Genomic DNA, 57,671 nt, shown 5'->3' on the forward strand with positions numbered 1-57,671 from the left:
CGCGACGACGGAGAATCCGGGATCGCTCACCGTCGGCATACCGGCATCGCTGAGGAGGAGGACATCGTGCTCGCGGGCGAGCTCGACGATCTCCGCCGCCCTGCCCTTCTCGTTGTGATCGTGCAGGGCGATCAGCCGCGGGCGGTTCTCGACCCCGAGGGCGGCGAGCAGGCGCTGCGTCGTGCGGGTGTCCTCCGCCGCGATGACGGGAGCGTCCGCCAGCGCGCGGCGGAGGCGGTCCGACGCATCGCCGAGGTTGCCGATCGGTGTGGCCGCGAGGATCAGCATGCCGTCAGCTTAGGCGGCAGCGCCTTTAGGCTGGTCGACGTGACCGCCCCCGCACCCACGTTGATCCGGCCGTCGGCGTGGGACCGGTGGCAGCAACGGATCTCCGGCGACGAACGGCTCGCCCGCCGCTGGACGGTCCTCGCCGCGGTCGCCGTGACTCTCCTCGCCGCCGTGCTGCGGTTCTGGAACCTCGGCCACCCGCAGGCGCTGGTCTTCGACGAGACGTACTACGTCAAAGACGCCTGGACGCAGTGGGTGCTGGGATACGCCGCGGAGTGGCCCGAAGGCGACGACACCAACGATCGGTTCGTCGCCGGCGAGACGGGGATCTTCCTGTCCGAGCAGCCCGCCTTCGTCGTGCATCCACCGCTCGGCAAGCTCCTCATCGGCGCCGGGATGGCGCTCTTCGGCGCCGACTCGTCGTTCGGATGGCGCGTGGCCACAGCGCTGGCCGGCACCGCCCTGGTCCTCGTGCTGTTTCTCCTGGCCCGCACCCTCACCGGCTCCACCGTCTTCGCCACCGTCGCGGGGCTGCTGCTGGCCGTCGACGGCCTGGCGATCGTGATGAGCCGGGTGGCGCTCCTCGACATCTTCGTGGCGCTGTTCGTTCTGCTGGCCTTCTGGTTCCTCGCCCTCGATCGACGGCGCCTCCCCGATCGGCTCGCCGCGGCGCTCGCCGCGCGACCGCCGGAGGGCGACGGCGGGTATCGATTCGGACCCGTGCTGTGGGATCGTCCGTGGCTCGTGGCCGCCGGGGTCGCGGCCGGTGCGGCCAGCGGGGTGAAGTGGTCGGGGCTCTACGCCCTCGCGGGAATCGGCATCTACGCCGTCGTCACCGACCTCGTGCAGCGCCGGCGCGCGGGCATCCGGCTCTGGGCCGTCGACGGTGTTCTGCGTCAGGGGCCGGTGTCCTTCCTGCTGCTCGTCCCGGTGGCCGCGCTGATCTACGTCTCGTCGTGGTGGGGGTGGCTCGCGACGACGGGAGGCTACGGCCGCGACAGGGCGTCGACGGCGCTCGAGAGCCTGTGGAACTACCACCGGGACATCTACACGTTCCACGTCGGCCTCGACACCGATCACGCCTACGAGAGCCCCGCGTGGCAGTGGCCGCTGCTGCTGCGCCCGACCTCGATGTACTACGACCAGACCGACGCGGGCGTGCAGAACATCTACTCGATGCCCAACCCGCTCATCTGGTGGGCGGGGGTCGCGGCGGTGGTCTACCTCGCGTACCGGTTCTTCCGTGATCGCGACTGGCGTCACGCGCTCGTCCTCACCGGCGTCGCGGTGACGTACCTGCCGTGGCTGCTGTATCCCGAGCGCACGGTGTTCCAGTTCTACACCGTGGCGATCCTGCCCTTCACGGTGCTGGCCCTCACCTTCGCCCTCCGCGACATCACCCGCTCCCCCGACCCGCAGCGCCGTCTTCCCGGCCGGGTGGCGGTGCTCGCCTTCCTCGGGATCGCCCTGCTGGTGTCGGCGTTCTGGTACCCGATCCTCACCGCCACGACCGTGCCCTACGACTTCTGGCGCGCGCACAACTGGCTCCCCGGCTGGGTCTGAGAAGACCTCCCCGGCCCGACGCGTCAGACCGCGTCGGGCGGCGTGGCGGATGCCGCGGCGGCCGCAGCCCTGGGGAGCGCCGTGAGGATCTTCTCCAGCGCCTCGTCGTCGTGCGCGGCCGTGAGGAACCACGCCTCGAACACGCTCGGCGGGAGGGAGACCCCCGCCTCGAGCATCGCGTGGAAGAAGGCGCGGTAGCGCCACCCCTCCTGTGCCCTGGCATCGTCGTAATCCCGCACCGGCCGGTCGCGGAAGGCGATCGAGAACAGGCTCCCGGCGTGGGTGATGACGTGGGCGACACCCGCGGCGTCCAAGGCCTCCCCGGCGGCGCGGGAGACCACGCCGGCAGCCCGATCGACGTGGGCGTACACCGCGTCGTCGGCGAGCCGGAGGGTCGCCAGCCCCGCGGCCACCGCGAGCGGGTTCCCACTGAGCGTGCCTGCCTGGTAGACGGGCCCGAGGGGGGCGAGCAGTTCCATTAGGTCTCTGCGGCCACCGATCCCCGCCAGTGGCATCCCGCCGCCGATGACCTTGCCGAAGGTGACGAGGTCGGGGGTCCACGAGGCCCCGGCGCGGTGCTCGAGCCCCCACCAGCCGGCGGGGTCGACCCGGAAGCCGGTGAGCACTTCATCGGAGATCAGCAGCGCGCCGTGGGCGTGGGCGGTATCGGCGAGGAAAGCGTTGAAGCCGTCCTCGGGGAGCAGAATCCCGGCGTTGGCGCCGGCAGCCTCCGTGATGACAGCGGCGATGCGGTCGCCGTGGAGCGCGAACGCCTCCTCGATCGCCGCCCGATCGTTGTACGGCAGCACCAGGGTGAGCGCGGCGATGTCGGCCGGGACTCCCGCCGAACCGGGGAGGCCGAGGGTCGCCACCCCCGACCCCGACTCGGCGAGGAGGCCGTCGGAGTGACCGTGGTAGTGACCGGCGAACTTCACGATGAGGTCGCGCTGGGTGGCGCCGCGGGCGATGCGGATCGCGGTCATGGTCGCCTCGGTACCCGTGGACACCAGGCGCAGGCGCTCGATCTCGGACGCGCCCCCGACCCGAAGGCGGCCGATCACCGCCTCGGCCAGAAGGGTCTCGCCGGGGGTCGAGGCGCCGAAGGACAGCCCGCGGTCGGCCGCCTCCTGCACGGCGGCCACCACACCGGGATGAGCGTGCCCGAGGAGAGCAGGACCCCACGACGCGACGAGGTCGACGTACTCGCGTCCCGAGACGTCGCGGACGTACGCGCCGCGAGCGCCCACGATCGACAGCGGCGTGCCGCCCACGGAACCGAAGGCACGCACGGGGGAGTTCACACCGCCGGGAATGACCGCACGGGCCCGGGCGGCGGCCTCGACGTTGTCGGTCGGAATGAGGGTCGTGCTCATCGTGCCCACCTTTCTGCGGCCTCCACAGCCCAATACGTCAGCACCGCGTCGGCGCCCGCGCGGACGATGCTCTGCAGCGATTCGTCGATGGCGCGATCCCGGTCGATCCACCCGTGAGCGGCGGCGGCCTCGATCATCGCGTATTCGCCGCTGACCTGGTACGCCCAGACGGGAACCGGGGAGGATGCCGCGGCATCGGCCAGCACGTCGAGGTACGACATCGCGGGCTTGACCATCACGATGTCCGCGCCTTCGGCGACATCCATGGCCACCTCGAGGGCCCCCTCGCGCCGGTTGCCCGGGTCGAGCTGGTAGGTGCGCCGGTCGCCCTGGAGGGAGGACTGGACGGCCTCACGGAACGGCCCGTAGAACGCCGAGGCGTACTTCGCCGCGTAGGCCAGGAGCGCGACGTCTGCGTACCCCGCCTCGTCGAGAGCCGAACGGATGACCGCGACCTGGCCGTCCATCATCCCGGACAGACCGAGGAGCTCCGACCCCGCGGCAGCCTGGGCGAGGGCCATGTCGCGGTATCGCTCGAGGGTGGCGTCGTTGTCGACGCGGCCCTGCGCGTCGAGAACCCCGCAGTGACCGTGGTCGGTGAATTCGTCGAGGCACAGGTCGGTCTGCACGACGAGGTCGGAGCCGACCTCTTCAGCGGCGATGCGCGTCGCGACGTTGAGGATCCCGTCGGGATCGGTCGCGCCGGAACCCTCGGCGTCTTTGTGCTCGGGCACACCGAAGAGCATGACGCCGCCGATGCCCGCGGCCGCGGCGCGCTGCAGCTCCTCGCGGAACGAGTCGAGGGAGTGCTGCTGCACGCCCGGCATCGATCCGATCGGGAGAGGCGCGTCGGCGTTCTCGCGGACGAACATCGGCAGCACGAGCTGCGCGGGGTGCAGACGGGTCTCAGCGACCAGCCGTCGCCAGGCGGCGCTCTGCCGCAGCCGGCGGGGGCGGGTGGTCGGGAAGGGCGGAGGGGTGGGGGTCATGCGTGATCCTCTCGGGCCCCGGGGCCGACCGGCGCGAGGTCGGCGGCCCCCTGGGCCAGGAGCTCGTCGGCGACTCTGACGGCCAGCTCTGCGGCGACGTCGGGGTCGTCGGCGTCGGCGGCGTGGGCGCTGGTGAGCTGTGCCGTGCCGTCGGGGCGGTAGATCCGCGCGGTGAGGAACATCAGTCCGTCGTCGAAGAAGGCGTGGGCCCCGATCGGGGCGGCGCAGCCTGCTTCCAGACGAGCGAGCACGCCGCGTTCGGCGTCGACGGCCATCCGCGTCGGACGATGATCCAGCCGCGACACCCGGTTCTCCTCCCCCGCACGGGTCTCGACCGCAAGCGCTCCCTGGGCAGGAGCGGTGGGCCATCGTTCGAGCGGCAGGAACTCCGTCGCGGCATCGGATCGGTCGATCCGGCTGAGCCCCGCCGCGGCGAGGAGGATCGCGTCCAGACGCCGCTCCGGGTCATCCGCTCCCACGCGAGAGAGCCGGGTGTCGATGTTGCCGCGGATGTCGACCAGGTCGAGGTCGGGGCGCCGGGCGGCCAGTTGTGCGCGCCGACGGGGTGAGCCGGTGCCCACACGCGCGCCCTCGGGCAGAGTGTCGAGGGTGAGGCCGTCGCGCGCGCACAGCGCGTCGCGCGCGTCGGCCCGCGTCGGGACGGCGCCGATCGCGAGCCCCTCCTCCGGGGCGGTGGGGAGGTCTTTGTACGAGTGCACGACGACGTCGACCTCGCCCGCCCGCAGGGCCGCGCGCAGCGCGGTGGCGAACACCCCGGCACCGCCGAGCGACGCCAGCGGCGCGCTGGATCGGTCGCCATCGGAGACGATCGGCACGAGCTGCGCACCGAGGGCGGCGGCGACGGTGCCGGCCTGCGCCATCGCCAGCGCGCTGGCGCGGGTTCCCAGGCGCAGGGTCATCGCACCACGTCGGCGATCTCGGCGGGCTGGATCAGACGCCCGGTGAAGAACGGCACCTCTTCGCGCACGTGACGCCGTGCTTCGGTGGCGCGCAAGTAGCGCATGAGGTCGACCAGGTCGATGACGTCGTCGGCCTCGAGAGCCAGCAACCATTCGTAGTCGCCGAGGGCGAAGCTCGCGACGGTGTTGCTCTGCACCTGCGGATAGTCGCGGCCCATCCGGCCGTGCTCGCCGAGCATCGCCCCGCGCTCGGCGGCGGGGAGGAGGTACCACTCGTAGCTGCGCACGAACGGGTAGACCGTCAGCCACTGCTTGGGCGCGAGGCCCCGAGCGAAGGCGGGGCTGTGGTCGCGGCTGAACTCCGCATCGCGATGCACACCGAGGGCGTTCCAGGTCGGGGCGAGCGCCGCGAGCTCGCGCGTGCGCCGAAGGTCGCGCAGCACCGCCTGCAGGTGCTCGGCGGTGTGGCCGACGAGCCAGAGCAGGATGTCGGCGTCGGCCCGCAGCCCCGACACGTCGTAGACGCCGCGGAGAGCGTCACCGGCGGTGGCTGCCGCGTCGACGATGGAGGGCAGACCCTCCGGCACCGGCGTTCCGGGCTCGCGCCGCAGCACCGCCCAGAGGGCGTAGTGCCGGTCGTTCGGGGTCTCAGACGAAGCGGAGGGAGCGGTATCGGTCACCCCTCCATCCTCCCCCGTTCGCCGGACGGCTGGCCACTGGCCCTCTCGACGGTGAGAGATGTGGCCAGCGCCTCGGCGTGACGGACGACGGCGGCAAGCCCCGTGCCCGCCCTCTCCTCGCCGACGGCGAGGGCGGGGTCGCCCGTGCCCGCGCGGCCCCAGCGATCCCACGTGCGCACGGTGTGGTCGAGGAGCGTGTCGACGGGTGCCCCGAGCAGGGTCTGGGCGTCGCGGACGGCCGCGTCGACGGCATCCGAATCGGCGGAGCCGTCGTACGACAGCCGCACCGCCTCTCGCTCGCCGAGGGCCTGTCGGATCCACGGCCACTTCGCGGTGAGGTGGGTGAGGGCCCGCGCCCGCACGTTCTGCGCGGCGGGGCCCACGAGCACACCGGTCCCCCGCGGGGCGCCACGCCACGCGGGCGCTTCGACGACCAGGGTGACGACGGTGATCCGCCGAGTGGGGTCGGGTGCCCGCCGCGGCCGGGCGAGGACCGGGATGCCGCGGAGACGGCGTCCGCCGACCTCGATACCGTCGTCTGCGACGGCGGTCACCGGGGCGCCGGTGATGAGCTCGGCGCCGTGCGCGGCGGCATCGGCCACGAGGGCATCGACCAGGCGGAACACCCCTCCGCGCACCCCGGCGACCTGACTTCCGGCGGGCGAAGTGGACCGGATCGAGGCGATGGCCGCGGCGAGCGAACCGGTGCGGCGGAACTCCTCGCGCAGGCGCGGCGAGGCACTGTCGATGGGCAGGGCGTCGGGGGTGGTCGAATGGACACCCCGCACGACCGGGGCGACGAGGGCATCGACGACACGGTCTCCCATGCGGGTCCGCACGAGCGCACCGAGCGTCTCGGCTTTCGCTCCCTCATCGGGCGGGAGGGTCGCGTCCTGGCGGGCGCGGGCGAGGCCGTCCGCGCCGAGCGCCGGGAGCAGGGACTCGTCGAGGATCGTGGGGATCCCGAGGAGCCCGGCTGCCGGGAGCGGGAAGGCGCGGTCGCTCCGCTCCTGCACCCAGGCGGGTGCACCCGCGGCCGGCGCGACGATGTCGTCGGCGAACCCGAGTTCGGCCAGCAGCGCCAGGACGGTACCGGGCCCGTCACCGCCGCGGGTGGCGAACGATTCCGCCCCGGCGTCGAGGGCCACGCCCGCGACATCCTGCCTGGCCACCTGCCCGCCGAAGACGCTCTCTGCCTCGAAGAGCCGCACCCGGTGCCCGGCGAGCGCGGCCCGCCTTGCGAAGACCAGGCCCGCGACACCGCCGCCGGCGACGAGGAGGTCAGCGGTCATGGACGAAGGCGACGATGCGCGTAAGGGCGTCGGGGTCGGTCTCGGGAGGAACGCCGTGCCCGAGGTTCAGGATGTGGGCGGGCGCCGCCGAGCCCGCTTCGATGACCTCCTCGACATGGCGCTCGAGCAGTCGCCACGGGGCGTTCAGCAGCGCCGGGTCGATGTTCCCCTGCAGCGGCACGCGCCCGTCGAGACGGCGGTTGGCCTCATCCAGCGGGAGGCGCCAGTCGACCCCGACCACGTCGGCACCGATGCCCGGCAGCAGGTCGAGGACGTCTCCGAGGCCGAGACCGAAGTGGATGCGGGACACGTCGGTGCCCCGGAGCGCGTCGAACGCGCGACGCGAATGCGGCGCCACCCGCTTGTGATAGTCGGCGCGGGAGAGAGACCCCGCCCAGGAGTCGAACAGCTGCGCGACGCTTGCTCCCGACTCGACCTGGGCGCGCAGGAACGCGCCGGTGACGTCGGCGCACCAGTTCAGCAGAGCGGCCCACGCGTGGGGATCGGTGCGCATGAGGGCGCGGGTGCGCAGCTGCTCCTTGGAGGGGCCGCCCTCGACGAGGTAGCTGGCGAGTGTGTACGGCGCTCCCCCGAACCCCACGAGGGGGGTCGAGCCGAGCTCGGCCACGACGATCGCGACAGCCTCGCGGATCGGAGCGAGCGTCTCAGGATCGATCGGGCGCAGGCGCAGGATGTCGGCGGACGAGCGCACCGGCTGATCGATGACCGGACCGCGGCCGGGGACGATGGTCACGTCGATGCCGGCGAGCAGCACGGGAACGACGATGTCGCTGAAGAAGACCGCCGCGTCCACCCCGTGGCGCCGGACCGGCTGCAGGGTGATCTCGGCGGCCAAGTCGGGGGTGAGGCACGCGTCGAGCATCTCCGTGCCGGCGCGCGAGGCACGGTACTCCGGAAGAGACCTCCCCGCCTGCCGCATGAACCACACCGGGGGGCGCTCGGGGCGGTCCCCCCGGGCGGCGCGCACCAGCGGACTGTTCGTGGTCCGCCCGTCGACCAGCGGGTGAGCGGCGGGAAGGAGGGGCGTGGATTCGGGGGATGACACGCCCTCCAGGCTAGACGCGCGCGGCCCCGGGCTCGACGGTTGGGTAGACTTGTCCGGTGCTGTTCTGTGTGACGGCGAATCATCGCAATACGGATTTCGAGGTGCTGGGTCGCATCTCGGCCGTCGCCGAATCCACCGGACGAGCGCTCGTCTCCGAGCACGACTTCGTGCGCGGCGCGGTGGTGCTGTCCACCTGCAACCGCTTCGAGGCGTATCTCGAGGTGGACGAACCCCTCACCGGCGGCGCGGTCGTCGCCCGCGAAGCGGTGCTCGAGGCTCTCGGTGACGCCGCCGGCGACGATGCGCATGCGCTGCGCGAATCCGCGGTGTCGCTCTGCGGCGACGATGTCGTGCGTCACCTCTTCGCGGTCAGTTCGGGCCTGGAGTCCATGGTCGTCGGCGAGGAGGAGATCAGCGGCCAGGTGCAGCGGGCGCTGGTGCAGGCCCGCACCGACGGCACGACCAGCACGCAGCTCGAGCAGGTCTTCCAGCGCGCCACCCACGCCACCCGTGAGATGCGGGCCAAGGCCGATGTCGGCGCCGGGCGTCGCTCGCTCGCCCGTCTCGCCCTCGACCTCGTCGACACCCGCGTGACCGACTGGGGCACCGTCCCGGTCCTCCTCGTCGGCACGGGCAGCTACGCGGCGACCACCATCGCCGCCCTGCGCGCCCGCGGCGCGCGCGACATCGGCGTGTACTCCGCCACCGGCCGTGCCGCACGGTTCGCTGCCCGTTACGGCGTCCGCCCCGAGGCCGATCTGTCCCGCGCGATCGCGCACGCCGAGATCGTCATCACCTGCACCGCCCGCTACGTCGTCACCCCCGACGACATCCCCGACACCGCTCGGCGCATCGTCATCGACCTGGGTCTCCCGCGCAACGTCTCCCCCGAGGTGGGCGACCTTCCCGGCGTCGAGCTGCTCGACCTCGAGCTCCTCGGCCGTCACGCCGCGTTGCCCGAGCTCGGCCCCGGCGCCCACGAGCTGGTCGGCACGGCTGCGGCGACCTTCACGGCAGAGCGGGCCGCCGCCCCCGCGATCGTCGCGGTGCGTCGTCATATCCAAGACGCCCTCGACGACGAGCTGTCGCGACTGCCCGAAGACGCGGATCGGGCTCGCGCCGCCCTCCGCCATCTCGCCGGAGTCCTCTCCCACCGTCCGTCGGTGCGCGCCCGAGAGGCGGCGGCAGCCGGCGAGTTGGAGGAGTTCGAGCGCGCGCTGGATCTGGTCTTCGGGATCTCGGTCGACCACGGCGCGGCAGAAGCCGGCGGCGCGGCGTCACCGGCCGCCGGCTGACTGACGACGCTCCGGGGTCAGTCGACCTCGTCGATGCTGCCGCCCACGCGCCCCTCATCCGCGCGATCGAGTGCGTCGATCGCCGCCATCTGATCGGTGGTCAGCTCGAAGTCGAACAGGTCGAAGTTCTCCTCCAGGCGCGAGCGGCGCACCGACTTCGGGAAGACGATGAAGCCGTGCTGGATGTGCCAGCGCAGCACCGCCTGCGCGGGCGTCTTGCCGTGCGCTGCGGCGGCATCGGCGACGGCCGGCAGCTCGAACAGGTCGTACTTGCCCTGCCCCAGCGGTCCCCACGACTCGATGCGGACGTCGTGCTGGGCGGCCCACCCGGTGATGTCGCGACGCTGGTAGGCCGGATGCAGCTCGATCTGGTTGATCGCCGGGGTCACACCCGTCGCCTCGATGACTTCCTCGAGGTGGCTGACGTGGAAGTTCGACACACCGATCGAGCGGGCCTTGCCGGCGTCACGGATCGCGACCAGCTTCTCCCACGCGTTGACGTAGGTGCCGCGCTTGGGCGCCGGCCAGTGGATGAGATAGAGATCGACCTGCTCGAGACCGAGCTTCGACAGGCTCTCGTCGATCGCCGCGTGCGGCGCGTCGCCGCCCTGCCTGTCGTTCCAGAGCTTCGTGGTGATGAAGAGCTCGTCACGCGGGATGCCCGACTTCGCGATCGCGGCGCCGACACCCTCCTCGTTGCGGTAGATCGCGGCGGTGTCGATGTGGCGGTACCCGATCTCGAGGGCCTCGCTCACCGCCCGCTCGGTGTCCTCCGGCGGGACCAGGAAGACGCCGTAGCCGAGCTGGGGGATCTCGTGTCCATCGTTGAGCTTCAGAGTGGGGATGGTCATTCCCTCAGCCTAGGATCTCCACCCCGGCCGCGGTCGCGTGTTGCGCCATCCCGCGCCACCCGCTACCCGGTTGTCCCGCGGTCGTACGATGGGGGGCTATGCCCACGACGCTCCCGGTGATCGCCTACCCGCCCGAGCTGCCCGTCAGCGCGGCTCGGGACGAGATCGCCGCCGCCATCCGCGACCACCAGGTGGTGATCGTCGCCGGGGCGACCGGGTCGGGCAAGACCACGCAGCTGCCGAAGATCTGCCTCGAGCTCGGGCGGGAGCGCATCGCACACACCCAACCCCGCCGCATCGCGGCGCGCTCGATCGCCGAGCGCATCGCCGAGGAGCTCGAGGTGCCCCTCGGCGGGGCGGTCGGGTACAAGGTCCGCTTCACCGACCAGGTCTCCGACGACACCCGTGTCGCCCTCATGACCGACGGGATCCTCCTCAACGAGATCCACCGCGACCGGCTCCTGCGCCGCTACGACACGATCATCGTGGACGAGGCCCACGAGCGGTCGCTGAACGTCGACTTCCTGATCGGCTACCTCACCCGCATCCTCCCCCGGCGTCCCGACCTCAAGGTCATCATCACCTCGGCCACGATCGACCCGCAGAGCTTCGCCGCCCACTTCGCCGACCGGTCGGGCACCCCGGCCCCGATCATCGAGGTCTCGGGTCGCACGTATCCGGTGGAGATCCGCTACCGCCCGCAGACGGAGGCGGCCGACGACGACATCGATGGACTGCTCGCGGCGCTGCGCGAACTCGATCGCGAGCAGGCCGGCGACGTCCTCGTCTTCCTGCCCGGAGAGGCCGAGATCCGTGACGCGATGGATGCCGTTCGCGGCATGTACGCAAAGGACGCCGCGCCGACCGAGGTCCTCCCCCTCTACGGCCGGCTCACCTCGGCCGAGCAGCATCGGGTGTTCGAGCGGTCGACGACGGCAGGGCTCCGCCGCCGCGTCATCCTCGCGACCAACGTCGCCGAGACGAGTCTGACCGTTCCCGGCATCCGGTACGTGGTCGACACCGGCACGGCGCGCATCTCGCGGTACAGCAACCGCAGCAAGATCCAGCGCCTTCCCATCGAGCCGGTCTCGCAGGCGTCCGCGCAGCAGCGCGCCGGCCGTGCGGGCCGCACCGCGCCGGGTATCGCGATCCGCCTCTACGGCGAAGACGACTTCACCGCGCGCCCGGAGTTCACCGAGCCCGAGATCCTCCGCACGAGCCTTGCCTCCGTGCTCCTGCAGATGCTCAGCCTCGGCTTCGGCGACGTGGCATCCTTCCCCTTCCTCACCCGACCCGACTCACGTGGGGTGAAGGCGGCGCTCGACCTCCTCACCGAGCTCGGCGCGGTCGACGCCGGCGAGCGGGGTCCCCGCCTCACCGAGGTCGGACGGCGGATCGCGCGACTGCCCATCGACCCGCGCTTCGCGCGCATGCTGATCGAGGCCGAGCGCACGAAGGTCCTCGGGCCGGTGCTGGCGATCGTCGCCGGCCTCTCCATCCAGGACGTGCGCGAGCGGCCGGAGGAGCGTCGTGAGGAGGCCGACCGCCTGCATGCCCGGTTCACCGATCCGACCAGCGACTTCCTGACCCTCCTGAATCTGTGGAATCACCTCCGCGAGCAGCAGGCGGAGCTCGGCTCGAGCGCCTTCCGGCGCCTCTGCCGCAGCGAGCATCTGAACTACGTCCGCGTGCGGGAATGGTTCGACGTGCACCGGCAGCTGGGTGCGCTGCTGGGCGTGAAAAGAGCGGATGCCACGGCCACGGCCGACCCCGATGACATCCACCGCGCGATCCTCTCGGGCCTGCTCTCGCAGATCGGCGTGCTCGATGAGCGGACCGCGACTCGTACCGGTGACCGCAACCGCGATCGGAAACGCCCGGAGCAGGGGCGCGCGGAGTATCGCGGCGCGCGGGGCACGCGTTTCGCGATGTTCCCAGGCTCGGGGCTGCGCAAGCGGCGTCCTGCGGCCGTCATGGCCGCCGAACTCGTCGAGACCTCGCGCCTGTTCGCACGCACCGTGGCCGAGATCGACCCGGCGTGGGCGGAGGCCCTCGCCGGCGACCTCGCCCATCGCAGCGTCAGCGAGCCCCACTGGTCCAAGAGCGCCGGAGCCGCGTCGGCGTACGAGAAGATCACGCTGTTCGGGGTGGAGATCATCCCGCGGCGGCGGGTGCAGCTCGCCCGATTCGATCGGCCCCTCGCCCGCGAGCTTTTCCTCCGCCACGCGCTGGTGGAGGGCGATGTCGATCTGTCGCATCTCGACAAGAGGTTGAGTGCCTTCGAGCGCCGCAACGCCGACCTCCGGCGGCGCCTGGAGAAGCTCGAGGAGCGCGAGCGCCGCCGCGACATCCTCGCCGGCGACGAGGCCGTGTACGCCTTCTACGACGCGCGCCTTCCCGTCGACGTCTTCGACGTGCGCTCGTTCGAGCGCTGGTGGAAGGACACCTCGGCCCGCACACCGCGCCTTCTCGACATGACCGAGGCCGATCTCCTCGACGACGCGACACGCGCCGACGAGCGGGACTTCCCCACCCGGTGGCGGCAGGGCGACCAGGTGCTCTCCCTCGCCTACCGGTTCGAGCCCGGGGCTCCCGACGACGGCGTCACCGTCGTCATCCCGCTGCCGCTGCTGGCACAGCTGCGGCCCGACGGCTTCGACTGGCAGGTCCCGGGGCTTCGCCCCGAGCTCATCGCCGGGCTCATCCGCTCCCTCCCCAAGGCCATCCGCCGCCATGTCGTCCCCGCCGCCGACTGGGCGGCGCGCCTGGGTGACGAACTCGACGGCCAGGGCCCCGAGTCCTCCGACGGGCTGCCGGCGACCACACTCGTGGCCGGACTCGCGCGGCTGATCCAGCGCGCCGCGAGCCAGCCCGTCACGACCTCGGACTTCGACCTCGAGCGCATCCCGGGCCACCTCCGGATGTCGTTCCGCGCCGTCGACGACCGCGGGCGGGCGCTCGGCAGCGACCGCGACCTCGAAGCGCTCCAGGACCGCCTTCGCGGACGTGCCCGCTCCTCGGTCGCCCGCACCCTGGAGCGTCCGACCGATCGAGTGGCCGCGGCGACGGCGCCGGCCGGCGCCACGCCCGCTGAACGCACCGGCATCACCACGTGGGACGTCGGCGACCTCGCCGCAGTCGTCGACACCCGCGTCGCCGGCGGGGTGGTGCGCGGCTACCCTGCCCTGGTCGACGAGCGGGACAGCGTGGCACTGCGGATCGAGTCCACTCCGGATGCCGCCGCGACGGCCTTGCGCGCAGGCGTGCGTCGTCTGCTGCTCCTCGCAGTGCCCTCGCCCGCGGCGTACATCCTCGATCACCTCACCGCGGCCGAGAAGCTCGCGCTCGCCGCGAGCCCCTACCCGTCGGCCCGGGCACTCATCGAGGATGCGCGCTCCACCCTCGCCGATGCGGTTCTGGACCGCGTGGCCGGCGCGGAGCCGGTGCGGACGGCCGCGGTCTTCGGCCGTGCCCGCGAGGAGTTCTCCCGCGCGAACGTCGACGAGCTGTTCGCCCTGGTCTCGCTGGCCGCGAAGATCCTCACCGCGGCTCGCGACGTGGAGCGGGCGGTGCGCGGTGTGACGTCCATGGCCCTCCTCGGCGCGCTCGGTGACATCAAGGCGCAGCTCGCGGGCCTCATCTTCCCGGGGTTCCTCTCGCGCACCGGCGCAGCACGGCTGACGCACCTCCCCCGCTATCTCCGCGCCGCCGCCGAGCGGGCGCACACCCTCGTCGACAACCCCGGCCGCGACCGTCAGCGGATGACGGAGTTCGAACGGGCCGCCGCGATGTTCGCCGAGGCGGGCGGGATCATCCCTCTTCCGGCGGAAGCGCCGCCTGCCCTCGTGCGCGCACGGTGGCTGCTCGAGGAGTATCGCGTGAGTCTCTTCGCCCAGCCCCTCGGCACCGCCGAACCGGTCTCGCTGCAGCGGATCCAGAAGGCGCTGCGGGAATAGCATCCACGCCCCGGGGCGTTCGTCAATCCGATCGACCACAAGCTGCGCTCAGGCCTCCGACCCTCGGCGCCGATCGCCGAGCCCCGGCGCATCGGGACCGACGGCGCCGGAGTGATCACGGCCGTCGGCCCCGACGTGGACGGCTTCCGCGTGGGCGACCCTGTCGTCGTGTTCGGCGCGACGGGGGCCTATGCCACCGACATCGCCGTCCCCGTCCGGTCGGCGCAGCCCCGGCCGGCATCCGTGACGGCGGCCGAGGGTGCGGCCCTGGGCATCCCCGTGGCGACGGCGTATCAAGCGCTGCGCTCGCTCGGTGTCCGCGACGGTGACACCCTTCTCGTCCACGCGGGATCCGGCGCCGTCGGTCAAGCGGCCATTCAGCTCGCGACCCTGTGGGGCGCGCGGGTCATCGCCACACTCGTCCGGGGTCGCGATACCGCCGGCTACGGCATCCGGGCCTTCTCCGGCGGCGCGCCCACCCCGCTCACCCCGCAGCAGCGGGCATGGCGCGCCGAGGCGATACCGGTGGCGCTCGCGCTCCTGGCCGCCGAAGCCTTCTCCGTCGAGCTCGGACCCTCCTTCGCGCTCGGGGACGCCGCTGCCGCGCACCGCGCCGTCGAGCAGGGCGCCGCGGGCAAGGTCATCCTGCTTCCGTGACGCCACCGCCCACCCCGGTACGCTCGAACCCATGACTGGACTTCGCTGGGGGATCCTCGCCACGGGGGGCATCGCGCATGCCTTCGCCACCGATCTGCGCACCGCCGAGCGCGACATCGTCGCCGTCGGGTCGCGGCGTCAGGAGGCGTCGCGATCGTTCGCCGCCGAGTTCGGCATCCCGCACGCGCACGCCTCCTACGAAGCGCTCGTCGCCGACCCCGATGTCGACATCCTCTACATCGCCACCCCCCACCCCTTCCACGCCGAGAACGCGATCCTCGCGCTCGAGCACGGCAAGCACGTCCTGGTCGAGAAGCCCTTCACCCTCAACGCCGCCGAGGCCGCATCGATCCGCGACGCGGCCCGAGCGCACGGGCTCCTGGCGATGGAAGCGATGTGGACGCGGTACCTCCCCCATATGATCCGCATCCGCGAGATCCTCGCCGCCGGCACGCTGGGCGAGATCCGCGCCGTCTTCGCCGACCACACCCAGAAGATCTCCGCCGACCCCTCGCACCGGCTGAACGCTCTCGACCTGGGTGGCGGCGCGCTGCTCGACCTCGGGATCTATCCCATCTCGTTCTTCTGGGACATCCTCGGCGCGCCGGCTTCGGTCACCGCACGGGCGCGACTGGCCGACACCGGCGCCGACGCCGACGTGTCGACGATCTTCACCCATGCCTCCGGCGCCATCTCGACGTCGATCACCTCGTCGCGTTCGGCCGGCCCCAACACCGCCCACATCATCGGGACCGAGGCTCGCATCGACATCGATCGCACCTGGTACACCCCCACGAGTTTCCGCGTCATCGGTCCCGACGGCACCGTGATCGAGGACTACGTCAGCGACATCGCCGGCCGCGGGATGCAGTTCCAGGCGCTGGCGGCTGAGGAGATCATCGCGCGCGGCGAGACCGACAGTCCCCTGCTCGGGATCGACGAGACCGTGGCGATCATGGGCACCCTCGACGACATCCGCACCCAGATCGGCGTGCGCTACCCCGGGGAGAAGTGATGGCCGATCAGAACGGCCGCGTCGCGGTCTATCTCGACTTCGACAACATCGTCATGTCCTGGTACGACCGGGTGCACGGGCGGAACTCCTACGCCCGTGACCGTCAGCGCATCGTCGCCGGCGACGGCGATGCCGAGATCACCGAGCGGCTGGCCGCGGCCATGATCGACGTCGGCGCGATCATCGACTACGCAGCGACCTTCGGCACCCTCGTCCTCACGCGCGCCTACGCCGACTGGTCGTCTCCGGTCAACGCGGTGTACCGTTCTCAGCTCGTCGCCCGCGCCGTCGACCTCGTTCAGCTCTTCCCGGCGGCGGCGTACGCCAAGAACGGCGCCGACATCCGTCTGGCGGTCGACGCGGTCGAGGACATGTTCCGCCTCGACGACCTCACTCACGTCGTCATCGTGGCGGGCGACTCCGACTACGTCCCGTTGGCTCAGCGATGCAAACGACTCGGACGCTTCGTCGTCGGCATCGGGGTGGCCGGGTCCACCGCCAAGTCCCTCGCCGCCGCGTGCGACCAATTCCATGCCTACGACGCCCTCCCGGGAATCCCCGCCCCGGCGGTGACCGAGAAGCCGGAAACCGCCCGCAGCCGGTCGCGGAAGAAGACCGTCGACCCCGGCGCCGAGCTCCTCCAGCGGGCGCTGCGGCTGGAGAGCGACCGCGAGGGCGAGGACTGGCAGCACGCGTCGGCGGTGAAGAGCCTCATCAAGCGTCTGGACCCGTCCTTCAGCGAGAAGGCCTACGGATTCCGCAGCTTCTCGGAGTTCGTCAAGGCCCACGCCGACGTCGCCGAGGTCGACGAGTCGGGCCACATCGTGCTCGTCCGCCTCGCGGGCGAGAAGACCTGACCCGCTACAGTGTGCATGTGATCCGCCGAGAGACGCCGCCGGGCTCGCAGTCGTCACTGCGTGAAGCCAACCGCGCGCGCCTGCTCGAGACGCTGAAGCGGCACGGGCGGATGACGCAGGTCGAGCTGGCCGGTATCACCGGGCTGTCCCCGGCGACGGTGTCGAACATCGTCAAGGAGCTCGTCGCGTCCGGGGTGCTGCACACCTCGATCACCTCGCGCAGCGGTCGCCGGGCGACCCTGGTCTCCCTCGCCCGCCAGTTGGGTCTGGTCGCCGGAGCGCACTTCAGCTCGCGTCAGCTGCACATCGCCATCTCGGATGTCACCCGCACCGTCGTGAGCCAGAGCTCGCTCCCCCTTCCCCTCGATCACCGGCACGATTCCGAGCTCGACCGTCTCGCGCTGCTCCTGGGCGACATGATGGATTCCCTCGGCGGTGCCGTCGACGATCTCCTCGCCGTGGGGCTCGCCCTTCCCGCCCCGATCGACCCGCGGACCGGCATGGTGAGCGCCGCCGGAATCCTCCGCGGCTGGGAGAACGTCGATATCGCGACATCCCTGACCGCCCGCATCCAGCGTCCGGTCCTCGTCGACAGCGAGGCCAATCTGGGGGCACTCGCCGAGGCCCGCGAAGGCGTGTCGAGGGACGTCGCGTCGTCGGTGTACCTCCGTGTGGGACACACGATCAGCGCGGGGATGGTCGTCGGCGGAGAGCTCTTCCGCGGTGTCAACGGCAAGGCCGGCCAGATCGGCCACGTCACGATCGACGAGAACGGGCCGATCTGCCGCTGCAGCAACCGCGGATGTCTCGAGACCTACGCCGGCGGGCCGGCCCTCCTCTCCCTCTTCCCGCCCGGGGAGGGGATGCGACGTCTCAGCGACCTCATCCAGGCCGCGGAGTCCGGCGACGGGAGCGCACGACGGGTGATCGCCGACGCCGGTCGGCACATCGGCATCGCTGCGGCGAGCCTGTGCAACCTCCTCGATCCCGGGCTGATCGTCGTCGGCGGCGAACTCGCCGAGGCCGGCGAGACCCTCATGGCACCGATGCGCCACTCGCTCGAGCGCACGGCGCTGGCCGCGGGCAACGGCCTGCCCGAGATCGTCGCGAGCTCGTTCGGAGAATGGACCGAGACCCGGGGAGCCATCGCGGCCGCGCTCGACGCCGTCGCCTTCGATCATGTGGCGGTCGACAGCGGAGTCGATCGCGCCACCGCGTGAGCGGCCGATGACCTCCGCTCTCCGCCGCGCCGCCGCGGCCCTCCTCGCGACGATGGTCGCGCTGGGATCAGCGGGCTGCGCGTCGCCGACGGAGGGCGAGGAGGGGACGATCGCGCTCCTGCTTCCCGACGCCAAGACCGCCCGATACGAGACCTTCGACCGCCCGTACTTCGAACAGCGTGTGGAAGAGCTCGGTGACTTCCGAGTGCTGTACTCCAATGCCGACCAGGATGCCGCCAAGCAGCAGCAGCAGGCGGAGGCCGCGCTCACCGGGGGCGCCGGGGTTCTGGTGCTCGACCCGGTCGACGCCAACGCCGCCGTCACGATCGTGCGGGAGGCCAATGCGCAGGGGGTTCCGGTGATCTCCTACGACCGACTCGTCGCGGGGGGCGATCTGGCTTACTATGTCTCGTTCGACAACGAGAAGGTGGGCCAGCTCCAGGCGGCCGCGCTCACCGAGGCCCTGGCCGGCGTTGAACCCGAGACGGAGCAGAGAGGCATCCTGATGGTGAACGGCTCGCCGACCGACAGCAATGCCGCGCTGTTCAAGTCCGGCGCCCTGGAGGTCATCGATGACGCCGGGCTGACCGTGCTGTCGTCCTTCGACACACCCGAATGGAGCCCCGACCTCGCGCAGGAGTGGGTCGCCGGGCAGCTCGCCCAGTTCGGTGATCGCATCGCCGCGGTCTATGCGGCCAACGACGCCACCGCCGGGGGCGCGGTGGCGGCGCTGCGCGCCGGCAACGTCACGCCGTTCCCGATCGTGACCGGCCAGGATGCCGAGCTGACCGCCATTCAGCGGATCCTCACCGGCGACCAGTACATGACGGTGTACAAGGCCATCCGCCCTCAGGCCGAGCGCGCCGCCGATGTAGCGGTCGCGCTGCTGCGCGGCGAGGAGGTCAGTGCACCTCTGGAGATCGAGGGGACGCCGACGACGCTCCTCGACCCGGTCGCGGTGACGGTCGACAACATCGCCGACACCGTGGTCGCCGACGGGTTCTGGACGATCGACGACATCTGCACCGCCGAGTACGCCGCAGCCTGCGAGCAGGCGGGACTGCGATGACCGGCGGCATGACGGCGCCCAAGCCCCGCCCCCGGGAGCGCGTGCTGACGATGCACGGCATCGGCAAGCGGTTCGGCGCCGTGCGCGCCCTCAGCGATGTGGACTTCTGGGTCGACGAGGGCGAGGTCGTCGCCCTCGTAGGCGACAACGGCGCCGGCAAGTCGACGCTGGTGAAGATCCTCGCCGGCGTGTACACCGCCGACGCCGGTGTGATCGAGTTCGACGGCGCACCCGTGCGCCTCAGCAGCCCCGCCGACGCGCAGGAGCTGGGAATCGCCACGATCTTCCAGGACCTCGCCCTGTGCGACAACCTCGATGTCGTCGCCAACCTGTGGCTCGGTCGAGAACTCGTCTCGGGACGACGCCTGAACGAGGTCGAGATGGAGCAGCGCACCTGGACGCTGCTGCGCGAGCTCGCCGCGAAGCTCCCCTCGGTGCGGGTGCCGGTCGCCTCGCTGTCGGGTGGTCAGCGCCAGACCGTCGCGATCGCCCGATCGCTGATCGGCGACCCGCGCGTGGTGATCCTCGACGAGCCGACGGCGGCACTCGGTGTGGCGCAGACCGCCGAAGTGCTGAACCTCATCGAGCGGTTGCGCGAACGCGGGCACGGCGTCATCCTGATCAGCCACAACATGGCCGACGTCATGGCCGTCGCCGACCGCGCGGTCGTCTTGCGCCTCGGCCGGAACAACGGCGAGTACGACGTCGCCGACATCACGACCGAGACCCTCATCGCCGCCATCACCGGGGCCACCGCCGACGCACCGGCGCGCCCCGCGCCGGCGCCCGAGCAGGCGACGCCCGGTCGCATCATCCCCCTGCCCACCGATCGCCCCCGCCGACGTCCGCGCACGCAGGACCTCGACGGATGACCGCCGCCGACACGTTCTCGCGCGTCGCCGCTCGCGTTCGGGAGGGCGACCTGGGTGCACTCCCCGTCATCGTCGGGGTGGTCGTCATCTGGTCGGTGTTCCAATCGCTGAATCCCTCGTTCCTCTCGAGCCAGAACCTCGTCAACCTCACGATGCAGTGCGCCGCCATCGGCACCATCGCGCTGGGAGTGGTGCTCGTCCTGCTCGTCGGTGAGATCGATCTCTCCGTCGGGTCGGTCTCCGGACTGGCCGCCGCGATCCTCGCCGTGACGTTCGTGCAGATGCAGTGGGATCTGATCCTCGCGATCGTCGCCGCCGTCGCTGCGGGGGCGGCGATCGGCGCCGGGTACGGACTGCTGCTGACCCGGTTCGCCCTGCCGAGCTTCGTCATCACCCTGGCGGGACTCCTGGGGTTCCTCGGCCTGCAGCTGTGGGTGCTCGGCGAGACCGGATCGATCAACCTGCCCTTCGACTCGTGGCTGGTGGTCTTCGCGCAGCAGCTGTTCCTTCCCGCCTGGCTCTCCTACGTGCTCGTCGGCCTCGCCGTCGCTGGCTACGCTCTCTCGCGCGTCCGCCGCGCCCAGCGGCGCGTGCAGGCGAACCTCGACAGCCAGAGCTACCGCGAGATCGCCGTGCGGACGATCATCCTCGGTGTCTTCCTCGCCGGTGCGACCTGGTACCTGAACCTCTCGCGCGGCGTCGGGGTGATGTTCCTGTTCTTCCTCGCCCTGGTCGTCGTCATCGACATCGTGCTGCAGCAGACGCGATGGGGCCGCGCGGTGTACGCCGTCGGCGGGTCGAAGGAGGCCGCGCGGCGCGCGGGGATCCGCGTCGGACGCATCTACGTCACGGTGTTCGCCCTGTGCTCCAGTCTCGCCGCCATCGGCGGCATCCTCGCTGCGGCCCGGCTCGCCGCGGTGAGCCAGAGTTCCGGCGGCGGGGACACGAACCTGAATGCGATCGCCGCCGCGGTCATCGGCGGGGCGAGCCTGTTCGGCGGACGCGGCACCGCGTATTCCGCACTCCTCGGCATCATCGTGATCCAGTCGATCTCCTCGGGCTTGACGCTGTTGACCCTGGACTCGTCGGTGCGCTACATGATCACCGGCCTCGTGCTCGTCATCGCCGTGATCATCGACTCCCTCTCACGACGGACCCGGGAGGCCACCGGGCGGTAGCTGCCTTCATGGACCGAACGCATGAGCGCCGTTGCGAAAGCGTTACGTTCACTACTTGACGCCAAGGGTGGCCACTCGGGATGATCAGTCTCGTGAGCGGCCCAATGGGGGCGTCGCGCTCACCATTCGACGATGAAAGGTGAACAATGAAGAAATCCTTCCTTTCGGCCGCGGCGGTGGCCGGCGCAGCCGTGATGCTGCTGGCGGGCTGTTCCAGCTCGACCGGCGGCGACAGCGGCGGTGGCGGTGGCGAGACCGGCGGCGGTGACGCCGCGGGCCGGGCCTGCGTCATCCTCCCCGACGCGGCATCCTCGCCCCGCTGGGAGAACTTCGACCGCAAGTACCTGCAGGAGGGCCTGGAGGCGGCCGGCTTCGAGGTCGACATCCAGAACGCGCAGGGCAACACCAACACCTACTCGACGATCGCCGACCAGCAGCTCACCCAGGGCTGCGGTGTCATGCTGCTCGTGGACTACCAGGGTGCGGCTGAGGCCGTCGCTGCGAACGCCACGGCTGAAGGCATCCCGGTGATCGCCTACGACCGTCCCTTCGAGGGCGCCGACTACTACGTCTCGTTCGACAACATGGAGGTCGGGCGTCTGCAGGGCCAGACGGTGCTCGACGGCCTCGAAGCCGCCGGCAAGGACCCCGCCACCGCGACCGTCGTCTACATGGGCGGAGACCCCACCGACGGCAATGCCGCGATGTTCAAGTCCGGCGCCGTGGAGGTCATGGAGGCCGCCGGCATCACCCCGGCTGCCGAGCCCCCGGGGGTCTGGGACCAGGCTGAGTCGCAGACCAACTTCGAGCAGGCCCTCACCTCGCTCGGCGGTCAGGTCGACGGCGTCTGGGCGGCCAACGACACCAACGCCGCCGGCGTCATCAAGGTGCTGCAGGACAACAACCTCGAAGGTGTCGCCGTCTCCGGTCAGGACGCCAACGTCGCGGGCCTGCAGAACATCCTCCTCGGCTGGCAGACCGCCACGGTCTACAAGCCGGTGAAGGATGAGGCCGACGCGGCCGTCGAGCTCGCCGTGGCGCTGCTCAACGGCGAAGAGGTCACCGCCGAGGCCGAGCTCGAAGACGGCACGCCCTACATCCAGGTCACGCCGGTCCTCGTCGGTCCGAACGAAGTCAAGGACGTCATCGCCGCCGGCGACGCCTCCTACGACGACGTCTGCACCCCCGACGTGATGGCCGCGTGCGAGGAGTTCGGCGTCACCGAGTGATGCCCCGCGCGTGACAGCGCGCCGAACCGGGGGCGCCACGGCACCGCGCCGTGGCGCCCCCGCCGCGCCCCTCCACCCGGTCGCAAGGAAGCGAGCATGACAGACACCATCCACACCCCCACCGCCCTGGAACCCATCATCGAACTCGTCGGGGTCAAGAAGTCCTTCGGCCCCGTCAGCGTCCTCAAGGGCGTGAATCTCAAGGTCTACCCCGGCAAGGTGACCGCTCTGGTCGGCGACAACGGCGCCGGCAAGTCCACCCTCATCAAGGGGCTCGCCGGTGTGCAGCCCTATGACGAGGGCGAGGTCCTCATCGACGGCCAGCATCGCGATCTCGTCGCCCCGCGGGACGCTTCGGGCCTCGGCATCGAAGTCGTCTACCAAGACCTCGCGCTGTGCGACAACCTCGACATCGTCCAGAACATGTTCCTCGGGCGCGAGGAGCTCACCTTCGGCATGTTCGACGAGGGGCGGATGGAGAAGGACGCCTCCGACACCCTGCGCTCCCTGTCGGTGCGCACCGTCAAATCCGTGCGCCAGAAGGTCTCCTCCCTGTCCGGTGGGCAGCGGCAGACCGTGGCCATCGCTCGTGCGGTCCTGAAGAAGGCCCGCGTGGTCATCCTCGACGAGCCGACGGCAGCGCTCGGGGTCGCCCAGACCGAACAGGTGCTGAACCTCGTTCAGCGCCTCGCGCAGCAGGGTGTCGCCGTCATCCTCATCAGCCACAACCTGGCCGATGTGTTCGCGGTGGCCGACGACATCGCCGTGCTCTACCTCGGTCAGATGGTGGCGCAGATCCCCACCGGTGAGACCACGCGTGACGACGTGGTCGGCTACATCACCGGTACCAAGACCAACGGGGTCGAGATCATCGACACCACCACCCTCAGCACGGGAGGAGCCGAATGAGCAGCAACGCGACCCGAACCGAGGCTGCACCCGACCCGGTGACCAGCGATCTCATCGGCAGCGGCGTCGAGGGCGGCCTGATGGACCAGGTGAGAGCCTGGCTCCAGCGCGTCCGCGGCGGCGACATGGGCGCGCTTCCCGCGATCGGCGGCCTCGTCGTCCTCGGCATCCTCTTCAGCGCACTCAGCCCCTTCTTCCTCACCGAGCGCAACTTCGCCAATCTCCTCAACCAGGCCGCAACCCTGGTGGTCCTCGGCATGGCGCTCGTCTTCGTGCTGCTGCTCGGCGAGATCGACCTGTCGGCCGGTGTGACCGGCGGCGTCGGCATGGCGCTGTTCGTCGTGCTCACGGCCCAGTTCGGCATTCCCTGGCCGCTGGCGCTCCTCATCGGATTCGCCTTCGGCTTCCTCACGGGCGCGTTCATCGGATTCTTCGTCGCGAGGGTGGGTATACCCTCGTTCGTGGTGACGCTGGGTCTGTTCCTGGGATTCCAGGGTCTCGCCCTGACGGTCATCGGACCCGGCGGCCTCTACCGCGTGGAAGTCCCCGAGCTCCTCGCCCTGCAGAACGGCAACCTGCCGGTGTGGGGAGGCTGGGTGATGCTGCTGGTCATGCTCCTCATCTCCGCCGCGACGAGCTTCTGGGACCGCAATCGGCGCACCCGGGCCGGCGTGCCCAACCGGGCGCTGTCGCTGGTGTGGATCAAGCTCGCCGCCATCGCCGTCATCGGCGGGGTCGTGGTGTACGTCCTCAACCAGAACCGCGGCCAGTCGGTCGTGGCGGTCGAGGGCGTGCCGATCATCGTCCCCGTCGTGCTGACGATCCTGTGGATCGGGACGCTGGTGCTCGACCGCACGAAGTTCGGCCGCTACATCTACGCCATCGGCGGCAACGCCGAGGCGGCACGTCGCTCGGGCGTGAAGGTGCGCTGGGTCAAGTGGTGGGCCTTCGTCATCTGCTCGAGTCTCGCCGTGGCCTCGGCCCTTCTCGCGGTGACCCGTGTCGGCTCGGTGGACGCCACGGTCGGTCGAGACATCGTGCTGAGCGGCGTCGCGGCGGCGGTCGTGGGTGGCGTCAGCCTCTTCGGCGGACGCGGGCGCCTGGTCCACGCGGCCATCGGTGCGCTCGTCATCGCCGTCATCACGAACGGCCTGGGGCTGCTGAACCTGCCCGCCGGCGTCAACCTGCTCGTCACCGGCGGTGTGCTGATCCTCGCCGCCACGGTCGATGCGCTCTCGCGCCTCCGGTCGGGAGGCATACGGATCTGACTGCGGGGTGAGTGCGCCCCGGCACGCGTCCGGGCGCACTCACCCCTTCGTCAGCACCTCCGACACCCACGCGGGCACCACCTGCGACGCGGGCCCGGCGCGGACCTCGTCGAAGGGAACAGCCGCGTCGCTCGGCACGAGGTTGAGCTCCACGGTGCGGGCACCCAGCGCCGAGGCGAAGGCCACGTATCCCGCGGCCGGGTAGACACTCCCCGAGGTCCCGATCGACACGAACACGTCCGCGGTGACGAGCGCCCGCTCGATCCGGTCGAGCTCGTAGGGCATCTCGCCGAACCACACGACGTCGGGGCGAAGCGCAGACGCTCCGCACCCCGGACACGCCGGTCGGCCCTCGAGGTCGTCGACGATGACCGACACCTCCCCGCACGCGGTGCACAACGCGTTCGCGAAGGTGCCGTGCATGTGCACCAGCCGCCTCGTGCCGGCGCGCTCGTGCAGGTCGTCGACGTTCTGCGTGACGACGAGCAGGTCATCGCCGATCGCCGCCTCCAGCTCGGTCAGGGCGCGATGGCCCGCATGAGGCAGAGCGGATGCCACGGCCCGCCGACGCGCGTCATAGAAGCGCAGCACGGTGTCGGGATCGCGCTCGAACGCCTCCGGCGTCGCGACGTCCTCCACCCGGTGCCCCTCCCACAGTCCGTCGGCATCGCGGAAGGTCGGCACACCGCTCTCGGCGGAGATCCCCGCACCGGTGAGGACGACGACGCGCACGGTCAGCCCCGCAGAAGCGCGCGCAGCGCGTCGATGGTGTCGGCCTCCGCCGCGGACTTGTCGGGTCGATACCCCTTGACCCGTGCGAAGCGGAGCGCGACGCCGCCGGGATAGCGCGTCGAACGCTGCACACCGTCGATGGCGATCTCGACGACCGTTTCGGGTCGGACGTGGACGGCGTGCGGGCTCCGGGAGGTCGCGATCGTCGGGAAGTGGGCGGTCTGCCAGGCCAGGAGCCTGTCGGTCAGGCCCTTGAAGGTCTTCCCGACCATCACGAACCCGCCGGGCGGCCCGAACGCACCGTCGGGGTCGCGAGCACCCAGGTGCAGGTTCGAGAGCAACCCGGTCCGTCTCCCCGATCCCTCCTCCACGGCGAGGACGACCAGGTCGAAGGTGAGCACGGGCTTGACCTTCAGCCAGCTCTTCCCTCGACGGCCCGCCTGGTAGGCGGAGTCGATGGCTTTGACCATCACGCCCTCGTGCCCGGCGGCGAGGGCGGCGCGGGCGGTCTCCTCCGCGACTTCGGGATCAGCCGTGCGCACCGCGGGAATGCGCCACTCCCCTGCCACGCGATCGAGTTCTTCCTGTCGCACGTGCAAGGGCTGATCGATCAGGTCGCGGCCGTCGAGGTGCAGCAGGTCGAAGAACCACGGGCGCAGCGCCACCGCGGTGGCAGCCTCGGATCCGAACCGCGACATCGTCTCCTGGAAGGCCCGGGGGGCGCCGTCCTCATCGAGGGCGAGGGTCTCCCCGTCGAAGATCGCCGCGCTCACCGGCAGTGCCCGGACGGCCTCGACGATCTCGGGGAGGCGATGGGTCACATCGGCCAGGGTGCGGGTGAAGACGCGAATGTCGTCGCCGTGACGATGCACCTGGATGCGGGCGCCGTCCAGCTTGTACTCCACCGATGAGTCCCCGGTCGCCGACACCGCCTCGCCCGCGCTGGCCGCCGTCGCCGCGAGCATCGGCAGGACGGCGCGGCCGACGATGAGCCCGACCTCGTCGAGCGCGTCGGCGCCGCCGAAGAGGGCCGCCGACGCCGCCTCACCGAGGTCTCCCGACAACATGGCCGCACGACGCACGGATGCGAGCGGACGATCGGCTGCGAGGGCGACCGCGTCGAGGAGCACGCCCTCGAGGGCCCCCGTGCGGAGCTCGCCGAGGATGACGCGGGTCAGGAAGTCCCACTCCCTCGCCGTCGCAGCCTGCGCGAGGGCATCGAGCTCTGCCTGCCGCCGTGCCGCAGAGCCTGTTCCGGCGGCGACGGCCAGGCGCTCGAAGGCCGCGTCGACGTCGAGGACGGACAGCGTGGCGTGGGGCGCGTGCTCACGCTCGGCGGAGAGCGTGCGCCACCCGACACCCAGCCGACCCTGTCGAGGCTTCGCCAACAGCAGCCCCACGGTGATCGAGATCTCTTGCGGCTCGAGGCCGCGAAGCGTCTCGGCGAGCACCACCACCTTCGCCTTCCGCGACGCCGTCTGCGAGACGACCTCGGTGGCCTCGACCACCTCTCTCAGGAGCATGGGCGCGATTCTGCCACGGGGGTGCGACACCGGTCAGCTGGCAAGGATCTCCGCCGCCCGTTCGATGAACCGCGCAGCCGCGACGCTGTCGCCCGGATCTGTCAGCATCATCCGCAGCACCACCTCGTCGACGGCGTCGAGGTAGCCCGGCAGCCGCAGCGCGGCGGTGTCGGGAGTGAGGACGGTGTCGGAGGGCGCCAGACCCAGTCGCGCGAAGTTCGCCGCGTAGGCGGGATACCCGGCGTAGGCGTCGCGCTCCGCCTCCAGCCGCGGCAGCGCGTCGACGTCGAGGGCGGCGCGGACATACAGCGCCGCGTGCGCGCCGTCCTGGGCGCGGTGCGCCTCGGCCGCCTGTGCGGCCGCGAGTGCGGGACTCAGCCAGCTGAGGAGCACGCCGTCCCCCGTCGTCGCGCCCAGGTGGCGCATCCGCGGTCCGAGGGCGCCGACGACGATGCGCGCGCCGGTCCCGTCCCGCAGCCGGATGATCGCGGTGCGGACCGCATCGAGGGCGCCGCGTCGGAGGCCCCCGGACCCGATTCCCAGGGTGAGACGCGCGACGGGGAGTTCGAGCGCCCTCACCTGCCCGGCGATCTCCTCTCCCGGACGCCGGTCCACCGGGATGACGCCGGTGGCGAGCCCCAGGGTGTCGGTGACCTCGGCGACGGCGGCGAGCACCTCGAGTGCGTCGTGACCCGGGGTGTCATTCACCCACAGGGTGGTGAACCCGGCTCGTTCGACGACCGGGGCGATCGTGCGAGCAAACGCGGGCCCGACGGCAGCGGCGATTCCGATGGAGCATGCCATGTCCTCAGCATGCCCCATCGGAACCAGCGTCAGGCTCGAGCGGCGACCGTCGCTCCGGCGGCGACCCGCAGCATCCCGTCAGCGGCGTCGAGCCTCACCGCTCCGCGGTCGCTGAGCGCTCCCGACACGAACAGGTCGGCGATGCGGTCGTCGACCTCGCGCTGGACGAGCCGGCGCAGGGGACGCGCCCCGTACTCGGGCTCGTAGCCGTTCTCGGCGAGCCATGCGATCGCCGAGTCATCGATCTCGAGCGACACCTCGCGGGCGCTCAGCCGTGCACGGGTCGCCCCGAGCATGAGTCCGACGATCTGCTCCAGCTGCTCCTTCTCGAGCTTGCGGAAGAGCACGATCTCGTCGATGCGGTTGAGGAACTCCGGTCGCATGGCGTCGCGCAGACGCCCCATCACACGGTCGCGGAGATCCTTGTCCGAGCCGAAACCGGTGGCTCCGCCGCCGTCGGCGATGAAGCCGATGGCACCCGAGCGCGAGGCGAGGAATTCGCTCCCGATGTTCGAGGTCATCACGACCACGGTGTTGCAGAAGTCGACCGTTCGTCCCTGACCGTCGGTGAGGCGGCCATCGTCGAGCACCTGCAGCAGCAGGTTGAACACGTCGGGGTGGGCCTTCTCGATCTCGTCGAAGAGCACGATCGAGTACGGGTTGCGCCGCACGCGCTCGGTGAGCTGCCCCGCCTCGTCGTATCCGACGTATCCGGGAGGGGCACCGACCAGGCGCGACACCGTGTGCCGCTCGCCGAATTCGCTCATGTCGAAGCGGATGACGGCGCCGTCGTCATCGAACAGGGAGGCCGCCAGGGCCTTCGCCAGCTCGGTCTTGCCCACCCCTGTCGGGCCGAGGAAGAGGAATGAACCGACGGGACGGCGGCTGTCCCCCATTCCGGTGCGGCTCCGCCGCACCGCCTTGGCGACGGCGGTCACCGCGTCATCCTGTCCGATCACCCGCGCGTGCAGCTCGCTCTCCAGCGCCGCCAGGCGCTCACGCTCGGTCTCGGTCAGACGCTGAGCGGGGATGCCCGTGGCGCGGCTGATCACCGCGGCGATCTCGGGTTCGTCGACCACCGCCGCACCCGCCTTCGCGCCGGCCTCGGTCGCCACACGCAGGCGCTCCTGCACCGCGGTGATCTCGTCGCGGATCTGAGACGCCTCCTCGTAGCGCTCCGCGGTGACCGCGGCATTCTTGTCGGCCTCGAGCGTGGCGAGACGCTCCAGGAGCTCCCGGGTGTCGACCTTCGACCCCAGGCGCAGCCGGAGCCGTGCCCCTGCCTGGTCGATGAGATCGATCGCCTTGTCGGGAAGAACCCGGTCGGTGAGATACCGGTCGCTGAGTTCGACGGCGGCACGCAGTGCGTCGTCGGTGTAGGTGACCCCGTGGTGCTCCTCATAGGCGCCGCGCAGGCCCCGGAGGATCTCGACGGCATCGATGAGCGACGGCTCGCCCACCCTCACCGGCTGGAAACGGCGCTCCAGGGCGGGGTCCTTCTCGATCGTGCGGTACTCCTTCAGCGTCGTCGCACCCACGAGGTGAAGCTCGCCGCGCGCGAGCCGGGGCTTCAGGATGTTGCCGGCGTCCATCGCACCCTCGCCGCCGCCCCCGGCGCCGACGACGGTGTGCACCTCGTCGATGAAGACGATGAGCTGGTTCGAGCGCGCGGCGATCTCGTCCATCGTGTGGGTGAGGCGCTCCTCGAAGTCGCCCCGGTAGCGCGTGCCGGCGAGCATCGCGGGCAGGTCGAGGGCGATCACGCGCTTGTCGCGCAGCTGCTCGGGAACGTCGCCCGCCACGATCGCCTGGGCCAGGCCCTCGACGATCGCGGTCTTGCCGACGCCGGCCTCGCCGACGAGCACGGGGTTGTTCTTCGTGCGGCGGCTGAGGATCTCGATCGTCTGCTCGATCTCGTCTTCGCGCCCGATCACCGGGTCGAGCAGTCCGTCGCGGGCACGGGCCGTGAGGTCGGTGCCGAAACGGTCGAGCATGGGGGAATCGGATGCCGCGGCATCCGCTCTCTCTTCGGCGCTCGTTCCGCCGGGGGTGACCGTCTCGCGCACGCTCTGGGTGAGCGCCTCGGCGGTGACGCCTGCCTGGGCGAGGATCTGCCCGGCCGGTGTGTCCTGCGCGAGGACGAGGGCGAAGAACAGGTGCTCGGGGTCGACGTAGGTCGAGCCGGAGGAGCGTGCGACCTGGAAGGCGTGGAAGAGGGCGCGCTGCACCGACGGAGTGATCACGGCGCCGTCGACGTCGGCAGCCGTCGACGCGGCGGGGAGCCGCTGTTCGGCCGCGCGGGCGATCGCGTCGGGATCGGAGCCGATCCGCGCCACCGCATCGCGCGCCGGGGCGTGCTGGACCAGCACGCGGAGCACGTGCAGGGCGTCGAGTTCGCGCTGGCCGCGCTCGAGGGCGTAGCGGCCGGCAAGCTGCAGCATCTCCTGGGTTCGGGCGCTCAGGAAGCGGCTGAGGTCGATCGAACGCTCCGCGCGAGCCCGCTCGCCCGCGAGGTAGCGAGCGAGGAACTCGTCGAACGCGCTCTGACCGTCACCGGTCTGGGGGAAGTCTTCGGGCATGTCAGTCTCCGTGAAGGGTGATGCGAAGCCTGCTCGGAGATCCCGGTACGGGAACTTGAGCAGACACGTATCAACTTCAACGCGACGTGATGGCGACTATTCCCACCGCCGTCACCGAAAAGTCGGATCCGGATCGTTCCACGTCTGAGCCGTTTCGACGATCCAGAACGCCGAGAACAGCAGGAGGAGCACGACCTCGCCGATGAGGACGAGCGGGATGCCGGTGGCCGCCCCTCGCGGATCGGCGACGCTCAGGAGGAAGACGACGAAGAGGAAGCCGATCGCGGCGAGGATTCCCACGGCGATCGTTCCGTAGATCGCGCGGGCGGCCGGCCGGGAGGAGGTCGGCGCCCAGGCGGTCCACCCGGCGACAGCGGCGATGAGGGCGAAGAAGGCCAGGGTCGCCGCCAGATGACCGAAACGGAGCAGACTCTCCTGATCCACGGCCGCCCACAGGGGGAACCCGACGATGAGCCCGCCCGCCGCGCCGGCCGTGGTCAGCACGCCACGGGTGAGGGTCCGCTGGGCGCGGGCGACGAAGAGCGTGGCGACGAGCGCGACCACCCCCACGATCGCGAACGTGATGAGACCGTTGACGACGTCGGCGTGCACGGCGGCGGGCACGACGCCACCCACAGGGGTCGGGATGATGGCGATGAGGGGGGCCAGGACCGCGGCGACATCGAGCAGAGCCTGGGGCACGCTCCGCCCCGACAGGGCGAGGAGGGCGAGCGACACGGCGAAGAGCGACCCGGTGAAGACCGTCCGAGCAGGGGTGTAGAAGCCGGCGCTCAACGACTCCGGTGCGGTCCCGACGTCGATCGCGACCGCGGCGACGGAGACGAGGAGGGCGAGCACAGCCCCGAGGATCGCCAGCCGGACGTACCGGTAGGTGCGGGCGAGGGATGTCGCGGCCGCGACCTGGGTCACCGGAACCGCCGTCCTGCCGACCACACGGACTCGACCTCGAGCGCGGGGCCGAGGAGGACGACGTCGGCGGCGAATCCGGGGTCGAGACGCCCCAAGCGGTCCTGCCGCCCGACGACCCTCGCGGGGGTCTCGGTCAGGGCGGCGACGGCTGTGGGGAGGTCGAGTCCCACCTGTTCGACGGCTCGGCGCAGAGCGGCGTCCTGAGTGAGGGTGGAGCCGGCGATCGTCTCCGTGCCCGCCAACCGCGCGATGCCCTCCGACACGGTGACCTCCAGGTCGCCGAGGATGTAGTCGCCGTCTGCCGCGCCCGCGGCGGCCATGGCGTCGGTCACGAGCGCGATGCGCCCCGGGGCGAGATCGAACAGCATCCGCACGACCAGGGGGTCGACGTGGCTGCCGTCGAGGATGACCTCCAGAACGATTCCCGACGCGTTCACCGCGGCGAGCACCGGGCCCGGTGCCCGGTGATGGATGCCGCGCATCGCGTTGAAGGCATGGGTGAGCAGCCTCGCGCCACGAGCGAACGCCGCCTCGGCCAGGGCACGATCGGCGCCGGTGTGGCCCACCGCCACGACGACGCCCGCGTCGGCGAACGTCTCGATCGCCTCGAGCGCGTGAGGTCGGTCGGGGGCGACGGTGATCTGGACGAGTGCATTCCCCGCGGCATCCCGCAGGCGACGCACCGTCTCGGGATCGGGATCACGCAGCACGTCGGGATCGTGGGCCCCCCGGAAGTCGGGGTGGAGGAAAGGTCCTTCCAGGTGCGCGCCGAGGACGCGCGGATCGCGGGCTTTCGCCTCCGCGATCGCGGCGAGGCGCGACGCGAGCGTATCGATGCGGGCGCTCACCAGGGAGAGCACGGAGCGTGTCGTGCCGTGGGCGGTGTGGGTGTCCAACACCCGTGCGATCGCGGCGGCGCCGTCATCGACGGCCGCTCCGCCTCCGCCGTGACAGTGCAGGTCGATGAATCCGGGGGTGAGGACGCGGCCCGAGGCATCGATGACCTCCGCAGGCGCGTGGCGCTGCCAGTCGGCGCCGGTACCGCGCACCGAGACGACGTCGCCGTCGAGCAGCAGCCACGCGTCCTCGGTGATCTCACCGCCTGAAACCAGTCGAGCCGAATGCAGGACTGTGGTGCCGGTCGCGTTCACTCCGCCACGATATCCGTCCGAGCCTCGCTATCCTTCACAGGGCCGGAAGGAGCGGGATGTCGGAACTGTGGCGCGGGGTGGGGCTCCTCCTCCGCGGGTTCGGGTGGTGGGCTCGTCGTCCCGCGGCGATGGCGCTCGGACTCATCCCCGCCGTCGTCGTCGCGGTGGTGTTCATCACCGCGCTGGTCGTCCTGGGCGCCTGGGTTCCCGAAGTCGCCGAATGGCTGACGCCGTTCGCGGCGGGATGGCCGGAGTTCTGGACCGGCGTCCTTCGCATCGCCGTGAGCGCCGCGCTTCTCGGCGGTGCGGGCATCATCGCGATCGTCACCTTCACCGCCGTGACCCTCATCGTCGGAGAGCCGTTCTACGACCGCATCTGGCGTTCGGTGGAGAAGAGCGCGGCAGGAGATATCCCCGGCGCGGACTACGGCTTCTGGCGATCCACAGGAGACGCGCTCTCACTTCTCGGCCGCGGCATCCTCATCGCGATCTGCGCGGCCCTCGTCGGCTTCATCCCCGTCGTCGGCACGGTCCTGGGAGCGGTCATCGGTACGGTGCTCACCGGTTGGATCCTCGCCGACGAACTCACCTCGCGTGCGTTGACGGCACGCGGCATCTCGCGCAGGGAGCGGCGCGCTCTGCTCCGCCGCGCCCGGCCCCGGGTGTGGGGCTTCGGGATCGCGACCCAGCTGTGCTTCCTCGTGCCTCTGGGCGCCGTGGCGGTCATGCCGGCCGCGACCGCAGGCGCGACGATGCTCGCGCGGACGCTCGTCGGAGAGGACGCGAGCGGTTAGCGCCGGCCGTCCCGCGTGGACCACATGGCCCAGGCGACGAGAACGGGCTGGAAGAACAGACGGAACAGGCGCTTGCGGTCGCTGTCCAGACCGAAGCCGTCGCGCTTCTTCAGGTACTGCTCGAGGTTGCCGGGGAAGATCGCCACGAAGAACGCCGCCAGGTAGTTCCCGAGCGTGCGACGTGATTTCGGAAGCAGCACGAGCGACGCCCCGAGCATGACCTCCAGCACTCCCGAGACGATGACGACGTCATCCTTGTCGAACCCGGTGCCCCGCGTGGTCCAGTCGGGAACCTGCGCCTGGAACTCCTTGCGTCCCCAGAACAGGTGGGTGACGCCGGCGAACACCATCGCGCCGGCCAGCGACCAGCGGGCGAGGGTGCGCAGGGGGCTCGAGCTGTCCGACATCCCGTCAGCCTAACCGCGCGAGGATCATTCCCGACCTCCGGGCGGGCCGACGACGAGAAGCACGACGAACAGCAGCACGACCGCGGTCGCGATGAGCAGGGCGAGCACCCACGGGCGCCGAAGGAAGAAGCGCAGCATCCGGTCGAGGATCCGGCGGTCGCGGGGATCGGCCGTCTCCTCGGTCCGCCACGATCCGCGCAGGCGGCCGGAGCGCTGCAGCCAGATCTCGGTGGGGATGGTGGCGTACGGGATCACGGCGCTCCCGACGGCGACGATCGCCGGCCCCGGCGACCAGCGCTGGTTGAGGGCGACGAGTACCGCCGTCGCTCCGTAAGCCAGGAAGACGAAGCCGTGGATGCCGCCGCCGATCGTCACCGCGATGTCGAGACCGGCGGTCGCACGGAGGATCAATCCGGTGATCAACAGGGTCCACGACACCGCCTCGGCGATGGCGAGGGTGCGGAAGAGGGTCAGGGGCGTGCGGAACACGGGTTCTCCTCGGCGAGGGACGGGGTTTCCAGCCTAGAGAAGCCCACAGAACGCGCCGCCCCGGTCGTGTCGGTGTCAAGAGATCGCGACGGCGCCTAGCGTGGAGGTGTGGAGTTCCCCTTCGACGCGCTGCGGCGGTGGCCTGACGTCGAGGCTCCGGACCTCGTGGCCGTCGACGCGGCCGATCGACTGCTCCTGGACCTGTCCCAGGAGGCGCGCCGTGATGCGGCGCCGGACGAGATGGTCGTGATCGGCGATGCCTACGGGGCGCTCACCCTCGCCTCAGCGCAGCCGGGGTGGTTCCTGAGGGTGCATCAGGATTCTCTCCTCGGCGAACGCGCTCTCGCTGCGAACGCCGAGGCGCTGGAGATGTCGGGAGTCTTTCGCTCCCTGCCGCTGTCCGCTGAACTCGTGCGAGACGCGAGGGTCGTCCTTCTACGCCTCCCCCGTTCCCTGGATGCGCTGGATGACATCGCCGGTCTCATCGCGAGGCACGCTCACCCCGACGTGCGGGTCTTCGCCGGCGGCCGCATCAAACACATGACCCTGGCCATGAACGACGTCCTGCGGCGGTGCTTCGGGCGTGTGGACGTCAGCCCGGCGCGGCAGAAGTCCCGTGTCCTCATCGCCGCCGAGCCCCACGACGGACGCGACCCCGAGCCGAAGCGTGCGAGGGTCGGCGACCTCGAGGTCTGTGCCTTCGGCGGCGTCTTCGCCGGCGCTTCCCTCGACATCGGCACCCGGCTCCTCCTGGAGAATCTTCCGAACGGGATTTCGGATGACGCGCTCGTCGTCGACCTGGCCTGCGGAAACGGTATCGTCGGCGCGACGCTCGCTCGGCGTCATCCCCGTCTCCGGGTTCACGCGTCGGATGTCTCGGCGGCCGCCGTCGCCTCAGCGCGCGCCACCGCCGCCGCGAACGGGGTCGCCGATCGGGTAGAGGTCATTCAGGATGCCGGCCTGTCGACCCTCCCCGATCGGGCGGCCGACCTGATCGCGTTGAATCCTCCGTTCCACACCGGAGCGGCCGTGCATGAGCGGCTCGCCCACGGGCTGTTCGCTGACGCCGCTCGGGTGCTCGCCCCGGAGGGCGAGCTCTGGACCGTCTGGAACTCGCACCTCCGCCACCGATCGACACTCGAGCGCCTCGTCGGCCCCACCCGTCAGGTCGCCCGCAACGCCAAGTTCACCGTCACCGTGTCCAGGAGCGGCTGAGATGCACAACATCGCCCGGTGGGCGGTCGCCCTGTCGACGCTGATCGGGCTCGGACTGGCGCTCGGCCTGAACCCCGCCCTGTACGGGGCGACGGCCGACATGCTGGCCCGCAACACCCAGGTGGCGGCGCGGATGGGGTGGATGGTGGGTGGCCTCGCGACGGGCGCCACGATCCTCTTCGTGGCGCTGCAGAGCTTCAATCCGGCGAATCTCGTCACCGCCGCGGAGCGCGATGCCGACGCCCTCGCGCTGAGCCGCACGGTCGACCTCATCGCCGGGGCCGTCTTCCTGGCCGCGGCGATCGGGGTCGCGGTCTGGCGTCTCCGTGTCCCCCGGCGAGCAGCGGTCGCGCGCGCCACGCAAAGCCGTGCACATTCGGGGAGCTACTTCTGGCTCGGCCTCAGCTGCTCGATCGTCGGATTCACGACCCTCCCGATCATGTACACCACGGGCCGCGTGACCGCGGGCATCAGTGACGAGCTCGTTCCCCGGATCCTGGCGTACGCCGTCTTCCTGCTGGCGCTCATCGCCCCGTTCGTCCTGCTCGCCGGAGTGTGGTCGCGGCTGCCGGGCGCGGCCGCCTTCGTGTCACGCACCTACGACAGACTCATCCATCTGGATTACCGATGGACCTATGCGGTCGTCCTGGCCGCCGCGGGCGTCGTGTGTCTGGGCTTCGGTCTCATCGCGGGGCGGTGAGACGGCGCGAGTCCGACTGCCGGCCCGGCCGACTGGACGTCAGAACGGCGCCGGTTCTCGGGGGTCGTCGGCGGGTTCGTCGGTGATCCGGAACTCTCCGGTGAACGTGGTCCATTTCACCCACAGGTCGTCGGGGACGTCCTCCTCCGGTGAGAAGTGCACCCCATGACCCGGTGGATTGTCGACGTAGATCCTTCCGGTGGGGGAGGTCCACTCGATGACCCCACCGTCGAGTTGCTTCACCTTCCAGGCGGTGAACTGTTTCATGCTGTGATGCCGTTGGCACAGGCAGGACAGGTTGCAGATCTCGGTTCTCCCGCCCAGGGCGGCGTCGTGGTTGTGGTCGATCTCGCAGGTTCGGGCGGGCATCCGGCATCCTGGCCACCGGCAGTGCTTGTCCCGGCCCTTCAGGAACCGGACCATCGCCCCGGTCGGCCGGTACTGGTCCACTGCCATCGTCAACCCGGTGACCGGATGGGTGAGGAGTCGCTCCCACATCCCGTCACTGTTCCCCGCAAGCAACCGCGCCGTCTCGGCATCGATCGGCCCGACCCCGGCAAGATCGCACGGGACGTCGCTTTGCCCCATGAGGGCCATGATGGGGATGACGACCTGCACCTTCGCGGTGATCGCGCCCAACCCTCCCGGCAGGTCACCAGAGCCGGTCGGGTTGAGGCTCGGTACGGCGGTGAGGAGCATGTCGGCGAACACGTCCGCGCGGACCTCATCGATCGTCCGGGTGTCCGGCGCCACATCATCGCCCGGCTGCGGTTCTCGAGCGGTGATGACCGCGGTGGCTTCGTCGGTGATGCGTTGGAAGATCCCCTCGATCAGCACCGTGGACTGCACCGCCCGCAGCTCCGACATCCCGTCACCGATCGCGTACCGGACGATCTTCCGCTCCCGGGACGCCCCCGCATGCCGCTCGGTCAGTGTCCGCGGGTGCATCCGCTCGGCGATGATCTCCAAATCCGCACGCGCACGACCCGGGGTCTCGTCCAGACAGATCTCCGCGGCCAGCTGATCGAACTCCCCCTTCACCTCCGGCGGCAACCGCCGCCCGACATCCTCCACCACCGCCACATGCGCCCGCGTGATCAGCCCCTTCTCCAGGCAGTGCACCGTCGCGGGATAGTCGTTCACCACCGCGTACGCGGTGTCGATCTGCCGCTGCACCGACCGGTCCGACAGCCGCACCGCGGCCGCGATCTCGGCCGCCACACCCCGCAGCGCCATATCCCGGTCCCGCACCACCGCGGATGACCCCTCCGTCAGCCGCGCCGCGAACGCCCCAGCCTCGGCCAATGCACGCGTCTGCTCCGCCTCCGCGGCAGCCAGCGCTACCTGCGCGGCCTCCACCCGCGTCAGCACACCCGTCAGCTCAGACCGATCCTCCTCGCTGAGAAGGGTGAGCCGCGGGTTCGAACGCATGTACGAAGCATGGCACCACCCTCCGACATCGAGACCCGAAACCCTCAACCCCAGGTTGAACCGATCTCGACCTGATGAGGCACCCGGGCTCCAATCGAGCGAAGCCCCCGACGAGGCTCTCGAGAAGCGCACGCTCGTCGAAGGCTGGACAGCTCAGATGGAAGGACCCTGGCCATCGCGCACCTCGAAGAGGAGCTGCGTCTCGGTCGCCCGCACAACGGGGTGCACGGTGATGTGCTCGAGCACCACGTCCCGCAGCGCTTCGGGATCGCGCACGGCTACATGGACGAGGAAGTCGTCCACTCCGGCGACGTGGAAGACACGCAGCGCAGACGGGATCTCACACAGCGCGTCGAACAGTTCGCGAACACGAGAAGCCGTGTGACTCCCCAGTCGCACGCGGATGAGAGCCTGGATGGGATAGCCCAGCGCCGTCTCGCTCAAGCGCACCTGCGATCCGCGGATCACCCCCCGCGCGCGCAGCATGCGCACCCGATGGGCACACGTCGACTCGGCCAGGCCGAGCCGTTCGGCAAGGGCGCGGTTGGTGAGATCACCGTCGCGCTGGAGCAGCCGCAGGATGCGGATGTCGTTGTCATCCAGCGGGTCACCGCCTTGGGATTTCATCGAGAAACCTTCCCCCGAGCAGACGAATTCTGCAGAGAGTTCGGATCAAACACGCTTTTTCCGCCCTTTCAGCCTGATCACGGGCTTCTTCTTGCGATTCCCCCCACACTAACGGTATGGAATCTGCACACCGCCACCGCGACACGGTCGCCGTGCACGCCGGACGGAACGACCTCGAGGGTCTCGGCGTTCATGCGCTCCCGATCGACCTGTCGACCACGAACCCCCTCCCCGATCTGGAAGCCGGTGGGCTGTCGTACGAATCCATGGCGAGCGGGGGTCACCCGCTCGCCGACGGCGGTCTCGTCTATGCGCGGTTGTGGAATCCCACCGTCGCCCGCTTCGAGTGCGCGCTGGCCGAGCTCGAGGGCGCCGAGGAGGCTGTCGCCTTCGCCTCGGGCATGGCGGCGATGACCGCCGCGATCATCGCACACAGTGCAGCGTCCGGGAGGTCGCATGTCATCGCGGTGCGCCCGCTCTACGGCGGGACCGATCACCTGCTCTCGTCGGGACTGCTCGGTATCGATGTCACGTACTGCGACGAGGACGAGATCGCCGCCGCGATCCGACCCGAAACCGGGCTGATCGTCGTCGAGACGCCCGCCAACCCCACGCTCGAGCTCGTCGACATCGCGGGCGCGGTGGCGTCGGCCGGAAGCATCCCTGTCCTCGTCGACAACACGTTCGCAACGCCACTGCTGCAGAATCCGGTCGCGCTCGGAGCGGCGATGTCGCTGCACAGCGCGACGAAGTACCTCGGCGGCCACGGCGACGTCATCGCCGGTGTCATCGCGTGCGGTGCTGAGACCGCCGCCGCGCTGCGTCGTGTGCGCGCGGTGACCGGTGGACTTCTGCACCCGCTCGGCGCATATCTGCTGCACCGAGGACTGCCGACTCTGCCGGTGCGCCTGGAACGGCAGCAGGGGTCGGCGCGCCGGCTCGTGGAATGGCTGCAGGAGCAGCCAGAGATCGCCGAGGTGCACTACCCCGGCCTCGACGGAGATCCGCGTGGTCTGCTGCGACGTCAGATGCGAGGAACCGGCGCGATGATCGCGGTGAGACTTCGCGGAGGGTTCGAGGCTGCGGCGGCCGCCACCTCGGCCGTCACGGTCTTCACACACGCTGTGTCGCTGGGAGGGGTCGACTCCCTGATCCAGCACCCTGCCGCCCTGACGCATCGTCCCGTGCCCCCGCACGCGCGCCCGCACGCGGGGCTCGTGCGACTGTCGATCGGACTCGAACACGTCGACGATCTCCGCGACGACCTCGCGCGCGCGCTCCGCGCGATTCCCGCCGAGCTGATCAGCGCGTAATCCACACCAGGGCAGCCGCAGGACTGTTCCGTCGAAGACGGGGAGGCGAAGCAGCACGCTCCTGAGCGGCTGGAACCACGAAAGGCCCCCGGTCCGTCACCCGCGAAGGTGCCTGGCCAGGGGCCTTGTCGTCATGCGCCGACTGGTGGAACGGGGCGTTCACCAGGGGTCATCAGAAGTCCCAGTCGTCATCCTCGGTCGCGACGGCCTTGCCGATGACGTACGACGAGCCCGACCCGCTGAAGAAGTCGTGGTTCTCGTCGGCGTTCGGCGAGAGCGCCGACAGGATCGCCGGGTTCACGTCGGTGACGGTCGCCGGGAACATCGCCTCGTAGCCGAGGTTCATCAGCGCCTTGTTGGCGTTGTAGTGAAGGAACTTCTTCACGTCCTCGGTGAGACCGACCTCGTCGTACAGATCCTGGGTGTACTGGATCTCGTTGTCGTACAGCTCGTACAGGAGCGAGAACGCGTAGTCCTTGATGTCCTGGCGCGCCGCCTCATCCAGCAGCTCCAGACCGCGCTGGAATTTGTAGCCGATGTAGTAGCCGTGCACGGCCTCGTCGCGGATGATGAGGCGGATGATGTCGGCCGTGTTCGTCAGCTTCGCCTTCGACGACCAGTACAGCGGCAGGTAGAAGCCCGAGTAGAACAGGAACGACTCGAGCAGGGTCGATGCCACCTTGCGCTTGAGGGGCTCGTCGCCGCGGTAGTAGTCCATGACGATCCGCGCCTTCTTCTGAAGGTTCTCGTTCTCCGTCGACCAGCGGAAGGCGTCATCGATCTCGGGCGTCGAGCACAGCGTCGAGAAGATCGACGAGTAGCTCTTGGCGTGCACCGACTCCATGAAGGCGATGTTGGTGTACACCGCCTCCTCGTGCGGGGTGATCGCATCGGGGATCAGCGAGACCGCCCCCACGGTGCCCTGGATGGTGTCCAGGAGCGTCAGACCGGTGAAGACCCGCATCGTCAGCGTCTGCTCCTGCGGGGTCAGCGTGTTCCACGACTGGATGTCGTTGGACAGCGGCACCTTCTCGGGCAGCCAGAAGTTGTTCACCAGACGGTTCCAGACCTCGAGGTCCTTGTCGTCCTGGATGCGGTTCCAGTTGATCGCCTGGACCCGGTTGAGCAGTTGCAGCTTCTCAGCCATCGTGTCTCCTAAAAAGTCCTGGTCAGAGGGTCACAGCATGCAGCTGACGCACTCGGACATGTCGGTTCCCTCGAGCGCCATCTGCCGCAGGCGGATGTAGTAGATGGTCTTGATGCCCTTCTTCCAGGCGTAGATCTGCGCCCGGTTGATGTCGCGCGTGGTCGCGGTGTCCTTGAAGAACAGCGTGAGCGACAGCCCCTGGTCCACGTGCTGCGTTGCGGCGGCGTACGTGTCGATGACCTTCTCGTAGCCGATCTCGTAGGCGTCTTCGTAGTACTCCAGGTTCTCGTTCGTCATGAACGGAGCCGGGTAGTAGACGCGGCCGAGCTTGCCTTCCTTGCGGATCTCGATCTTCGACGCGATCGGGTGGATCGACGAGGTCGAGTTGTTGATGTACGAGATCGACCCCGTCGGCGGAACCGCCTGCAGGTTCTGGTTGTAGATGCCGTGCTGCTGGATGCTCGCCTTCAGCTCGCGCCAGTCGTCCTGGGTGGGGACGGGGATCTGGGCGAACAGCTCCTTGACCCGCTCCGTGGCGGGCACCCACGCCTGATCGGTGTACTTGTCGAAGAACTCCCCCGACGCGTAGGTGGAGTCCCAGAACCCGTCGAAGACGGTGCCGCGCTCGATGGCGAGGCGGTTCGACGCGCGCAGAGCGTGGAAGAGCACCGTGTAGAAGTAGATGTTCGTGAAGTCCAGGCCCTCTTCCGAGCCGTAGTGGATGTGCTCACGGGCGAGGAAGCCGTGCAGGTTCATCTGTCCGAGTCCGATCGCGTGGGAGCGGTCGTTGCCGTCCTCGATCGAGCGCACGGAGCGGATGTGGCTCTGGTCGCTCACCGCGGTCAGGGCGCGGATGGCGGTCTCGACCGTCTGGCCGAGGTCGCCGCCGTCCATCGCCAGCGCGATGTTCATCGAGCCCAGGTTGCAGGAGATGTCCTTGCCGATCTGGGCGTACGAGAGGTCCTCGTTGTAGGTGGTCGGGGTGTTGACCTGCAGGATCTCCGAGCACAGGTTGGACATGTTGATCCGACCCTTGATCGGGTTGGCCTTGTTCACCGTGTCCTCGAACATGATGTACGGGTAACCCGACTCGAACTGGATCTCGGCGAGGGTCTGGAAGAACTCGCGCGCGTTGATCTTCGTCTTCTTGATGCGGGCGTCGTCGACCATCTCGCGGTACTTCTCGGTGACCGAGATGTCACCGAAGGGCACCCCGTAGACGCGCTCGACGTCGTACGGCGAGAAGAGGTACATGTCCTCGTCGTTCTTCGCCAGCTCGAACGTGATGTCGGGGATGACCACACCCAGCGACAGGGTCTTGATGCGGATCTTCTCGTCGGCGTTCTCGCGCTTGGTGTCGAGGAACCGCAGGATGTCGGGGTGGTGAGCCGACAGGTAGACCGCACCCGCGCCCTGACGGGCGCCCAGCTGGTTGGCGTAGCTGAAGCTGTCTTCGAGGAGCTTCATCACCGGGATGATGCCCGAGGACTGGTTCTCGATCTGCTTGATCGGAGCGCCCGCCTCGCGGATGTTCGACAGCAGCAGCGCCACCCCGCCACCGCGCTTGGACAGCTGCAGGGCGGAGTTGATGCCGCGGGCGATCGACTCCATGTTGTCCTCGATCCGCAGGAGGAAGCACGACACCAGTTCGCCGCGCTGCGCCTTCCCGGTGTTGAGGAACGTCGGCGTGGCCGGCTGGAAGCGCCCGGAGATGATCTCCTCGACCAGCTGGACGGCGAGCGCCTGGTCGCCGTCGGCGAGCCCGAGGGCGGTCATGACGACACGGTCCTCGAAGCGCTCGAGGTACCGCTTGCCGTCGAAGGTCTTCAGCGTGTAGCTGGTGTAGTACTTGAAAGCGCCGAGGAAGGTCTCGAAGCGGAACTTCTTGCCGTAGGCGAGGTCATTGAGCTGCTGGATGAACTCGAAGGGGTACTTCTCGAGCACCGCCGGCTCGTAGTACTCCTTCTCCACGAGGTAGTCCAGCCGCTCCTTGAGCGAGTGGAAGAACACCGTGTTCTGGTTCACGTGCTGGAGGAAGTACTCCCGCGCAGCGCGCTTGTCGGCGTCGAACTGGATCTTCCCATCAGGTCCGTACAGGTTCAGCATCGCGTTCAGGGCGTGATAGTCCAGACCCTCGAATCGCGCCTCGGTCTTGAAGTCCTTCTCGGTCAGTGCAGCTTCCACCATCGTTCCAATCCATCGCTGACGCGTGTCACGTCTTCAGGCGTGCCGAATACTTCGAGCCGGTACAAGTGCGGCACCCGGCACTTGCGGCTGATGATCTCGCCGGCGAGGCAGAACGACTCGCCGAAATTGCTGTTGCCTGCGGAGATCACTCCGCGCAGAAGTCGTCTGTTCCGCTCGTCGTTGAGGAAACGGATGACCTGCTTGGGGACGGCACCCTTCTCTTCACCGCGTCCCTGGCCTCCCCCATAGGTGGGGGTCACGAGAACGAAGGGCTCGTCCACGACCGGGGTCGGTTCGGAGGCGGTGATCGGGATGCGGACGGCGGGGAGGTCGAGCTTCTCGATGAAGCGTGCGGTGTTGCCCGACACGCTGGAGAAATAGACCAGGAGCGGGGCGGATGTCGCCAGTGCGCTCATGGTTCCCTCCTGGGCTCGATCCTCGCGGGGTCCCCGACGCGGCGCCGGGTTCAGGCCAGGCGCGACGCCAGTTCGTCGATCTTGTCGGGACGGAAGCCCGACCAGTGGTCCTCGTCGGTGATGACGACGGGTGCCTGCAGGTAGCCGAGGGCCTTGACCTGCTCGAGCGCTGCCGGGTCTTCGGAGAGGTCGTGGACCTCGTATTCGATGCCCTTCGAGTCCAGCGCACGGTAGGTCGCGGTGCACTGCACGCAAGACGGCTTGGTGTAAACGGTGATCGCCATGTCGATCCGTTCTCCCCTCGATTTCGAGTGTTTGCTCCGGTGACCCCCACCGGGAGACCAATACTACATATGGGTGCCGACATCGGATAGCACCACTAGGGATAGTAGTTACATCCGTGTAGTTTTCTCACCGTCATCCCCATGTACAACACAGGTTGTCCACCGTTTCATCCACAGGCGGCGCTCCGATTCCGCGACCGGAAAGCCCGGATTCGCGCGGCTTTCCGAACCGGAACGAGAACTCCTCCACAGGGGGGACGGTATTCGGGGGTTCCGACATCCGATTTCCTGTGGACAGTGGACGACGGCGTGTCGCGGCGTGTCGCACTAGCGTGGTGGCGTGGCGGGATATCGAGACCTTCTGCGCACCCCCGGAGTGGCGCGCATCATCGCCGCACAGCTGACCGCCCGCTTCCCCAACGGCATGACGAGCCTGGCCGTCCTGCTGCACATCGAGCAGGTGACCGGCTCCTACGGCGCGGCGGGACTTGTCCTGGCCGCCACCTCCGTCGGACAGGCGGTCGCCGGCCCGGTCACCAGCCGGTGGATGGGCCTGTGGGGCATGCGACGGGTGCTCTCCATCACCCTTGCGATCTGCGCGGTGGCGATCGCAACGCTGGCCCTGGTGGAGATGCCGCTCCCCGCCTACATGGTGCTGGGCCTGGTCGCCGGGCTGTCGACGCCCCCGGTCCAGTCGGCCGTGCGCACGATCTACCCCAAGATGGTCAACTCCCGTCAGCTGACTCCCCTGTTCTCGCTCGACGCCTCGCTGCAGGAGATCATCTGGATCATCGCCCCGGTTCTGGTGACGTTCGTGGCGACCCAGATCGGCACCGTCGAGGCCCTGGTCCTCATCGTGGTGATCCTCGTCGGCGGCGGGCTGTGGTTCATCCTGTCGCCCGAGGTCGGGCGCGTGCGCATCCCTCGGAGCCGCCGACGCCTCGGACGCGTGCTCGCCAAGCCGCCCGTGCTTCTGGCCACCGTCATCGGCTTCCTCCTCATCGGTGGCTGCGCCGCGGTCGAGGCCGGAGTCGTGGCGACCTTCGGCCACAGCGGATTGGAGGCCGGGCTCGTCCTGGCGGTCTTCTCCATCGGGAGCCTCGCCGGCGGCCTCGGCTTCGGCCACATCCCCATCGGTCCGTGGGCGATGGCGCGACGCATGGGCATCTTCACCCTGGGACTCCTCCTCGCCCTGATCTCGCTGGATGTGTGGTGGCTGGGCGGCACCCTCTTCCTCGCCGGGATCGGGATCGCCCCGGCCCTGGCGGTGCTCTTCGCGATGACCTCGGCGAGCGTGAAGTTCAGCGAGACCGCCGAGGCCTACGGATGGATCGGCACCGGGCAGCTCATCGGCGCCGCTGCGGGGTCGGCCGTCGCCGGTTTCCTCATCGACGGCGTGGGTCCGCAGGGCGCCTACATGGCGGCGGCGGCCTTCGCGGGCGTCGGCTTCCTCGTCGCGGTGGTCTTCGTCCGGGGCTTCCCCGATCTCCGCGGGCGCGACGCGAGCCCCATTCCCGACACCGAGCCGGTCTCGACGATCACCTGAGCGGATGCCGCGGGCGGCCCCCCTACTGGATGCGGCGCAGCAGCTCCAGGACCGCCAGTGCATAGGCGTCGGCGGGCTCGGGGTGCTCGAAGACGATGACATCGCCGCCCAGCTCGATCTCCACCTGATGCGTGTCGACGAGCCGGCGCAGCGACCGGAACGCCCCGCGCAGCAGTTCGCGCAGCTGACTCTCATGCGGCAGCCACAGGGCGTCTTCGAGCGCGACGGAGTCGAGCGCCCACTCGGTCGTGCCGTTGAAGGCCAGAATCCGACCGGTCGGGTAATCACGCGGTTCGATGGTCATCTCGCTGACGGTGAAGACGTCGGCGTCGAACTCGGGCTCGTCGAGTTGGAAGCGATCACCCGATGTCGGATGCCACACGAGACCCGCCGCGCGCAGCTCGAGGGCCAGGTCGGTCGAGATCATGCCCTCCATCTTCCGCCACCCCGGGGCGGCGGGGCCCGCTTACGCTGAAGGGCGTGATGTTTCCGGTGACCCTCCCCCGCATCTCCTGGGGCGATCCGCGCGCGGGGCGGCGCGCGCTCCTCGTCCACGGCCTCGGTTCGAGCGCGGCGCTGATGTGGCGCTTCGGCGTGGCCCTGGCCGAGGACGGCTGGCGTGCCGACGCCGTCGACCTGCGCGGGCACGGCGTCGCCCCGCGCGTGCTCGACTACACGATCCCCGCCTACGCCGCCGACCTCGCCCACGCCCGCCCCCAGGCGGGCGATGAGACGTGGGATCTCGTCATCGGCCACTCCCTCGGCGGCGCGGCGACCACGCTGGCCGCCGCCGACACTCCCGGATGGGCGCGCCGCGTCATCCTGATCGATCCCGCCATCCACCTCTCCGACCACGACCGCGAGGTCGTGCGACGCAGTCAGGAAGAGGCCTTCGCCGACCCGACGGAGGTCGCTGTGCGCGCGGCGCACCCGCAGTGGCATCCCCATGACATCGAGCTGAAAGCCCTCGCGGCCCGGCAGGCCAGCCGGTGGGCGGTGGAGCAGACGAGCCTGCAGAACCCCACGTGGGACGTGCGTGAAGCCCTGTCGCGCCTCGATGTCGACGTGGACATCCTGGCCGCCGATCCGGCGGTGTACAGCATCTTCGACGGCCCGCTCGCCACCGAGGTGCTCGCAGCCAACACCCGGGTGCGGATGACGGTCGTCGCCGGTGCAGGACACTCGCCGCATCGCGACAAGCCCGAGGAGACCGTCGCTGAGCTGCGCCGGGTGATGCAGGGAAGACGGACAATGGGATCGTGACCGAACCGGAGACGATCCTCCCGCCGGATCTGCTCGAGCGTATCCGTGAGCGCGCGAGCGCGCACGATCGCGAGAACACCTTCCCCGCAGCCGACCTCGACGAGCTCCGGGGCATCGGGTACCTCGCCCTCCTCGTACCGGAGGCCCTCGGGGGGCGAGGACTCTCCCTCGCCGAGGTCGCGCTGCTGCAGCAGCGTCTCGCCACCGCCGCCCCGGCGACGGCGCTCGCGATCAACATGCACCTGGTCTGGACGGGCGTCGCACGCCAGCTGTCCGACCGCGGCATCGACGATCTGCGGTTCGTGCTGGAGGGCGCGGCGGCCGGAGAGGTGTTCGCCTTCGGCATCAGTGAAGCCGGCAACGACCTCGTGCTCTTCGGCAGCGACACCGCCGCCGAGCCCCGGCCCGACGGCGCCTACGCCTTCACCGGCACGAAGATCTTCACCACCCTGTCCCCCGTCTGGACGCAGCTGGGGCTCCACGGCCTCGACACCCGCTCAGCCGACGGCCCGCGGATCGTCTACGCCTTCGTGCCACGAGACGAAGAGGCTGCGGGGCGGGTGCGCATCCGCGACGACTGGGACACCCTCGGCATGCGCGCCACCCAGTCCCGCACGACGGAGCTCCACGGCGCCGTCGCGCCGCCCGAGCGCGTGGTCAGGCGCGTTGCGCCCGGGCCTCAGCCCGACCCGCTCGTGTTCGGCATCTTCAGCGTGTTCGAACTGCTCATCGCCTCGGTGTACACCGGCATCGCGCGGCGGGCTCTCGATCTCGCCGTCCTCGCCGCCGCGCGGAAGGACAGCCAAAACCCGCGGCTGCGCTGGCAGGTGGCCGATATGGCCATCGCCTACGACGCGATGCCGCCGCAGATCGACGCGCTGTGCCGCGATCTCGCACACGAGGTGGACCACGGCGGACGCTGGTTCTCGCTGCTCTCGGGCGTCAAGCACCGGGCCGTCACCACGGCCAAAGCCGTCGTCGACGAGGCACTGGTCGTCGCGGGAGGGTCATCCTTCTTCGCACGATCGGAACTCTCCCGGCTCTACCGCGACGTCGCCGCCGGGGTGTTCCATCCCTCCGACCCGGAATCGGCCCACTCCGCCGCCGCGACGGCGTGGCTCGGGCCGCTGGAGACGCCCTCCTGAGCGTCGCAATTCGCCAAGGTGCGCGTGCGAGGATGACCGGATGGCACGTACCCCGACGGCTCTGCTGAGCCCCGCCGACCAGCAGCGGCGTCGCGGTCTGCGCACGATGAAGGCCGTGGCCCTGGGCGCTCTGCTGGCGATGGCCGTGGTGTTCGCCGTCGCCTTCTCGCTCCAGGAGCAGGTGCCCTGGCTCGGCTACGTCCGCGCGGCCGCCGAGGGCGGGATGGTGGGGGCGCTCGCGGATTGGTTCGCCGTGACGGCGCTGTTCCGTCATCCGCTCGGTCTCCCGATTCCGCACACCGCGATCATCCCCAAGCGCAAGGACGAGATCGGCCGCACGCTCGGCGAGTTCGTCGAGACCGAGTTCCTGCGCGGTGACGTGGTGCGCACGAAGCTCGCCGCGACCCACGTGTCCCGGCGGGCAGGCGAGTGGCTCCGTGAGCCCGCGCATGCCGCCCGAGTGGGTTCCGAAGCCTCGGTGATCGCCGCCGGCGTGTTGCGCGCCCTGAGCGACGACGACGTGCGCGACGTCATCGAAGAGCTCGCGCGGGAGCACGTGCTCGTTCCGGAGTGGGGACCTCCCGTGGGCGCGTGGCTGGGCCGGGTGATCGACGCGGGCGCCCACCACAGCGCCGTCGATCTGGCGGCGGAGACGATCGACCACTGGCTCGCGGCCAACAGGGTGGCCTTCGAGGGCCTGGTCTCGCGGCGCCTGCCCAGCTGGGTGCCTCGGATCGCGCAGCGCCTGGTCGACGAGACGGTGTACAACGAAGCGGTGAAGTTCGTGGCGGCCGTGCGCGCCGACCCCGACCACCCGGCGCGGCATGCGATCGACGGATATCTCGAGCGGCTCGCGCGGAACCTGCAGACCGATCCGACCACCATCGGACGCCTCGAAGACGCCAAGGGGGCGCTGTTCGACAGCCCCCGGGTCCGCGAGCTCGCCGCCCAGGCCTGGGGCACCGCGAAGTCCGGACTGCTGGCGGCCCTCGACAACCCCGACAGCGGCCTGCGGCGCCGACTGGCCGACGCTCTGGCCGAGATCGGCGACCGCCTGGTGACCGACGCCGCCCTGCAGCACCGGGCCGACGGCTGGGTGACCGAGGCAGCGGTCTTCCTGGTCGACCGCTACCGCCACGACATCGCCTCGATCATCACCGACACCGTCGAGAAGTGGGACCCCGAGGAGACGACGGAGAAGATCGAGCTCATGGTCGGCCGCGATCTCCAGTACATCCGGCTCAACGGCACCATCGTCGGGGCGCTGGCAGGGCTCGTCATCTACACGATCGCCCGCGCCATCTGGGGATGACGCTCCCGCGGCGCTACAGTGAGCGCGTGGAATCGGTGGGCGACGAACTGCTCTTCAGCTACGGCACTCTCCAGCAGCCCGAGGTGCAGCTGGACACCTTCGGCAGGATCGTCGCGGCCGAGCCCGACATCCTGCCAGGGTTCACGGTCGACTACGCCGAGATCGTCGACGAACGGGTGGTGGATGTCTCGGGGCACGCGGTGCACCCCATCGTGCGTGCGACGGGCAATCCGCTGGACAAGGTGGTGGGGAAGGTCCTGAGCATCACCGAGGACGAGCTCGACGCCGCCGATGAGTACGAAGTGTCGCTCTACCGCCGCATCTCCGCCCCGCTCGCCAGCGGCCGCGTCGCCTGGGTGTACGTGTCGGTGTGAGCGGCCTCTTCCACGACCCCCTCTGGCCCCGTGCCGGTGAGTGGCCGTCCGCGCACGACGGCGCCGAGACCTCGGGGCCGGTCGATGTGGCGATCCTCGGTGTGCCGACGTGGCGGACCTCGCTGTCGGCGACCGGAGCGCACGCCACCCCCGCCGCCGTCCGCGCGGCGTTGCAGCGCTACAGCGCCACCCTGATCGGTCCGCCCGCGCTCGACCTCGATGCCGCGATGTCGATCGTCGACGCGGGCGATGTGGCCGAGCCCGACGGCGATGCCGGCGAGGCGCGCGTCCGCCGCGTCGTCGCCGATCTCGTCGCTCGTGGCGGGATGGTCATCGCCCTCGGGGGCGACAACGCCGCGACCGTGCCGGTCGCCCAGGGCGCGAAGGCGGGCGGCCTCATCACCCTCGACGCGCATCTCGACCTGCGCGACGGCAGGTCGAACGGCTCGCCGGTGCGCCGGCTCATCGACGACGGGCTCGATCCGCGCCGGATCGTGCAGATCGGCATCGCCGACTTCGCCAACTCCCCCGCCTACGTCGCGCGCGCCGTAGATCTGGGGATCACGCTCATCACCCTCGATCAGGTTCGCCGGCGCCCGGCCGCCGACCTCATCGACGAGGCGTTCGCCATCGCGGGGGCGGGGTTAGGCGGCGTGCACCTGGACATCGACGTGGACGTCTGCGACCGCTCGGTCGCGCCGGGGTGCCCGGCCTCGGTTCCGGGTGGGCTGAGCGCTGACGCGCTCCGGGCGCTGGTGCGGTCGGCGGCAGCCGATACCCGGCTGGTCTCCGCGGATATCGTCGAGGTCGACGCGACGGCCGACACCGAGGACGGCCGGACGGTGCGGCTGGCGGCGCTGTGCGTTCTGGAACTCCTGGCGGGAAGGGCGATGCCATGACGATCGAACTGGTGCTGGCGCGACACGCGAAGTCGGACTGGGGCGACCCCGGGCTCCGCGATCACGATCGCCCGTTGAACGAGCGCGGCCTGCGCGATGCGCCGCGGATGGCCGCGCGCCTGGCCGAGACGGGTTTCCGCCCGGATGCGCTGCTGTCCAGCACGGCCGTGCGCGCCCGCACGACCGCCGAGGCCTTCGCCGCGGCGCTCGAGACCGCGGTCACCCTCGTTCCCGACCTCTACGGTGCCCCGCCCGCGACGCTCCTCGCCACGGCGTCGACGAGCGGCGCCCTGCGCGTGATGCTCGTCGCCCACAACCCCGGGATGGCCGAGCTGGCCGACGCGCTCTCCGGCGGCCGGATCGGCGAGATGCCGACGTGCGCGGTCGCCCGGTTCCGCTGGGACGATGACGACTGGGCGGTCGTCGGCGCGGTCGACCCGGACGAGTGGCACATCGACACGCCCCGCTGAGGCGGGCTACGCGGCGCGTTCCCCGTCTTTCCAGACCGCCGCGACGATCGGCACACCCGGCCGATAGGCCAGATGGATCCGTGACGGAGCATCCAAGAGCACCAGATCTGCTCGCATCCCGGGGGCGATACCGCCGACGTCGGTGCGCCGGAGCGCACGGGCTCCCCCCGCCGTCGCCGCCCACACCGCCTCGGCGACCGTCATCCCCATTTCGCGCACCGCGAGGGCGATCATGAGCGGCATCGAACTGGTGAAGCTCGACCCGGGGTTGCAGTCGCTCGCGAGGGCGACGGTGACCCCCCCGTCGATGAGACGGCGGGCGTCGGGATAGGGCTGGCGCGTGGAGAACTCCACTCCGGGGAGAAGCGTGGCGACCGTCTGCGAACCCGCGAGGAGAGCCACGTCGGCGTCGCTGAGGAATGTGCAGTGATCGACGGATGCGGCGCCGAGGCCGACCGCCAGGGCGACACCCGGCCCTTCTCCGAGCTGATTCCCGTGCACGCGGGGCGCGAGGCCCCGCGCGACACCCGCCGCCAAGACCCGGCGCGCCTCCGCCTCGGTGAAGGCGCCGTCCTCGCAGAAGACGTCGATCCAGCGACTGAACGGCGCGCAGCGCTCGAGCATCGGTCCGCAGACGAGGTCGAGGTAGCCGCGGCGGTCATCGGCGTACTCCGGCGGGACGACGTGCGCCCCGAGGAAGGTCACCTCGTCGGTCACCTCGGCCGCGAGGCGAGCGAGCCGCTCCTCGTCGTCGGCGGTCAGCCCGTACCCCGTCTTGATCTCCACGGTCGTCGTGCCCTGACGGCGCAGTTCCCGGATGAACCCCGCGAGGCGGCCGCGCAACTCCTCCTCACCGGCCGCGCGCGTGGCCGCGACGGTGCGACGTATGCCGCCGGCGGTATAAGGCCTGCCGGCCATCCGTGCCTCGAACTCGTCGGCGCGGTCGCCCCCGAACACCAGGTGGGTGTGCGCGTCGACGAACCCCGGCAGCACAGCCCGGCCAGCGGCATCCACCACTTTCGTGTCGGAGCCGGGCGACGGTGCGTCGCGAGCACACCCGACCCACGCGATGAGGCCGTTCCGCGCGAGGACGGCCGCATTGCGGATCGTGCCGCACGCGTCGCCGCCGCGGGCGACATTCGTGGTCAGTTCGCCGATGTTCGTGATGAGCGTCCCGCTCACGGCATTGGAACCTTCAGCCCGCGCTCGGCGGCGACCTCCCGCGCGCGGTCATAGCCGGCGTCGACGTGGCGCATGACGCCGGTGCCGGGGTCGTTGACGAGCACCCGGGCGAGTTTCTCGGCTGCGAGCGGCGTTCCGTCGGCGACGGTGACCTGGCCCGCGTGGATCGACCGACCGATGCCCACGCCGCCGCCGTGGTGGATCGACACCCACGACGCGCCCGACGCCGTGTTCAGCAGCGCGTTCAACAGCGGCCAGTCGGCGATCGCGTCAGAACCGTCGGCCATCGCCTCGGTCTCGCGGTACGGGGAGGCCACGGAGCCGGCGTCGAGGTGGTCGCGCCCGATCACGATGGGCCCGGCGAGCTCGCCGGAGGCCACCATCTCGTTGAACCTCAGGCCCGCGAGATGTCGCTCCTGGTAGCCGAGCCAGCAGATGCGCGCCGGAAGTCCCTCGAAGTGCACCGCGTCGCCGGCCTTGTCGAGCCAGCGCACGAGCCCGGCGTCGTCGGGGAACAGGGCCTTGACGGCCTCGTCGGTCTTGCGGATGTCTTCGGGGTCACCCGACAGCGCCACCCAGCGGAACGGCCCGCGCCCCTCGGCGAACTGCGGACGGATGTAAGCCGGCACGAAGCCGGGGAAGGCGAAGGCCCGGTCGAAGCCGCCCAGCTGCGCCTCGGCGCGGATCGAGTTGCCGTAGTCGAAGACCTCGGCCCCGGCATCCTGGAAGCCCACCATCGCCGCCACCTGCTCGGCCATCGACGCGCGGGCCCGCCGCGTGAACTCCACCGGGTCGCGCTCGGCCTCGACGTGCCATTCCGCCACCGAGACGCCGACGGGCAGGTACGAAAGCGGATCGTGCGCGCTGGTCTGATCGGTGACGATGTCGATCGGAACGCCTCGACGCAGAAGCTCGGGGAACACCTCCGCCGCGTTCCCCACCACCCCGACGGAGAGCGCCTGGCCCGCGGATCGGGCGGCGACGGCCCGCGCGACGGCGGTGTCGAGATCGGTGGTGTACCCGTCGAGGTAGCCGTGCTCAACACGACGCGCGAGCCGCGATTCGTCGACGTCGACGATGAGCACCGCTCCCCCGTTGAGGGTGACGGCGAGTGGCTGCGCGCCGCCCATGCCGCCGCACCCGCCGGTCAGGGTCAGCGTGCCCGCCAGCGAGTCGCGCCCCATCGATCGCGCGACGGCGGCGAAGGTCTCGTACGTCCCCTGCAGGATGCCCTGCGTGCCGATGTAGATCCACGATCCTGCGGTCATCTGGCCGTACATCGTCAGACCCAGGTGCTCGAGGCGTCGGAACTCGGGCCACGTCGCCCAGTCACCGACGAGGTTCGAGTTGGCGATGAGCACGCGGGGTGCCCACTCATGTGTGCGGAAGACGCCGACGGGCTTGCCCGACTGCACGAGCAGCGTTTCGTCGGGCTCGAGCTCGTCGAGGGTGCGGATGATCGCGTCGTAGGCCTCCCACGAGCGGGCGGCCTTTCCGGTGCCGCCGTAGACGACGAGGTCGTCGGGTCGCTCGGCGACTTCGGGGTCGAGGTTGTTCATGAGCATGCGTTTGGCAGCCTCCGCTCCCCAGCTCTTCGCGGTCCTCTCACCGCCGCGGGGCGCGCGGATCGAGCGGGCAGGGGCGTGGACGTCGGTCATGCAGTCCTCCTCGTGGGTGATCGGTGACAGGGCGGATGCCGCGGCCCGGGCGATCGCGCCGGTGGAGACGAGGTCTGTGGCAGCCTCGATCTCGGGCGAGAGGAATCGATCGGGACCGGGACCGCCGCACGCATCACGCACCAGCGCGGCGACCGCGCCGGTGGCGGGTGCGGGCGGAAGGGGCGCGCGAAGCTGCTGCGCCCGCACCCCGACCATCACCTCGATCGCCAGGACACGGGCCAGGCCGTCGAGGGCACGACGGAGTTTGCGGCCTGCGGCCCAGCCCATCGACACGTGGTCCTCCTGCATCGCCGACGACGGGATCGAGTCCACCGAGGCAGGAGCGGCGAGGCGCTTGAGCTCCGACACGATCCCGGCCGCGCCGTACTGGGCGATCATGAACCCCGAGTCGACCCCGGGCTCGTGGGCGAGGAAGGGCGGCAGGCCCTGGTTGCGCGCCACGTCGAGCGCGCGGTCGGTGCGCCGCTCCGAGATCGACGCCATGTCGGCCACGGCGATCGCGAGGAAGTCCAGCACGTAGGCGATCGGTGCGCCGTGGAAGTTGCCGTTGGATTCCACGCGACCGTCCGGTGTCACGACGGGATTGTCGATCGCGGCGGCGAGTTCGCGCGCGGCGACGGCGGAGGCGTGGGCGAGGGTGTCGCGCGCCGCACCGTGCACCTGCGGACTGCAGCGGAGCGAATAGGCGTCCTGCACCCGCGTGCACACGTCGGGATCGCGATGACTGGCGACGATGCCCGATCCGGCGAGGAGGGCCCGCAGATGCGCGGCCGAATCCCGCTGACCTGGGTGCGGCCGCAGCTGCATCAGATCGGCGGCGAAGACCGCGTCGGTTCCGAGCTGGCTTTCGATCGAGAGCGCCGCGGCGATATCGGCGGTGTCGAAGAGCATCTCCAGGTCGTGGGCGGCCAGGAGCAGCATCCCCAGCATCCCGTCGGTGCCGTTGATGAGGGCGAGTCCCTCCTTCTCCTCCAGGACGACGGGGGCGAGGGATGCCGCGGCGAGCGCCTCCCGCGCCGACGTGACGTGTCCGCCGCGCACCCGTACCTCGCCTTCCCCCATCGCCGCGAGCGCGACGTGCGCGAGGGGGGCGAGGTCGCCCGAGCACCCGAGAGAGCCGTACTCGCGGACGACCGGCGTGATCCCCGCATTCAGCATCCCCGCGTAGAGCTCGACGACCTCGGCGCGCACGCCCGTGCGTCCCGAGGCGAGGGTCTGCAGGCGCAGGAGCTGCAGCGCCCGGATCACCTCCTCTTCGACCTCGGCTCCTGTTCCGGCGGCGTGCGAGCGGATGAGGCTCGCCTGCAGCTGGCGGCGTCGTTCGGGGGCGATGAAGGTGGTCGCGAGCGCGCCGAACCCCGTCGAGATGCCGTAGTGCGGGCGCGGGTCGTCGGCGAGTCGCTCGATCAGGGCGCGGGAGGCGTCGACGCGCTCACGGGCGATGTCGTCGAGCTCGACACGAGCGTGGTCACGGGCGACGGCGACGACCTCCGTCGGTGACAGCGGTGCACCCCCGATGGAGACGTGGGGGCGGGTCGAGGAGGGAAGCGCCATACGAGCGATTCCACTCCCATTCGGCCCGGAGCGCAGGCGTTTCACGAAGGCGGTGTCTGAGATCCCAGACTCGCGGCCGTCGGTGGGATCAGTCGCCGGAACCGAGGGCGGATGCGGCATCCGTCCGGCGGAACGAGGCGATGAACTCCGCCCCGCGTCCGGGTTCGCTTCGCACCGCGAGGGTCCCTCCCATCAGCTCCATCAGGCTCCGGCTCAGAGCGAGCCCCAGACCCGTGCCCTCGTAGTGGCGTGCGAGCGAGGAGTCGGCCTGCTCGAACGGCTCGAAGATGCGCTCGAGATCGTCGGCAGCGATCCCGATGCCGGTGTCGATGACGGAGATGTCGACCCACGGCCCCCGGACGTCGGCTCGGACGGCGACTCGCCCGCCACGCGGGGTGAATTTGACGGCGTTGGACAGCAGGTTCAACAGCACCTGACGCGCCCGGACCGGGTCGGCGTCGACGACGGGGAGCCCGTCGGCCCGGTCGCGGGTGACGGTCAAGCCCTTCCCGACGGCGAGGTCGCCGGACAGACCGACCGCATCCCGGATGACCTCGCCGACGTCGACGGGTCGCAGATCGACGGTCAACTTGCTCGCCTCCGCCTTCGCGAGATCGAGGATGCCGTTGATGACCTCCAGCAGATGGCGCCCGCTGTTCTCGATCTGTTCGACATAGGCGCGCTGCTTGTCGGTGAGGGGGCCGTGGAGCTCCCGGCGGAGGATCGAGCTCAGACCGATCACCGCGTTCAGGGGGGTGCGGAGCTCGTGGCTCATCCCGGCGAGGAGTTCGTCCTTGGCCCGTGCCGTGCTCTCGGCGATGTCGCGGGCGACCCGGAGCGCCGCCTCGGTCGCCTTGCGCGACTCGATGTCGCGCGCGATCACGGTGGTGACGTCCTCGTCGTCGTATCGGCCGCGCACGAAGCTCGCCTCCACGTCGATGATCGCGCCGTCCCGGCGCAGGAGCTGCATGTCGACGGTCTTCCCGTCGGTCGAGGCCTGACGGGCGAGCTCGCGAGACCCGTCGACGCTGTCAGGCGGGAGGAATCCGGTGATCGGAGCACCGAGGACGTCGGCATCCACGTCCGCCGCATCCACCAGGTTCCGCGCCGCGCGGTTGGCCAGCACGATCCGCCCGTCGTCGGTGAAGGTGACGATCGCGTCGGCGGCCCGCTCCACGATGAGCCGGTGCAGTGCCTCGCTGTGCGCCTGCCGCCGCTCGGCTTGAGCCCGGTCGCGATCAGCCGTGACCGCCTCCATCAGGCTCCCCACGGTCGCGGTCAGGGGCGCGAGGAAGTGCACGAACTCCTCATCGAAACCACCGGGGCGATTGGCCAGGGCCACGACGCCCATCACCGCGCCGCCGCGGAGGATCGGCACGCCGAGGAACGAATCCAGCGGCGGATGACCGTAGGGGCGGCCGGCGGCACGCCGATCCTGGAGCGGCTCGTTGGAGATCACGGGCGCCTCGGTGGTCACCACCCGCCCGAAGAGGGTGTCGAGGTTGTGGAACTCCATCCCCTGCGGTCCCGCCGCGCGGAACATCTCGCGGGTCGCGTCGTTCCAGGAGATGTCCGTCATCGCCCACGTGCGGAGGAACCGCCCGTCGGCGTCCTCGAGCACCTGGGCGATGAACCCGTAGGCGCTCTCGGTCGACGCCAGCAGGTCGGACAGCAGGCCGTCGAAGAGGGGCCCGACATCGGCCCCGGCGACGTACTGATCCTGCATCCGCGTGAGGGTGTCGAGCAGTTCGTTCGACCGGCGGAGCTGGGCGTCGACGGCGTGCAGCGTGGTGACGTCTTCCATGACGCCCTCGAAGTAGACGATCTCGTCGTCGTCGTCGCGGATGGAGTGCGAGCTGATCCGCACCCACCGCAGCCCGCCGTCGCGCCGCCGGATCTGCAGGTCTTCGACGGGGATCGGCAGTCCTGCCTGCGCTCGGCGCAGGAGCCAGTCGCGGCGCGCGGGATCGGCGTAGATGTCGCGCGCGTGCAGCGACGCGAGATCGTCGAACGATGCCACGCCCAGCATCTGCAGAAGCGCCGTGTTGCCGGCGAGGAAGCGCCCCGCCGGCGAAGTGCGATACACGGCGACGGGCAGACCCTCGACGATGTCTCCGAGGACGTCGAGGCTGTGATCGGTCACCGCACCGTCGCCTCGTCCATGACGGTGCGGATCATCGCGGCAAGCTCGTCGATGTCGACGGGTTTCGACAGCACGCCCGCGCCCAGCTCGCCGGCACGCCGGAGGACGTCTGCACTCTGCGAGGCGGTGACGAAGATGATGCGAAGGTCGTCCAGCCCCTCGACGGAGGGCAGGCGACGGGCCACCTCCATCCCGTCGATCCCGGGCATCATGATGTCGAGGAACAGCAGATGCGGGCGCACCGCACCGCACCGCACCAGCCCCTCCCATCCGTTCGACGCGGACTCGACGGTCACCGCAGGATCGACGTCGGCCGCAGCCGCGCGCACCAGCTCCGCCGTGACCGGGTCGTCGTCGATGACCATCACGACGAAGTCATGGACCACGCCGAGATCCGATGCGAGCTGCTCGAGGGATGACCGGTGGCGCGGCGTCGGCTCGCTGCGCCCGCGCTCCCAGGCGTTGATCGTCGGGAAGGAGACCCCGAGCCGTCTGGCCAGTCCCTCCTGGGTGTCGCCGCTGGCTGCGCGGATGCGGGCGACGAGCTCGGGGCTGCTGATCATGGTTTCATCTTACAAATCTTTATGAAGTTCACGGAAGTCATGCCATCGCCGCGACAGGGGAATCTGCGAGCAGCATCCGGGGGTCACGGGACAGGATGCTGCCGATGTGCAGGAGATACCAGTCGACGACATCTTCGAGCGGCAGGCCCGTGGCCGCCACCCGGTTGTGCCGGACCACGTCCTCTCGCCGATCGGGGTCGTCGAGCAGCTCCCCCATCGCACGCGCGAGATCCGCATCATTCCCCGGCTCGAAGAACGACCCCGT

52 protein-coding genes and 1 pseudogene (2 of these 53 running past the window's edge) are annotated in these 57,671 nt (G+C 70.3%); 24 read left to right on the top strand and 29 right to left on the bottom strand.

The window, feature by feature from the left end; genetic code table 11:
* A protein-coding gene (gene rsmI / locus DT073_RS12355) for a 16S rRNA (cytidine(1402)-2'-O)-methyltransferase (protein WP_124293652.1) crosses the window boundary here: on the bottom strand, positions 1-288 show its 5' portion. It extends 558 nt beyond the left edge of the window; 288 of the gene's 846 nt are visible here — the first part of the coding sequence; it begins with the start codon at positions 286-288; its stop codon lies off the left edge, out of view.
* A 39-nt stretch (positions 289-327) separates the two neighbouring features.
* On the opposite strand from rsmI, the gene DT073_RS12360 reads away from it, so the two are divergent.
* A complete protein-coding gene (locus DT073_RS12360) occupies positions 328-1,851 on the top strand; it encodes a dolichyl-phosphate-mannose--protein mannosyltransferase (RefSeq protein WP_240638603.1) in 1,524 nt (507 codons plus the stop codon).
* A 23-nt stretch (positions 1,852-1,874) separates the two neighbouring features.
* Here the strand turns inward: DT073_RS12360 and hemL are convergent, their stop codons facing one another.
* From hemL to hemE, 6 genes are read right to left on the bottom strand one after another with little or no spacing between them, the layout of a single operon-like run.
* Positions 1,875-3,224: a glutamate-1-semialdehyde 2,1-aminomutase gene (hemL, locus tag DT073_RS12365; RefSeq protein ID WP_124293653.1), complete on the bottom strand. Its 1,350-nt coding sequence runs from the start codon at positions 3,222-3,224 to the stop codon at positions 1,875-1,877.
* A complete protein-coding gene (gene hemB, locus DT073_RS12370; protein WP_124293654.1) occupies positions 3,221-4,213 on the bottom strand; it encodes a porphobilinogen synthase in 993 nt (330 codons plus the stop codon). The genes hemL and hemB overlap by 4 nt, the downstream gene beginning before the upstream one ends.
* A complete protein-coding gene (hemC, locus tag DT073_RS12375) occupies positions 4,210-5,133 on the bottom strand; it encodes a hydroxymethylbilane synthase (RefSeq protein ID WP_124293655.1) in 924 nt (307 codons plus the stop codon). Before hemC ends, hemB begins: the two co-directional genes overlap by 4 nt.
* Positions 5,130-5,813 (bottom strand): hydrogen peroxide-dependent heme synthase, encoded by a 684-nt coding sequence (gene hemQ / locus DT073_RS12380; protein WP_124293656.1) that lies wholly within the window; start codon positions 5,811-5,813, stop codon positions 5,130-5,132. The genes hemC and hemQ overlap by 4 nt, the downstream gene beginning before the upstream one ends.
* Positions 5,810-7,105 (bottom strand): protoporphyrinogen/coproporphyrinogen oxidase, encoded by a 1,296-nt coding sequence (locus DT073_RS12385; RefSeq protein WP_124293657.1) that lies wholly within the window; start codon positions 7,103-7,105, stop codon positions 5,810-5,812. The genes hemQ and DT073_RS12385 overlap by 4 nt, the downstream gene beginning before the upstream one ends.
* Positions 7,095-8,180 carry a uroporphyrinogen decarboxylase gene (gene hemE, locus DT073_RS12390; protein ID WP_205783129.1) on the bottom strand — a complete coding sequence of 362 codons (1,086 nt, stop codon included), beginning with the start codon at positions 8,178-8,180 and terminating at the stop codon, positions 7,095-7,097. The genes DT073_RS12385 and hemE overlap by 11 nt, the downstream gene beginning before the upstream one ends.
* Before the next feature lie 47 nt (positions 8,181-8,227).
* On the opposite strand from hemE, the gene DT073_RS12395 reads away from it, so the two are divergent.
* Complete coding sequence (locus DT073_RS12395) at positions 8,228-9,466, top strand: glutamyl-tRNA reductase (protein WP_124293659.1); 1,239 nt, start codon at positions 8,228-8,230, stop codon at positions 9,464-9,466.
* 17 nt (positions 9,467-9,483) lie between these two features.
* Here the strand turns inward: DT073_RS12395 and DT073_RS12400 are convergent, their stop codons facing one another.
* Positions 9,484-10,317, bottom strand: a complete 834-nt coding sequence (locus tag DT073_RS12400; RefSeq protein WP_124293660.1) for an aldo/keto reductase — start codon at positions 10,315-10,317, stop codon at positions 9,484-9,486.
* Between the two features lie 98 nt (positions 10,318-10,415).
* Between DT073_RS12400 and hrpA the strand changes: the two genes are divergently transcribed.
* The 11 genes from hrpA to DT073_RS12455 all read left to right on the top strand — a co-directional run bounded on the left by hrpA (position 10,416) and on the right by DT073_RS12455 (position 24,547).
* Entirely contained in the window at positions 10,416-14,273 is a 3,858-nt protein-coding gene (hrpA, locus tag DT073_RS12405) for an ATP-dependent RNA helicase HrpA (protein WP_124293661.1), read from the top strand.
* Between the two features lie 30 nt (positions 14,274-14,303).
* Positions 14,304-14,930, top strand: a complete 627-nt coding sequence (locus DT073_RS12410) for a quinone oxidoreductase family protein (protein ID WP_124293662.1) — start codon at positions 14,304-14,306, stop codon at positions 14,928-14,930.
* Positions 14,931-14,961: 31 nt separating this feature from the next.
* Positions 14,962-15,945, top strand: a complete 984-nt coding sequence (locus DT073_RS12415) for a Gfo/Idh/MocA family protein (protein ID WP_124293663.1) — start codon at positions 14,962-14,964, stop codon at positions 15,943-15,945.
* Positions 15,945-16,802 (top strand): NYN domain-containing protein, encoded by an 858-nt coding sequence (locus tag DT073_RS12420; protein ID WP_124293664.1) that lies wholly within the window; start codon positions 15,945-15,947, stop codon positions 16,800-16,802. Before DT073_RS12415 ends, DT073_RS12420 begins: the two co-directional genes overlap by 1 nt.
* Positions 16,803-16,819: 17 nt before the next feature.
* Positions 16,820-18,022 (top strand): ROK family transcriptional regulator, encoded by a 1,203-nt coding sequence (locus DT073_RS12425; protein ID WP_240638605.1) that lies wholly within the window; start codon positions 16,820-16,822, stop codon positions 18,020-18,022.
* A 7-nt stretch (positions 18,023-18,029) separates the two neighbouring features.
* A complete protein-coding gene (locus DT073_RS12430) occupies positions 18,030-19,091 on the top strand; it encodes a sugar ABC transporter substrate-binding protein (protein WP_124293666.1) in 1,062 nt (353 codons plus the stop codon).
* 8 nt (positions 19,092-19,099) lie between these two features.
* Entirely contained in the window at positions 19,100-19,963 is an 864-nt protein-coding gene (locus tag DT073_RS12435; protein ID WP_124294515.1) for an ATP-binding cassette domain-containing protein, read from the top strand.
* On the top strand, positions 19,960-21,141 hold the full coding sequence (locus tag DT073_RS12440; RefSeq protein ID WP_124293667.1) for a sugar ABC transporter permease: 1,182 nt from the start codon (positions 19,960-19,962) through the stop codon (positions 21,139-21,141). The genes DT073_RS12435 and DT073_RS12440 overlap by 4 nt, the downstream gene beginning before the upstream one ends.
* A gap of 146 nt (positions 21,142-21,287) precedes the next feature.
* Positions 21,288-22,370 (top strand): sugar ABC transporter substrate-binding protein, encoded by a 1,083-nt coding sequence (locus DT073_RS12445; protein ID WP_124293668.1) that lies wholly within the window; start codon positions 21,288-21,290, stop codon positions 22,368-22,370.
* Positions 22,371-22,466: 96 nt separating this feature from the next.
* Positions 22,467-23,279, top strand: coding sequence for an ATP-binding cassette domain-containing protein (locus DT073_RS12450; RefSeq protein WP_124293669.1), 813 nt, complete (start codon positions 22,467-22,469; stop codon positions 23,277-23,279).
* On the top strand, positions 23,276-24,547 hold the full coding sequence (locus DT073_RS12455; RefSeq protein ID WP_124293670.1) for a sugar ABC transporter permease: 1,272 nt from the start codon (positions 23,276-23,278) through the stop codon (positions 24,545-24,547). The genes DT073_RS12450 and DT073_RS12455 overlap by 4 nt, the downstream gene beginning before the upstream one ends.
* Before the next feature lie 39 nt (positions 24,548-24,586).
* On the opposite strand, the gene DT073_RS12460 is transcribed toward DT073_RS12455, so the two are convergent.
* The 6 genes from DT073_RS12460 to nagA form a co-directional block, all read right to left on the bottom strand.
* A complete protein-coding gene (locus DT073_RS12460; RefSeq protein ID WP_124293671.1) occupies positions 24,587-25,279 on the bottom strand; it encodes an NAD-dependent deacylase in 693 nt (230 codons plus the stop codon).
* Positions 25,280-25,281: 2 nt separating this feature from the next.
* Positions 25,282-26,802, bottom strand: a complete 1,521-nt coding sequence (locus DT073_RS12465) for an ATP-dependent DNA ligase (protein WP_124293672.1) — start codon at positions 26,800-26,802, stop codon at positions 25,282-25,284.
* A gap of 33 nt (positions 26,803-26,835) precedes the next feature.
* Positions 26,836-27,606 (bottom strand): LLM class flavin-dependent oxidoreductase, encoded by a 771-nt coding sequence (locus DT073_RS12470; RefSeq protein ID WP_124293673.1) that lies wholly within the window; start codon positions 27,604-27,606, stop codon positions 26,836-26,838.
* A 29-nt stretch (positions 27,607-27,635) separates the two neighbouring features.
* Positions 27,636-30,185, bottom strand: a complete 2,550-nt coding sequence (locus tag DT073_RS12475; protein WP_124293674.1) for an ATP-dependent Clp protease ATP-binding subunit — start codon at positions 30,183-30,185, stop codon at positions 27,636-27,638.
* Between the two features lie 111 nt (positions 30,186-30,296).
* Positions 30,297-31,115, bottom strand: coding sequence for a hypothetical protein (locus DT073_RS12480; RefSeq protein WP_124293675.1), 819 nt, complete (start codon positions 31,113-31,115; stop codon positions 30,297-30,299).
* A complete protein-coding gene (gene nagA / locus DT073_RS12485; protein ID WP_124293676.1) occupies positions 31,112-32,266 on the bottom strand; it encodes an N-acetylglucosamine-6-phosphate deacetylase in 1,155 nt (384 codons plus the stop codon). Before nagA ends, DT073_RS12480 begins: the two co-directional genes overlap by 4 nt.
* Positions 32,267-32,322: 56 nt before the next feature.
* Between nagA and DT073_RS12490 the strand changes: the two genes are divergently transcribed.
* Positions 32,323-33,060 (top strand): EI24 domain-containing protein, encoded by a 738-nt coding sequence (locus DT073_RS12490; protein ID WP_124293677.1) that lies wholly within the window; start codon positions 32,323-32,325, stop codon positions 33,058-33,060.
* On the opposite strand, the gene DT073_RS12495 is transcribed toward DT073_RS12490, so the two are convergent.
* Positions 33,057-33,467 (bottom strand): DoxX family protein, encoded by a 411-nt coding sequence (locus DT073_RS12495; protein ID WP_164478187.1) that lies wholly within the window; start codon positions 33,465-33,467, stop codon positions 33,057-33,059. The two genes, DT073_RS12490 and DT073_RS12495, sit on opposite strands and share 4 nt — an antisense overlap.
* Before the next feature lie 24 nt (positions 33,468-33,491).
* Positions 33,492-33,956 carry a DUF3817 domain-containing protein gene (locus DT073_RS12500; RefSeq protein WP_124293678.1) on the bottom strand — a complete coding sequence of 155 codons (465 nt, stop codon included), beginning with the start codon at positions 33,954-33,956 and terminating at the stop codon, positions 33,492-33,494.
* 108 nt (positions 33,957-34,064) lie between these two features.
* On the opposite strand from DT073_RS12500, the gene DT073_RS12505 reads away from it, so the two are divergent.
* Together DT073_RS12505 and DT073_RS12510 are read left to right on the top strand one after the other, a co-directional pair.
* Positions 34,065-35,171: a class I SAM-dependent methyltransferase gene (locus tag DT073_RS12505; protein ID WP_124293679.1), complete on the top strand. Its 1,107-nt coding sequence runs from the start codon at positions 34,065-34,067 to the stop codon at positions 35,169-35,171.
* A 1-nt stretch (position 35,172) separates the two neighbouring features.
* The gene (locus DT073_RS12510; RefSeq protein WP_124293680.1) at positions 35,173-35,871 is read left to right on the top strand and encodes a hypothetical protein; all 699 of its coding nucleotides are present in this window, start codon (positions 35,173-35,175) and stop codon (positions 35,869-35,871) included.
* 39 nt (positions 35,872-35,910) lie between these two features.
* Here DT073_RS12510 and DT073_RS12515 read toward each other — a convergent pair whose 3' ends face one another.
* On the bottom strand, positions 35,911-37,302 hold the full coding sequence (locus tag DT073_RS12515) for an HNH endonuclease signature motif containing protein (RefSeq protein ID WP_124293681.1): 1,392 nt from the start codon (positions 37,300-37,302) through the stop codon (positions 35,911-35,913).
* 153 nt (positions 37,303-37,455) lie between these two features.
* Positions 37,456-37,929, bottom strand: coding sequence for an Lrp/AsnC family transcriptional regulator (locus tag DT073_RS12520; RefSeq protein ID WP_124293682.1), 474 nt, complete (start codon positions 37,927-37,929; stop codon positions 37,456-37,458).
* Positions 37,930-38,045: 116 nt separating this feature from the next.
* Here DT073_RS12520 and DT073_RS12525 point away from each other — a divergent pair, with 116 nt between their 5' ends.
* Positions 38,046-39,242: a trans-sulfuration enzyme family protein gene (locus DT073_RS12525; RefSeq protein WP_124293683.1), complete on the top strand. Its 1,197-nt coding sequence runs from the start codon at positions 38,046-38,048 to the stop codon at positions 39,240-39,242.
* A gap of 172 nt (positions 39,243-39,414) precedes the next feature.
* Here DT073_RS12525 and nrdF read toward each other — a convergent pair whose 3' ends face one another.
* The 4 genes from nrdF to nrdH are packed head-to-tail and all read right to left on the bottom strand — an operon-like array spanning position 39,415 to position 43,276.
* The gene (gene nrdF, locus DT073_RS12530) at positions 39,415-40,389 is read right to left on the bottom strand and encodes a class 1b ribonucleoside-diphosphate reductase subunit beta (protein ID WP_124293684.1); all 975 of its coding nucleotides are present in this window, start codon (positions 40,387-40,389) and stop codon (positions 39,415-39,417) included.
* 30 nt (positions 40,390-40,419) lie between these two features.
* Entirely contained in the window at positions 40,420-42,576 is a 2,157-nt protein-coding gene (gene nrdE, locus DT073_RS12535) for a class 1b ribonucleoside-diphosphate reductase subunit alpha (protein WP_124293685.1), read from the bottom strand.
* Positions 42,558-42,992: a class Ib ribonucleoside-diphosphate reductase assembly flavoprotein NrdI gene (gene nrdI, locus DT073_RS12540; RefSeq protein ID WP_124293686.1), complete on the bottom strand. Its 435-nt coding sequence runs from the start codon at positions 42,990-42,992 to the stop codon at positions 42,558-42,560. Before nrdI ends, nrdE begins: the two co-directional genes overlap by 19 nt.
* Positions 42,993-43,042: 50 nt before the next feature.
* Positions 43,043-43,276 (bottom strand): glutaredoxin-like protein NrdH, encoded by a 234-nt coding sequence (nrdH, locus tag DT073_RS12545; RefSeq protein WP_124293687.1) that lies wholly within the window; start codon positions 43,274-43,276, stop codon positions 43,043-43,045.
* A 340-nt stretch (positions 43,277-43,616) separates the two neighbouring features.
* On the opposite strand from nrdH, the gene DT073_RS12550 reads away from it, so the two are divergent.
* A complete protein-coding gene (locus tag DT073_RS12550) occupies positions 43,617-44,822 on the top strand; it encodes an MFS transporter (RefSeq protein ID WP_124293688.1) in 1,206 nt (401 codons plus the stop codon).
* A gap of 22 nt (positions 44,823-44,844) precedes the next feature.
* On the opposite strand, the gene DT073_RS12555 is transcribed toward DT073_RS12550, so the two are convergent.
* Positions 44,845-45,249 (bottom strand): pilus assembly protein CpaE, encoded by a 405-nt coding sequence (locus tag DT073_RS12555; protein ID WP_124293689.1) that lies wholly within the window; start codon positions 45,247-45,249, stop codon positions 44,845-44,847.
* A 56-nt stretch (positions 45,250-45,305) separates the two neighbouring features.
* Here DT073_RS12555 and DT073_RS12560 point away from each other — a divergent pair, with 56 nt between their 5' ends.
* Genes DT073_RS12560 through DT073_RS12585 form a run of 6 tightly spaced genes read left to right on the top strand, consistent with a single transcriptional unit; the run spans position 45,306 to position 50,285 of the window.
* The gene (locus DT073_RS12560) at positions 45,306-46,085 is read left to right on the top strand and encodes an alpha/beta fold hydrolase (protein ID WP_240638854.1); all 780 of its coding nucleotides are present in this window, start codon (positions 45,306-45,308) and stop codon (positions 46,083-46,085) included.
* Complete coding sequence (locus DT073_RS12565) at positions 46,079-47,230, top strand: acyl-CoA dehydrogenase family protein (RefSeq protein WP_502697166.1); 1,152 nt, start codon at positions 46,079-46,081, stop codon at positions 47,228-47,230. The genes DT073_RS12560 and DT073_RS12565 overlap by 7 nt, the downstream gene beginning before the upstream one ends.
* Before the next feature lie 40 nt (positions 47,231-47,270).
* A complete protein-coding gene (locus tag DT073_RS12570; RefSeq protein WP_124293692.1) occupies positions 47,271-48,542 on the top strand; it encodes a DUF445 domain-containing protein in 1,272 nt (423 codons plus the stop codon).
* 26 nt (positions 48,543-48,568) lie between these two features.
* On the top strand, positions 48,569-48,916 hold the full coding sequence (locus tag DT073_RS12575; protein WP_240638607.1) for a gamma-glutamylcyclotransferase family protein: 348 nt from the start codon (positions 48,569-48,571) through the stop codon (positions 48,914-48,916).
* Positions 48,913-49,815 carry an arginase family protein gene (locus tag DT073_RS12580; protein WP_124293694.1) on the top strand — a complete coding sequence of 301 codons (903 nt, stop codon included), beginning with the start codon at positions 48,913-48,915 and terminating at the stop codon, positions 49,813-49,815. The genes DT073_RS12575 and DT073_RS12580 overlap by 4 nt, the downstream gene beginning before the upstream one ends.
* A complete protein-coding gene (locus tag DT073_RS12585) occupies positions 49,812-50,285 on the top strand; it encodes a SixA phosphatase family protein (RefSeq protein ID WP_124293695.1) in 474 nt (157 codons plus the stop codon). Before DT073_RS12580 ends, DT073_RS12585 begins: the two co-directional genes overlap by 4 nt.
* 6 nt (positions 50,286-50,291) lie before the next feature.
* Here the strand turns inward: DT073_RS12585 and hutI are convergent, their stop codons facing one another.
* The 6 genes and pseudogenes from hutI to DT073_RS12610 all read right to left on the bottom strand — a co-directional run.
* Complete coding sequence (hutI, locus tag DT073_RS12590; protein WP_124293696.1) at positions 50,292-51,467, bottom strand: imidazolonepropionase; 1,176 nt, start codon at positions 51,465-51,467, stop codon at positions 50,292-50,294.
* Entirely contained in the window at positions 51,464-53,125 is a 1,662-nt protein-coding gene (gene hutU, locus DT073_RS16080) for a urocanate hydratase (protein ID WP_240638855.1), read from the bottom strand. Before hutU ends, hutI begins: the two co-directional genes overlap by 4 nt.
* Positions 53,126-53,167: 42 nt before the next feature.
* Positions 53,168-54,820: pseudogene (gene hutH / locus DT073_RS16085) on the bottom strand (histidine ammonia-lyase); the annotation flags it as partial.
* A complete protein-coding gene (locus DT073_RS12600; RefSeq protein ID WP_124293698.1) occupies positions 54,789-56,843 on the bottom strand; it encodes an ATP-binding protein in 2,055 nt (684 codons plus the stop codon). The pseudogene hutH and the gene DT073_RS12600, both read right to left, overlap by 32 nt.
* Positions 56,840-57,406: a response regulator gene (locus DT073_RS12605; RefSeq protein ID WP_124293699.1), complete on the bottom strand. Its 567-nt coding sequence runs from the start codon at positions 57,404-57,406 to the stop codon at positions 56,840-56,842. Before DT073_RS12605 ends, DT073_RS12600 begins: the two co-directional genes overlap by 4 nt.
* 37 nt (positions 57,407-57,443) lie before the next feature.
* Positions 57,444-57,671, bottom strand: the 3' end of a protein-coding gene (locus DT073_RS12610; protein ID WP_124293700.1) for a glycosyltransferase. It continues 966 nt past the right edge of the window; 228 of the gene's 1,194 nt are visible here — the last part of the coding sequence; the start codon falls outside the window, past its right edge; it ends in the stop codon at positions 57,444-57,446.

This window comes from Microbacterium sp. ABRD28, assembly GCF_003850245.1.
Classification (GTDB): Bacteria; Actinomycetota; Actinomycetes; order Actinomycetales; family Microbacteriaceae; genus Microbacterium.

Coding starts and splice junctions, on each gene's coding strand:
- hemL (WP_124293653.1), bottom strand. CDS start 3,224: ATGAGCACGACCCTCATTCCGACCGACAACGTCGAGGCCGCCGCCCGG.
- hemB (WP_124293654.1), bottom strand. CDS start 4,213: ATGACCCCCACCCCTCCGCCCTTCCCGACCACCCGCCCCCGCCGGCTG.
- hemC (WP_124293655.1), bottom strand. CDS start 5,133: ATGACCCTGCGCCTGGGAACCCGCGCCAGCGCGCTGGCGATGGCGCAG.
- DT073_RS12385 (WP_124293657.1), bottom strand. CDS start 7,105: ATGACCGCTGACCTCCTCGTCGCCGGCGGCGGTGTCGCGGGCCTGGTC.
- DT073_RS12400 (WP_124293660.1), bottom strand. CDS start 10,317: ATGACCATCCCCACTCTGAAGCTCAACGATGGACACGAGATCCCCCAG.
- hrpA (WP_124293661.1), top strand. CDS start 10,416: ATGCCCACGACGCTCCCGGTGATCGCCTACCCGCCCGAGCTGCCCGTC.
- DT073_RS12415 (WP_124293663.1), top strand. CDS start 14,962: ATGACTGGACTTCGCTGGGGGATCCTCGCCACGGGGGGCATCGCGCAT.
- DT073_RS12420 (WP_124293664.1), top strand. CDS start 15,945: ATGGCCGATCAGAACGGCCGCGTCGCGGTCTATCTCGACTTCGACAAC.
- DT073_RS12430 (WP_124293666.1), top strand. CDS start 18,030: ATGACCTCCGCTCTCCGCCGCGCCGCCGCGGCCCTCCTCGCGACGATG.
- DT073_RS12435 (WP_124294515.1), top strand. CDS start 19,100: ATGACGGCGCCCAAGCCCCGCCCCCGGGAGCGCGTGCTGACGATGCAC.
- DT073_RS12440 (WP_124293667.1), top strand. CDS start 19,960: ATGACCGCCGCCGACACGTTCTCGCGCGTCGCCGCTCGCGTTCGGGAG.
- DT073_RS12445 (WP_124293668.1), top strand. CDS start 21,288: ATGAAGAAATCCTTCCTTTCGGCCGCGGCGGTGGCCGGCGCAGCCGTG.
- DT073_RS12450 (WP_124293669.1), top strand. CDS start 22,467: ATGACAGACACCATCCACACCCCCACCGCCCTGGAACCCATCATCGAA.
- DT073_RS12455 (WP_124293670.1), top strand. CDS start 23,276: ATGAGCAGCAACGCGACCCGAACCGAGGCTGCACCCGACCCGGTGACC.
- DT073_RS12465 (WP_124293672.1), bottom strand. CDS start 26,802: ATGCTCCTGAGAGAGGTGGTCGAGGCCACCGAGGTCGTCTCGCAGACG.
- DT073_RS12470 (WP_124293673.1), bottom strand. CDS start 27,606: ATGGCATGCTCCATCGGAATCGCCGCTGCCGTCGGGCCCGCGTTTGCT.
- DT073_RS12475 (WP_124293674.1), bottom strand. CDS start 30,185: ATGCCCGAAGACTTCCCCCAGACCGGTGACGGTCAGAGCGCGTTCGAC.
- DT073_RS12490 (WP_124293677.1), top strand. CDS start 32,323: ATGTCGGAACTGTGGCGCGGGGTGGGGCTCCTCCTCCGCGGGTTCGGG.
- DT073_RS12495 (WP_164478187.1), bottom strand. CDS start 33,467: ATGTCGGACAGCTCGAGCCCCCTGCGCACCCTCGCCCGCTGGTCGCTG.
- DT073_RS12510 (WP_124293680.1), top strand. CDS start 35,173: ATGCACAACATCGCCCGGTGGGCGGTCGCCCTGTCGACGCTGATCGGG.
- DT073_RS12515 (WP_124293681.1), bottom strand. CDS start 37,302: ATGCGTTCGAACCCGCGGCTCACCCTTCTCAGCGAGGAGGATCGGTCT.
- DT073_RS12520 (WP_124293682.1), bottom strand. CDS start 37,929: ATGAAATCCCAAGGCGGTGACCCGCTGGATGACAACGACATCCGCATC.
- DT073_RS12525 (WP_124293683.1), top strand. CDS start 38,046: ATGGAATCTGCACACCGCCACCGCGACACGGTCGCCGTGCACGCCGGA.
- nrdF (WP_124293684.1), bottom strand. CDS start 40,389: ATGGCTGAGAAGCTGCAACTGCTCAACCGGGTCCAGGCGATCAACTGG.
- nrdE (WP_124293685.1), bottom strand. CDS start 42,576: ATGGTGGAAGCTGCACTGACCGAGAAGGACTTCAAGACCGAGGCGCGA.
- nrdI (WP_124293686.1), bottom strand. CDS start 42,992: ATGAGCGCACTGGCGACATCCGCCCCGCTCCTGGTCTATTTCTCCAGC.
- nrdH (WP_124293687.1), bottom strand. CDS start 43,276: ATGGCGATCACCGTTTACACCAAGCCGTCTTGCGTGCAGTGCACCGCG.
- DT073_RS12555 (WP_124293689.1), bottom strand. CDS start 45,249: ATGATCTCGACCGACCTGGCCCTCGAGCTGCGCGCGGCGGGTCTCGTG.
- DT073_RS12560 (WP_240638854.1), top strand. CDS start 45,306: ATGTTTCCGGTGACCCTCCCCCGCATCTCCTGGGGCGATCCGCGCGCG.
- DT073_RS12570 (WP_124293692.1), top strand. CDS start 47,271: ATGGCACGTACCCCGACGGCTCTGCTGAGCCCCGCCGACCAGCAGCGG.
- DT073_RS12585 (WP_124293695.1), top strand. CDS start 49,812: ATGACGATCGAACTGGTGCTGGCGCGACACGCGAAGTCGGACTGGGGC.
- hutU (WP_240638855.1), bottom strand. CDS start 53,125: ATGACCGACGTCCACGCCCCTGCCCGCTCGATCCGCGCGCCCCGCGGC.
- DT073_RS12605 (WP_124293699.1), bottom strand. CDS start 57,406: ATGATCAGCAGCCCCGAGCTCGTCGCCCGCATCCGCGCAGCCAGCGGC.